Here is a 56,064-nt window from a genome sequence, read left to right as displayed (position 1 = left end):
GGAGGTCTTCTCGGCGTCGGAGGTGGTGGGGGACTCGCCGGTCGTCCCGGACAGGACGAGGCCCTCGCAGCCCTCGGAGACGAGCCGGTCGGCGAGCCGCTGGGCGGCGTCCAGGTCCACGGCGCCGCCGCCCTCGGTGAAGGGGGTGACCATCGCGCACAGGACGCGGCCGAACGGGGAGGCGGGGCGCCCGGAGGCGGTGTCGTCGCTCATGCAGGAAGTGTCGGCCGCCCGACCGTGAAGCTCCACTTAAATCTGCTACGACGTGGAGCGGAGCAGCGCTGAAAGGTGGCCGGGGCGGCGTACGGACCGGACACCTGAGCGGAGCCGGTTTTCCTTCAGTCGGACCATCCCGAATCCGATGAACCGCACAGAGAGTGCCGGACGGTTCACTAGGAGTGAGTGGTGCGAGACGTGGTGCTGGCCCTGGCCATGCCCGCCGTGATGTGCGCGAGCGGGATCTACGCGGCGGCCGACGCGTGGTGGCGCCATCGACGCCCCTCGCCCCCGCCCTACTCCCACGCCGGGCTCCGCCTCGCGGGACAGCGCGCCGTCGCTGTGGCGGAGGCCGTCGTGGCCGACGAGTACGCGCTGCTCACGGCGGCCGGACAGCCGGCCGACCTCGCGGTCCGGCCGGCCGACTGACCACTCGCGCCCACCCCGTTGTCACGGGCGCAGACGCAGCACCTGCGGGTCGTGGTCGCTGATCTGGTCGTGGAACTCGCTGTTGATGTGCACGCTGTCGTACGCGAACGGACCCTTGCGGATCGAGGGGCTCACCAGAATCTGGTCCAGGACCTGGCTGTTGCCCTGGTAGTCGTAGGAGTAACGCTCCTTCTTGGGCAGCGACTTGACGGCCGACCAGAGCGCGCCGTCCGCCTCCAGGCGCTGCGCGGTGCCGGAGAACTCGAAGTCGTTGATGTCGCCGAGCGCGATCACGTCCGCGTCCCGCCGCACCTTCAGGATGTCCTTCACGAACGCGTTGACCTCGTCGGCCTGCGCGTGCCGCTGCGTCTCCGAGCTGCGCGTCGGCGGCTGGTACTGCGAGGTCAGGGCCTGGTCGCCGCCCTTGGACGCGAAGTGGTTGGCGATCACGAAGACCGTCTTCCCGTGGAAGACGAACTCGCCCGCGAGCGGCTTGCGGCTGCTCTTCCACGCCGTGGACGCGGGGTCGATCCGGCCCGGGGACGTGGTCAGTGCCGGCTCGCCCTGCTCCGTGCGCGTCACGCCGACCGGGGTCGTCGCGTCGCCGCCGGCGCGGTCGGTGAACGACACCCGGTCCGGGTTGAACAGGAACACCTGGCGGATGTTGCCGCCCGGTTCGCCGCCGTCCTGGCCGTCGACCGGGTCGATGCCGCGCCACTCGTAGCGCGGGCCGCCCGCCGCGACGATCGCGTCGATCAGCTTGTTCACCGTCACGTCGGAGGCGACCGTGCCGCTGTTCTTCGCGCCGTCGTTGTCCTGGATCTCCTCCAGGGACACGATGTCGGGCGCCTGCAGGTGGTCGACGATCGCCGCCGCGTGCGCCGCGAAGGTGGCGTCCGACGGGTCGAGGTTCTCCACGTTGTACGTGGCCACGGCCAGCTCGCCGGACTTCTGCTTCCGGGTCGTCTCGCGCTCCAGGCCGCCCTGCTCCAGCGTGCCGAGCTCCCGCGCGACCAGCGTGTATCCGCCGTACTGGTTGAAGTCCAGGGGGCCTTCGGTGGTCCCGCCGAGGGTGTCGCCGACGTCGGCCTTCGGGAAGTCGGCGACCGCGCCGAGCGACTGGATCTGGAGCCGGCCCGCGTTCTGCGAGTCGTAGGAGCCGTAGCGGGAGCCGCCGCGCTCCGTCCGGTTCTCGCGCGGCCGCACCGTGACCCAGAGCTCGGTGTGCGGGTCGGTCGCGGTGACGACGCGGGAGGAGCCGATCCGTACGTTCTGGCCCTCCAGGGACTCGTAGTAGTCCAGGGCGTAGGCGCGCGGCTGAAGCGGCAGGCCGTTGACCGAACCCTGCGCGGCCGGGTCGCCCTCGGGGGCGTACGCGGCGGGGACCGAAGCGGAGTCGATCGTGGTGACCGGCACCGCGTTGCCGGACGAGACGACGGTGACCGTCGGCTTGGTTATCTCGGTCAGCGACTGGTTGCCCGAATTGGCGCCGCCCGGGACGTACTCGGAGACCGTGCCGGACACCTTGACGGCGTCGCCCGTCTTCACGGTCGGTGCGGAGCCGGTGAAGACGAACACACCCTCACTGGTGGCCGGGTCGGCGTCCGGCGCCGTGTCCTCGAACCAGAAGCCCTTGACCGAGCCGTAGGCGCGCACGCCCGTCACGATGCCGGCGACGTCCGTGACCTGCTGCCCCGCGAGCGGGGAGAGCCGGGTGGAGCCCTGGATGTCGTGGATGGCGACGGTGTCCGCGTGGGCGGGCGAGACCGCGAGGACGGTGCCGGCCGCACCGCAGGCGGTGACGACGGCGAGCGCGGCGAGCCGCGAACGGGAGAACACGGAGAACGCGGGGCGTGCTGACTGGCTCGGCAAGGGGATCCCTCCGGGGACGTGCGAGTGGCGAGCGCCGGGACGAGGGCGGACTTCCATCCGACTTCTACGCGCGTCAATCTCTTGCGTGGCCGGGGGAGTTGTCAAGGTTTCGTGAGTGGCCGCACGCGGTCGGGGAGCCGACTGACAGATGAACCCGGCGGCAAGGGTGCAAATCCGTCTAGGCTGAGCGGTCGCAACGTAGCTCATGAGGAGAACCAGCCGATGTCAGACAGCTCCACCCTGCCGCCGGTACGGCTGCCCGCCGATGCGGAGCTGGCGCGGGACGCCCTCGCCACCCCCCTCCTGTCGCGCGCGGTGCGGCTCGCCCGCTGGGCCGGGCCCGACACCCGCGTGGGCGCGGGCGGCGAACTCGCCGACGAGCAGCTCCCCGCCGCGGCCGCCGAACTCGGCCTGTCCGACGACGCGGACGGCGCCGCCGACGCGAGCGAGGCGTGGCGGGTCGCCGTCGACACCGGCCTGGTGGAGATCGTCGACGAGGAGGAGGGCACCGTCGCCGTCGGCGAGGAGCTCGGCACCCTCACCTCCGGCGGGCCCACGGACGTCCTCGCGCTGTGGCGCGCGGCGCTGGAGACGGTGCTCGCCGACGCGAGCGTGCCCGACCTCGACGACCTGGTCGACGCCATGGAGGAGGGCGGCGAGATCGACTTCTCGCAGCTCGACTGGGACCCGGAGGCGGAGGCCGAGTTCCTCGACGGCGTCCTCGGCAACCTGTACCTGCTGACCGTCACCGAGGGCGGCGCGGGCGAAGGGCCGGTGCCGCTGCCCGCCCTCGCCGCCTCGATGATCGTTCCCGACGACATGGGCGAGCCCACCGACGACGTCCTGGAACAGGTGTCGGACGCGATGATGCGCCTCGACGACCAGTTCCGGATGCTCGCCCCGATCGGCCTCGTCGAGTTCCAGCCCGTGGACGAGGCCCTCATGGCCGACATCGACTCCGCCGAACCGGCCGCCCCCGTCGACGAGTCCGACATCTCGCGCTACGGCATGGTGCGGCTCACCCCGCTCGGCCTTCACGGCATCCGCGCCCGGATGCTGGAGGCGGGCCTCGACGCCCCGGCCGTCGGTGACCTCGCCGACAAGGGCGCCGACGCGCTGCTCGACGGCACCTCCACGTTCCCGCAGGCCGCCGCCCAGGCCGAGATCGAGCAGTGGCTCGCCCGGCGTGAAGCGCTCGCCGCCGCACGCGAGTTGCTCGGCGCCGCACGCGGCGGCGACCAGGGCGCCCCGCTGCGCCGGCTGCGCTGCCAGCAGGCCCTGTCCCTCGTCGGCACCGAGGCCGAGCCCGCGCTCCGTGACGTCCTCCAGGACCCGGAGCTGGGCGGCCTCGCCCGGGTCTGGCTCGCCGAGCACGGCGCGACGGACGTGCCCGCGCCGTCCGAGGACCTCGTCTTCTGGCTGACCGTCGACACGATCGCCGCGCAGCTCTCCCTGGAGGGCAACTCGGAGGAGCTGCAGGCCCTCGTCGAGGGGCTCGCCGCGCAGCACAGCGGCTTCTTCGCGGCGGCCTGGCGGGTGGACCACCCGGCCACCGCCGACGTCCTGGAGGCGATGGGCCGCCTCCACCCGGACAAGAAGGTCGCCAAGGAGGCCCGCAAGGCGGCCTTCAAGGCCCGCTCGGCCGCGGGCGGCTGATCCCGGAGCCTTTGCGGGGGCCGGGGCCGGGGCCGGGGCCGGGGCCGGGGCCTTTGCCGGGGCCGGGATCGGAGCTCGGCCGGGGTCGGTATCGGGACCGGGGCCGGGCGGAAGACGGCCCCGGAAGTCGGGGAAGCGGGTGCCTGGGCGTCGGGCGGAGTTCAACCGGAGTTCGCGCGGGCGCGGGAGCGTGTGGCCGAACAGGGCGTGTCCGGAAAGGCGCGCCCAGCGGTCCTCACCCCCCGACCACTCCGTCACCTCCGCAGGAGACAGCCACCATGTCGCTCACTCGCAGGGACTTCGCCCGACGCTCCGCGGCCACCGGCGCCGGCGTCGCCCTCGCCGGTTCCGTCGGCGCCCTCGCCACCGCGCCGGGCGCCCTCGCGGCCACCGACACCGCCGACGTCACCGACACCGCCGGCGTCACCGCGGACCGGAACGGACCGGCCGACGGCCCCGGGTACGGTCCGCTGCAGGCCGACCCGGCCGGCATCCTCGCGCTGCCGGCCGGATTCTCGTACGAGGTCATCACCTACAGCGGGAAGACCAAGCTGGAGTCGGGCGAGTTCACGCCGTCCAACCACGACGGCACCGCCACCTTCGAGGGCCCCCGCGGCACCACCCTCCTCGTCAACAACCACGAGCTGGCCGGCGCCCGCGACAAGTGGCCGCACCCGGTGCCGCTCACCGAGGGGCTCGTCTACGACCCCGCGGCGGCCGGCGGCTGCACCGTCGTCGAGGTCCGCCGCGGCGGCGAGGTCGCCGAATGGGTCGGCATCGCCGGCACCGCCACCAACTGCGCGGGCGGCTCCACGCCCTGGGGCACCTGGCTGACCTGCGAGGAGACCGAGGACAAGGCCGGCAAGAACGGCTTCACCAAGGACCACGGCTACGTCTTCGAGGTCGACCCCTACGACCGCCGCGCCAACCAGGCCCCCAAGCCGATCAAGGCCCTCGGCCGCTACGCCCACGAGGCCGTCGTCATCGACCCCAAGCGCGGCCACGCCTTCCTCACCGAGGACGCCTCCGGCCCCAACGGCCTGCTCTACCGCTGGGTCCCGCCGCACGGCTTCCAGCACGGCCGCGGCAAGTTCGCCACGCTCGCCGACGACGCGGGTGTCCTCCAGGCCTTCAAGTGCTTCGACTCCGGCGGCCGCTTCGTCGACGACCTCTCCCGCGCCACCAAGGCGGGCACGGTGTACGGCGTCGACTGGATCGACGTCCCCGACCGTGACGCCAAGACCGTCTCCACGCGCAAGCAGTTCAAGGACGGCGAGATCACCCGCGCCCGCAAGCTCGAAGGCATGTGGTGGGGCGACGGCGGCGCCTACATCGTCTCCTCCTTCGCCCGTGCCGAGAGCCCCGTCCAGCACGACGGCCAGGTCTGGTTCTACGACCCGAAGCGCCGCACCCTCACCCTGAAGGTGCTCCTCGGCGTCAACCAGGACCCGTCGAAGGACGGCGCCCTCGACGGCCCGGACAACATCACGGTCTCCCCGTACGGCGGCCTCGTCATCGCCGAGGACGGCGAGGGCGTCCAGCACCTGTTCGGCGCGACCGAGCGCGGCCGCACGTACCCGATCGCGCGCAACGACCTGAACATCGGCACCGCGGAGGCGCCGGAGTTCAGCGAGTTCACCGGCGTGACCTTCTCGCCCGACGGCCGCACGCTCTACGCCAACATCCAGACCCCGGGCATCATGCTCGCCATCACGGGGCCCTGGAAGCGCCAGCGCTGAACAACGGTCCGCATTTAATTGCCTGGCGACCGGTCACACACCGCCCTAGAGTTTTTCTCACGCCGCACCTCCCGGTGCGAAGGCCACGGTTACTTCCTTTCACAGAGTCAGCACCGTGGCCGGCCAGATCTCGGGAGGCGCAGCCCATGGTGTGTGCCCGGTGCGCAGGCAACGGCTACTTCTCCTAATCCGCGGGTTACGGGTTCGAGTCCCGTCACGCGGTCGTCCCACGACCGTAGTAGCTCAATCGGTAGAGCATCGGCACAGTTCCGTCGCCGACTTCTGACCTCGGGCACACTCCATTCGCTGCGCCTCCCCGTCTTCGTTCACGCATTCTCATGCACTGAATTCGGGGGAATTCTCATGGCACGTTTCAACCGCAAGTCCGTACAGGCAGCGCTCCGTTCTCCTGTGCGCACCACCGGCCGCGTCCTGCGCACCCACGAGGGCGGCCGGGGCGCCGAGCGGGACGAGCGTTCCGAGCTTTTTCTGCTCGCGGTCGCCAACTTCGTGTCGCAGCAGACCTCTTACGAGGACGGCGCGACCCGCGACGACCGCTTCGCGCACCTCGTGCGCCGGCTCGCCGTCAGTGACCCGGAGTGGACGGCGGGCCTGCTCGGCTGGCTGCGCGGCGAGGGCAACATGCGCACCGCGTCCCTGGTCGGCGCCGCCGAGTACGTGCACGCGCGGCTCGCCGCCGGAGCCACGGACGGCCCGTCGAACCGGCAGGTCGTCGCGTCCGTGCTGCGCCGCCCCGACGAGCCCGGCGAACTGCTCGGCTACTGGACGCAGACTCACGGCCGCGCGCTGCCCAAGCCGGTCAAGCGTGGCGTCGCCGACGCCGTCCGCCGCCTGTACCACGGCAAGGCGCTCCTGAAGTACGACACCGCCTCCAAGGGCTACCGCTTCGGCGACGTCCTGAACCTGGTGCACGCGGCGCCGGACCCCGAGCGGCCCTGGCAGGGCGAGCTCTTCCAGTACGCGCTGGACCGCCGGCACCACCCGGAGACGGCCGAGGCGCCGGCCTCCAGCGCGGTCCTGGTCGCGCACCGCGAGCTCATGGCGGTGCCGGTCGACGAGCGGCGCGCCGTGCTGCTCGCGCAGGGCGGCGCCGAGCGGCTCGCCGCGGCCGGCATGACCTGGGAGGCGCTGGCCGGCTGGCTGCAGGGTCCGATGGACCGGGCGGCCTGGGAAGCGGTGATCCCGTCCATGGGCACGATGGCGCTCGTCCGCAACCTGCGGAACTTCGACGAGGCCGGTGTCTCGGACGAGGTCGCGGCGCAGGTCGCGGCCCGGATCGCGGACCCGGCCGAGGTGGCGCGCTCGCGCCAGTTCCCGTTCCGCTACCTCGCCGCGTACCAGCACGCGCCGTCGCTGCGCTGGGCGTACCCGCTGGAGCGGGCGCTAGGCCACTCGCTGGCCAACGTGCCGTCGCTGCGTGGCCGGACGCTGATCCTGGTGGACCGCTCCGGCTCCATGTGGAGCCCGCTGTCCGACCGCTCGCAGCTCAACCGGGCGGACGCGGCCGCGGTCTTCGGCACGGCGCTCGCGCTGCGGGCCGCCGACGCGGACCTGGTCCAGTTCGGCACGGGCAGCGCGCCGGTGAAGCACCGCGCGGGCGAGTCCGTGCTGAAGATCCTGGAGCGGTTCGGGAACCTCGGCGGGACGGACACGACGGAGGCGGTGCGCCGCCACTACCGCGGGCACGACCGGGTGCTGATCGTCACCGACGAGCAGGCCACGTTCAGCCACTACGGCGACCCGGGCGAGTCCCTGCCGGCGCACGTCCCGGTGTACACGTGGAACCTGGCCGGGTACCGGGCCGGTCACGCTCCGTCGGGGCCGAACCGGCACACGTTCGGGGGCCTGTCGGACACGGCCTTCCGTATGGTGTCGCTGCTGGAGGCGGGCCGGGACGCGGACTGGCCCTGGGCCCGGTCCGCGGCCTAGGCCGCCTGCCTGGTCAGACTCGCTGGGCCGACGCGCTGGGCCGACTGGCTGGGGTGACGAAGAAAAATCCTTCGGTAAGGGAACGGCAAAGCGGAGCCGCTCGTTACCCCAGTCATGACAGCTATGACCCCCGGCTCGAACATCCCGCTCACGGCGCAGCGCGTGACGGTGGACGTCACGGCCCCCGTGCGTCTGGACGTATCGGGCCTGCTGCTCACCGCAGACGGCAAGGTGCGCTCGGACGACGACTTCATCTTCTACAACCAGCCCGCGGGCCCCGGCGTGACGTACACGTCGGGTGGCGGTACGGCGCCCGACGCGATCACGGTCGACACGGCCGCCGTGCCGCCGGGCATCGAGAAGATCGTCGTCACCGCGAGCCCGGACGCCGCGGGCCAGACCTTCCAGGGCATCGAGCCCACGGCCACGATCCGCAGCGCGGACGACGGCGCGGTCATCGCCACGTTCACGCCGCCGCAGCTGGGCGCGGAGACGGCCCTGGTCGTCATGGAGGTCTATCTGCGGGGCGGGGCCTGGAAGGCCCGCGCGGTGGGCCAGGGGTATGCGAACGGGCTGGCGGGCATCGCCACCGACTTCGGCGTCTCGGTGGAGGAGCCGGCCGCCCCGGCCGCGACGCAGCCCCCGGCGGCCGCCCCCGCCGCCCCTGTCGCTCCGCCGGCCCCGCCCGCCGCCGCGATGCCCGCGCCGACCACCCCGCCGGTGGACCCGCGCATCGCCCCGCCCCCGCCGCCCGCGGCCGCCCCCGCGGCGCCCGCCGCCCCGGCCCCCGGCGCCGGAAAGATCAACCTGGACAAGGGCCGCGTCAGCCTGCAGAAGAACCAGACGGTGTCCCTGGTCAAGGGCGGCCGCCCGCTGCTGAGCCAGGTCAAGATGGGTCTCGGCTGGGAGCCCGCGTTCCGCGGCAAGGACATCGACCTCGACGCGTCCGTCATCGCGTACGGCCCGCAGCGCAACCACATCGACAGCTGCTACTTCGGCAAGCTCTCGATCGTGAACGGCGCGATCAAGCACTCCGGGGACAACCTGACGGGTGAGGGCGGCGGTGACGACGAGGTGATCGTCGTCGACCTCGGCCGTCTCCCGCAGGACGTCACGGGCCTGGTCTTCACGGTGAACTCGTTCTCGGGCCAGAAGTTCACCGAGGTCGCCAAGGCCTACTGCCGACTGCTCGACGCGGCGACCGGCGAGGAGCTGGTCCGCTTCGACCTGACGAACGCGGAGCCGCAGACCGGCGTGATGATGGCGAAGCTCATCAAGCAGTTCACCGGCGAGTGGGAGATGACCGCCATGGGCGACTTCGTGAAGTCCCGCACGGTCCGCGGCATGGTCAAGCCGGCGGCGCAGGCGCTGTAGTCACCCGTCACCGTCGTGTCGTCACCGGGAAGGCCGGGCTCCGTCGGAGTCCGGCCTTCCGCGTGTCCGGGGAGGGGCGGCCCTCCTCAGTGCGGCCAGATCGGGGGGTCGTCGACGAAGCGGCCGCCGATGTGGTGGTGGGCCGGGAGGGTGTCGTCCAGGGGGCCGTGGGCGGCGAGGAGTTTTTCCGCGTAGGGCTCGGAGTCGTCCTGGGGGGCGTAGCCGAGGGCGCGGGCGGTGGTCAGGTCCCACCAGGCGCGGGTGTTGGCGGAGGAGCCGTGGACGACGGTGTGGCCGACGTGCTCGGCGGTCAGGGCCGCGTGGAAGAGGCGGGCGCCGTCGGCGGGGCTCATCCAGAGGGAGAGCATGCGGACGTCGGTCGGCTCGGGGAAGCAGGAGCCGATGCGGACGGACACCGTCTCGATGCCGTGCTCGTCCCAGTAGTACTGCGCGAGATCCTCGCCGAAGGACTTGGACAGGCCGTAGAAGGTGTCGGGGCGGCGCGGGGTGTCGACGGGGATCAGCGGGGCGCCGTCCTCGACGTGGGGGCGCGGGGTGTAGCCGATGGTGTGGTTGGAGGAGGCGAAGACGACGCGGGGGACGTTCTCTTCGCGGACGGCCTCGTAGAGGCGCTGGGTGCCCCGGATGTTCGACTCGAGGATCTTGTCGAACGTGGACTCCAGGGAGATGCCGGCGAGATGCAGGACGCCGTCCACGCCGCGCACCGCCTCGCGCAGGGCGGCGGTGTCGTTCAGGTCCGCGACGATCGCGTCCGGCGCGTCCGGGACGGGGCGCACGTCGAACAGGCGCAGGTCGTACCCGTGGTGCGGCAGCAGCCCGCGCATCAGGGTGCCGAGTCCGCCGGCGGCGCCGGTGAGCAGGATCGTGCGGGGCGCGGGGGAGGCGGGGGAGGTGAGGGGAGGGGCCATGCGCGGGAGCTCCCGTGTATGAGTGTGAGCTGAGTTCATATTTGTGGACACGCTAGGGAGGGGGGCGGAGTGCGTCAAGGGTGCGGGGCAGGGTGAGTCCGTACCTTGACCCGCTCTGTACGGCGGCTTACGGTGAGCGCGTTCAGGGATATGGACAGGGATCAGAGACTCGCACGTGCGGGTGCGGGGGAGGCGCGTGCCGGCCCGCGTCCGCGTGCACCAGTTCAGGGAGAGCCCGTGACGTCAGCCCCGCTCGCCGCCCGACTCGGCATCCCCCGGGGGCCGTTGTTCTTCCCCGTCACCGCGTACGGACCCGACGGCGGCGTCGACCTCGACACCTACCGCACCCATGTGCGGCGCGGGGTCGAGGCCGGGGCCGCCGCCGTGTTCGCCTGCTGCGGAACCGGGGAGTTCCACGCGCTCGCGCCCGAGGAGTTCGAGGCCTGTGTCGCGGTCGCGGTCGAGGCGGCCGCGGGCGAGGTGCCCGTCGTCGCGGGCGCCGGATACGGCACCGCGCTCGCCGTCGACTTCGCGCGCCGTGCCGAACGGGCGGGCGCCGACGGCCTGTTGGCGCTGCCGCCCTATCTCGTGGCGGCGGGCCAGGAGGGCCTGCTGCGGCACTACACGCTGCTCGCCGAGGCGACCTCCCTCGACGTCATCGTCTACCAGCGCGACAACGCCGTGTTCACCCCGCGGACCGTCGTCGACCTCGCCCGGCACCCCAAGATCCTCGGCCTCAAGGACGGACTCGGCGACCTCGACCTGATGCAGCGCACCGTGAGCGCCGTGCGCACCGGCGCCCCGGACGCCGCGTTCCTGTACTTCAACGGGCTGCCCACCGCCGAACTCACCGCGCTCGCCTACCGCGGTATCGGCATCACCCTCTACTCCTCCGCCGTCTTCTGCTTCGTCCCCGAGATCGCCCAGGCCTTCCACCGGGCCCTGAACACGGGCGACGACGCGACGGTGCACCGCCTCCTCGACGGCTTCTACCGGCCGCTCGTCGAACTGCGCGGCGAGGGGCGCGGCTACGCGGTCTCCCTGGTCAAGGCCGGGGTACGGCTGCGCGGGCTCGACGTCGGCGAAGTGCGGCCGCCGCTGCACGAGCCGCGCAAGGAGCACGTCGAACGGCTCTCCGCACTCGTCGAGCACGGCCTCGGCCTCCTGGAAGGAGCCGGCGCGTGAAGACGTCCGTCTTCCTCTACCCCTGGGACGTCAACGGGGACCCGGCCGCCGCCCGCCGCATCGCCGACCTCGGCGTCGGCCAGGTGACGCTCGCCGCCGCCTACCACTCCACCCGCGCCCTCACCCCGCGCCACCCGCACCACCGGATCGTCACCGCCGCCCACGCCGCCGCGCTCTACCCCGTCGACCGGCGGCACTGGCACGGCCGGGTCCCGGCCCCGTACCCGGCGGGCGACTGGGCCCCCGGCGACGCCTACGGGGAGGCGGCCGCCGCGCTCGCCGACGCCGGGCTCGACGTGCACACCTGGGTCGTCCTCGCCCACAACTCCCGCCTGGGCGCCGAACATCCGGACACCTCCGTCGTCAACGCCTACGGCGACCGCTACCCCTGGGCCCCCTGCATCGCCCAGCCCGCCACCCGCGCCTACCTCGTCGACCTCGCCGCCGAGGCCGCCACCCGGCCCGGCGCCCGCGGCACCGAACTCGAGTCCCTCGGCTGGTACGGGCTCGCGCACCTGCACGCCCACGACAAGATCGCCGGCGTCACGCTCGGGGACGCCGGGCAGTACCTGATGTCGCTCTGCTTCTGCCTGTCGTGCCGCGACGGGTACGGGCGTCAGGGCCTCGACCCCGACGAACTCGCCCGCGCCGTACGGGTCGCGCTGGAGCCCGTATGGCGCGGCGAGGCCTGCGACGACGGCTGGGCGAGCGTCGAGAAGCTGCTCGGCGCGGACCGGGCCGGCGCGACCCGCGTCCACCGTGACACCACCGCGCAGTCGCTCCAGGAGGAGGCCGTCGCGGCGGTCCGCGCCGCCGCCCCGGCCGACACCGCCTTCCAGGTCCTGCTGCACGCCGACCCGGTCCCGTACCACTGCGGGGCCAACGCCGGTGTCGACCCCGCCCACATCCTCTCCGTCGCCGACGGCGTCGTCGTGCCCTGCACCGGGGGAGCGGGCCTGCTGCCGCCGTTCGCCGAGCAGGGGCGCGGTGTGATCGCCGCGAACCTCACGATCGTCACCGGCATGGGCGGCAGCCCGGCGACCCTCGCGGCCGACGCCCGCGCGGCCCGCGCCGCCGGTGCGACCGAACTGCGGCTCTACCACGCCGGGTTGGCGTCCGATGCGGACCTGGCGGCGGTGACACGGGGCCTCACCCAGGTGCCGTGATCGCGCACACAGGTTCAGTGACCGTTCACTCAGGTGCCGTGACGGCCGAGCCGGACCGACGGCCGCCGCCGTGACAGGCAGCGGCCAGCAGCAGCCCCACCCCGCCCATCACCGGCAACAGCACCCCCACCGGCGCCACGACCACGAGCCCCGCGCCCACCGCCAGGGTCAGGGCGCCCGGGGTGAACAGAAGGGTGTGGGCCGCTGCCGAGGCCCGGCCGAGCACCTCGTCCGGCAGGGCGCGCTGCACCGCCGTCAGCGCCGCCACCAGCGGGCAGGGCAGCCCGGCCCCGATCGCCGCGCTGCCCGCCAGGACCGCCGCGTCGTACGGCACCGCCCGCACCGCCGCGCCCAGCGCGAACAACGCGATCCCGTACGCGGCGAAGCGGCGCGCGCCGAGCCGCCGCAGCAGTCCGCCCGAGAGGGCCCCCGCGGCCACCGAGCCCACGCCCTGCACCGCGTACAGCACCCCCGTGAACGCGGGGGCCCGGCCGAGACCGTCGACCACCGCGAACACCGACGCGCCCGTGATCCCCGACAGGGCCATCACGCCGGACCCGGACAGCAGCAGCGGGCGCAGCTCCCCGTGCCGCCACAGTTCGCGCAGCCCGTCCGCCGCGCGGGCCCCCGCCCGTCGCACCGGCCGCGGATCCCGCCCCGGCACGCTCGCGAACAGGCCCGCCGCGACGACGAAGGTCACCGCGTCGAGCAGCGCCACGCGCGAGCCGCCGTACGCCGCGAACAAGGCGGCGCCCGCGAGCGGGGCCACGATCTTCACGCCCTCGTTCACCGACATCCGCAGCCCGTTGAGCTCCCCGAGCACGTCCCCGGGGACGGCGCCCGCGACCCACGCCGACTCCGCCGCGTCGGCGACGACGCCACAGGCCCCGTAGAGGAAGAGGACCGCGAAGAGGAGCCACAGGCGGCCGGGCCCGTCGACCGCGAACAGGGCGAGGACGAGGCAGGCCGATGCCAGATTCACAGTGACGAGCAGGCGTCGGCGCCGTACCCGGTCGGCGATCGCGCCGAGCAGCGGGCCGGCGAGCGTCGGCGCCCACAGGGCGAACGCGCAGAGCGCCGCGAGACCGTCCGAGCCGGTCAGCTCCTTGGTCCACACCCCGGCCACCAGCCACAGGGCGCTCGTCCCGAACCCGGAGACGAGCACGGCGAGCAGACAGCGGGCGGCGGCGCGGTCGCCCAGGACGCGGACGAGGGGACGTTCAGGGGGCGCCGGGAGCGGCGTCTCGTACGAGGTCATGGGCGCCGAGTCTGGATCTGAGGCCCCCACCCCGGCATCGGGAAGATGCCCAGGATCACCCGGCCCGGATCAGCCCAGCCGCCACAGCACGTACGTCACGCCCAGCAGAACGACCCCGGCGGCGGTGAGCAGGGTGCCCAGCAGGCGCAGATGGCCCGGGGACGGCACGGCTACGGGCGGGGCGCCGGTGCGCCGGCCGATGGTGCCACGCAGGCCGAACGCCCAGTTGAGCCCGCAGCCGATCGCCACGAGCGCGCCCACGAGGAACAGCCCGAGCAGCTCGGGCGACGCGGCGCGCGTCACGGCGGCGACCAGGGGTGCGGAAGTCACGGTCCGGGATCCTCTGTCTAGGTTCGTTCCGGCTTGTCGACCCTAGAGGTCGGGGTTCAACACGGGGTCAAGTCCGGTTCAGGCGTGGGCAATGGCTTCACCCGTGGCTGATATCGATCGGGTAACAGGACTCGCGAGAGCGCATGTGATGCGCGTAGACATGCAGCCACCTGCACACATCCCACCCGTTTCCAGCACCGGAGTTGCCCGTGCCGACCTTCCGCCCCTCCACCCGCGTCATCGGCGTCGCCGCCGCCTGCGCCCTCGCCGCCGGTGTCGCCTACGGCACCGGCACCGCGAGCGCCGACCGCCCCTCGGCGAGCACGAGTGCCGAACCGCACAACATCGGCCTGCTGTTCAAGGAGATCGACTCCTACTACGGCGCCACCCAGGACGCCGACGGCGTCTGGCAGTCCTCGCCCGACAGCCAGTACGCGCAGGACCTCGCCCACATCCAGGCCGCCGCGAAGAAGCGGATCGCCCGCGCCGCCCACCAGCACCACGGCAAGGACGAGCGCCCCGCCGTCGTCTTCGACATCGACGACACCCTGCTGCTCAGCCTCGACTACGAGAAGAAGACGAACTACGTCTACAACGACGCCAGTTGGAAGGCCTACGTGGCCAAGGCGGACCGTCCCGCCGTGTTCGGCACCCCCGAACTCGTCGCGTACGCCGAGTCCCAGGGCGTCGAGGTGTTCTACAACTCCGGCCTGAGCGAGGAGCAGCGCTCCGCCGCCGTGGAGAACCTGAAGAAGGTCGGCATCGACGTCAACCTCGACGCCGACCACGTCTTCCTGAAGAACAAGGCGAACCCGCCCGCCTACCTGAGCGACTGCGCCACCCCGGCCGCCTGGAAGTGCACCACGGTCCAGTACAAGTCCGGCACCCGCGCGCACATCGAGTCCCTCGGCTACGACATCGTCGGCAACTTCGGCGACCAGGAGTCCGACCTCGAGGGCGGCCACGCCGACCGCACGTACAAGTTCCCGAACCCCACCTACTACGTGGGCTGAGTCCGCTCCCGGACCCGCCCGGCGGCCCTGGCTACGCTGACCCGGTGACCGAGGAACAGGCGGCGTACGGGGACTACGGGGATTACGAGGACTACTGGGACGAGACGCGGGAGCGGCTGCGCGAGCGGGGGCTGCCCGACGGACACGCCGAGCGGGTCCTCGCCGAGCTGGCCGGGGCCGCCCCCGCGGACCCGGCCGGGCGGTTCGGCCCGGCCGGCGCCCTCGCCGAGCGGCTGACCCCCGAGCCCGCCGCCGACGAACACGCCGAGATCTGGCGCTGGTCCGCCGACACCTACGCGGACGCGGCGCTCCTCGACCGCTTCGGCGCGGAGGGCTGGGAGCTCGAGCGCGTCGACTCCCTCGGCCGCTTCGTGTGCCGCCGCGACCCGGAGCGGCCCCGGAGCTGGGAGTACCACCGCGCGGTCACCGGCGCGGAGGCGCGGCCCGCCGCGGAGGGCTGGGAGCCGTGCGGGACCTGGACCGTCTACTCCTGGTTCAAGCGCGAGAAGCAGGTGCCGGAGCCGACGCGGGGCGGGGACGGCGCACATTCCGCACCGTCCCCGCCCCGCCGACGACGGCTACCGTTCCGGCGCCGGCGCGCCTGACCCGCGACCGGCGCCTCAGTCCTTCAGACCGGCCTCCATCATGGCCTGCGCCACCGGCGCCGCCAGCCCGTTGCCACTGACCTCCGAGCGCGCCGCGTCGGACTGCTCGACGACGACCGCCACCGCGATCTGCTTCCCGGACGAGTCGTCCTTCGCGTAGGACGTGAACCAGGCGTACGGCGTCTGGCTGTTGTTCTCACCGTGCTGCGCCGTACCCGTTTTGCCGCCCACCGTCGCGCCCGCGACCTGTGCGTTCGTGCCCGTGCCCCGCTCGACCACCGTCTCCATCGCCGACTGGAGCTGCTCGGCGGTCCGGGTGCTCACGATCCGCTCGGTGTCGCCGTCCGGGTAGCTCTTCAGCGCGTCGCCGTCGGCGTCCGTCACCTCGGACACCATGTGCGGGGAGGCCTGCTCGCCGCCGTTGGCCAGAGTCGCGGAGACCATCGCCATCTGCAGCGGCGTCGCCGTCACGTCGAACTGCCCGATGCCGGACAGCGCGGTCTGCGCCTTGTCCATCCCGGACGGGTACACACTCTCGGCGGCCCGCACCGGCACGTCCTGCTCGGTGTCGCCGAAGCCGAACTTCTCGGCCATCGCCCGCACCTTGTCCTGCCCGAGGTCGACGGCCATCTTCCCGAACACCGTGTTGCAGGAGTACTGCAGCGCCGTGCGGATGCTGGCGTTCTCACAGGGCGCCGTCCTGCTCTCGTTGCGCAGATACGTGCGCGTGCCGGGCAGCAGATACGGGTCCGGCGAGTCGGTCTTCTCGTCGACCGAACCGTAGAGGCCGTCCTCCAGCGCGGCCGCGGCCACCACCAGCTTGAACGTGGAGCCGGGCGGCAGTGCCTGCTTCAGCGCCCGGTTCAGCGTCGGTACGTCCTTGTCGTCGGACAGCGCCTTCCACGCCGCCGCGTCCGAGGACCCCGAGCCGCTGATCTTCGACGGGTCGAACGACGGCGTCGACACCATGCCGAGGATCTTCCCGCTCTCCGGGTCGATCGCGACGGCGGCGCCCTTCTTGTCGCCGAGCGCCTCGTACGCCGCCTTCTGCACCGCCGGGTCGATCGTCGTGACCACGTCGCCCGGGGCCGTGTGCTCCCCGGTCAGCAGGTCGACCGGGTTCTTCAGCTCGGGGTCCGAGCCGTCGAGCACGTCCTGGTAGATCGACTCCAGCTGCGTCGCGCCGTACACCTGCGAGGTGTAGCCCGTCACCGCCGAGTACAGCGCCCCGTTCTCGTACGTCCGCTGGTACGCGAGGTCGCCCGCGTCCGTCTTATCGGAGCCCGTCACCGCCTTTCCGCCCACGATGATGTCGCCCAGCGGATACGCGTACTGCGCGATCGCCTTCCGCCGGTTGTCCTTGTCGTCTGCGAGCGCGCGGCCGTCGTAGAACTGCACCCACGTCGCCTTGACCAGCAGAGCGAGCACGAGGAGCAGACAGAAGACCGAGGCACGCCTGATCGTCTTGTTCATCCCACAGAAGGGACGAGCGCGGCGGAGCGGATCGTTCCTTCTGCGGCCGATTCTCAGAAAGCTCTCATGACGTGATCAAGGCCACCTGTGTCATGAACCCTGCACAAACCCGCCCTCGTACGCCGCGATCACCGCCTGCGTCCGGTCCCGCGCCCCCGTCTTCGCGAGCACCGCGGCGACATGCGTCTTCACCGTCGCCGGGCCCACCCCCATCCGCTCCGCGATCTCCGCGTTCGTCAGGCCCGTCGTCATCAGCCGCAGCACGTCGCTCTCCCGTCCGGTCAGCCGCGCGACCCACGGCGCGACCCGCGTCCGCGCGGCGGCGTGCTCGGCGGCCAGTGCCCGCACCGCCGCCGGGAACAGCAGGGTGTCGCTGCGCGCCACCAGACGCACCGCGCCGACCAGCGCGTCCGCGTCCGCCCGCTTCAGCAGGAACCCGGCGGCGCCGGCCCGCAGGGCCTCGTACACGTAGGCGTCGTTCTCGAAGGTGGTGACGACCACGATGCGCGGCGGCTCGTCCATGGCGCTCAGGATCCGCTCGGTGGCGCGGATGCCGTCGACCTCCGGCATCCGTACGTCCATGAGCACGACGTCCGGGCGCAGCTCGCGCACCACGGACACCGCCTCGGCGCCGGTCGCGGCCTCGCCGACCACCTCGATGTCGGGCTCGGCGGACAGGATGGCGCGCAGCGCGGTGCGGACCATGCGTTCGTCGTCGGCGAGGACGACGCGCAGCGGTGCGGGGGTCACGGGATCTTCGGTTCCTTCCGGGAAGGCAGCGGCAGGTGTACGTCCAGGAGCCAGGTCCCGGGGGTGTCGGGGGCGGGGCCCGCGCTCGCGGTGCCGCCGAGCAGCCGGGCCCGGTCCGCGATGCCGCGCAGCCCGTGCCCGCCGCCGGGCCGCGGCGCCACGGGCCGGTCCGGCACCGGGTTCTCGGCGGTGATCCGCAGCGCGTCCCCGTCGCGGACCAGCCGCAGCGTCACGGCGGTGCCCGCGTGCCGCAGGGCGTTGCTCAGCGCCTCCTGCACGATCCGGTACGCCTCGCGGGAGACCAGCGGCGGCAACCCGGCCGGGTCGACGTCCACCCGCGCCGTCACCTCCGTACCGCCCGCCCGGGTCCGGCGCAGCAGCCCGTCGAGATCGTCGGCCAGCGTCGGTGCGGGCGCCGTCGCCGACGCGTCCCCGGCCTCGCGCAGCACCCCGAGCACCGCGTCCAGCTCCCCGACCGTGCGCCGCGTGGTGTCCTCGATCGCCGCGAGAGCCTCCCGTACGAAGTCGGGGTCGCTGTCCAGGACCCGGCGCGCGGCGCTCGCCTGGAGGGTGACCGCGCTCAGCGCGTGCCCCACCGAGTCGTGCAGCTCGCGGGCCAGCCGGTTGCGCACCGCGAGGTCGGCGGCGCGCTCCTCCGCCTGCGCGAGCCGGTCGGCGGGGCTCGGTCCGAGCAGCGCGGGCGCCCACCGCGCGAGCAGCCCCGAGGCCACCGCCGCGCACACCGCGAGCGCCACGAGCAGGACCAGCCCGACGACCGGCATCAGCGCCAACACCCACGGATGATCCGCGACGTGGGGCACGAGCTTGTCCGAGTCCCGCAGCGCGGGCACGAAGGGCAGCGCGATCAGCGCCAAGGCGAACGGAGGCAGCGCCAGCGTCATCCCGCTCAGGATCCCGCCGGCCCCCAGATGCAGGGTGAACCAGGCGGCGGTGCGGGCGCGCGCCTCCCGCGTGCGCGGCGGCCCGTCCGCGAGCTCCGCAGGGTCCACCCCGCACAGCGCCCGCACCACCGCGACCGACATCGGCCGGGTCAGCGGCGACAGGGCCGCGGTCAGCGCGGCGAGCGGCAACCCGCAGGCGAACGAGGCCAGTTGCAGACCCACGTCCGAGAACACATCGGTCGCTCCGGTCAGCGGACCCACCACGACCGAGGCCAGCAGCAGGTACGGCATGGAGAGGGCGCCGCCGATGATCAGATGAAGCCAGCGGCGGCGCGCCCGACGGCCGAACAGCAGCCGTGCCGCGGTCCGGGTGCGCACGCTCCTCACGCGGGCACGGGGGTGCGGCGGGCGGCCGCGTGATGGGCGCCGATGGTCACGACGAGCAGGCCGACGATCATCTGGCCAGCGTAGGTGAGGTTCATCAGCGGCGTGGGCTGCCGGGCGAGGTCGTCGACCCCGCTCAGCGAGGCCAGCGCCAGCCAGCCGCCCCAGCAGGCCGCGGCCCCCGAACCCACCCACAGCAGGCCCAGCGGCACCTTCAGCGTGAGCACCCGCCCGCGACGGAAGGCGAGCAGCACGGCGCCCGTGACCGCGGCGACGAGATACAGCGCGTTGAGCGTCTCCATCACGTAGTAGGTGCTGTCGCGTTCGGCGGCCCGCGCCGCGTTGAGCCCGGCGTCCATGCCGCACGCCCACAGCAGATGCGTCAGCACCGGCAGCACCGCGAGCAGGGCCGCGCCCACCGCGACCAGGCGCTGCGCCGCGTCCTGCGGGCCGACCGGCAGCTCCCGCACGCGGCCCTGCCAGACCCCGCCCCAGCGCTCCCGCGCGTAGCCGACGAAGAGAGCGCCCAGACACAGGCCCTGGGCGATGAACCCGGGATACACGACGGCGAACACCCAGTCGTCCAGGAAGGGTTCGCCCGGCCCGGCGGTGGCGCCCGAGCCCTCGAACGCCTTCACGATCAGCTGGACCGGGTAGCCGGTCATGATCGGGGTGAGGAGTCCGGTCGCCACCCACATCGGCACGGCGAGCGCCCAGGCCGGGACCCGGCGCCCCCAGGGGCGGGTCAGGAGGAGGGCGAGCAGGACGACGGCGCCGTCGAGCAGCACCGTGATGCCGTTGGCGACCGCCATCGTCGTGCGGTGCTCCAGGAGCGTGCTGCCGTCGGGGATGCCGATGCGGCTGCCGGCGATCCAGGCGATCTTCAGCGACAGGTAGGGGAGACAGGCGAGAACGGTGACGTTCCGCAAGGTGGTGCGCAGTCTTGGGGTCATGCGTCCAGGCTGGCCGGGCCCGGGCCGAGGCACGTCGTGCGGACCGGTGATCCGCCTCCGCCGCGCGGGGGAGGGGCGGAGGCGGGAAGCAGGACTACAGGCGGCGGGTGGCCAGGGTCAGACGGTCCCGGGCGTCGAAGAGGGCGTCCTTGACCATCTGCTCGTGCGCGGGCGTGAGGCGGGCGACCGGCACCGAGCAGGAGATCGCGTCCCGGGCCGGGGTCCGGTACGGGATGGCCACGCCGAAGCAGCGCAGCCCCAGCGTGTTCTCCTCGCGGTCCACCGCGAAGCCCTGCTCACGCACCTGGTGCAGCTCCTCGATGAGCTTCTCGCGGTCCGTGATCGTGTGCTCGGTCAGCGCGGGCAGCGTCTCCGGAAGCATCTTGCGGACCTGCTCGTCGGTGTGCGTCGAGAGCAGCGCCTTGCCGAGCGAGGTCGAGTGCGCGGGCAGCCGCCGCCCCACCCGCGTGAAGGGCCGCAGATAGTGCTGCGACTGGCGCGTGGCGAGGTACACGACGTTCGTGCCGTCGAGCCGGGCCAGGTGGATCGTCTCGGTCGTGTCGTCGGACAACCGGTCCAGCGTCGGCCGCGCCGCCGCGACCACCTCGTCGCCGTCGATGTACGAGGTGCCGACCAGCAGCGCCCGCACCCCGATGCCGTACCGCGTGCCGGTCGCGTCGGTCTCGACCCAGCCGAGCTCGACGAGCGTGCGCAGCAGCATGTACAGGCTGGACTTGGGGTAACCGACGGCCTCCTGGACCGCGGCCAGCGAGTGCATGCCGGGGCGCCCGGCGAAGTACTCGAGCAGCTCCACCGTGCGGACCGCCGATTTGACCTGGGCACCGCCCGCGGCGGCCCCCGCCTCGCCTGCCGACATCTCCCTTGACCCCTTCGTTCCACGGGAATTACTGTCCAGTCTCGATACGCGTTCACGCTGAGAGACAGCGTTCAGTATATCGAACAGCGCTCCTGGCCCGCCCGGTGAGCTTCGAGAAAAGCTGGAAGGATCCGCGGTGGCAGCAGCACCAGTCTGGAGTGTCGACCCCCGAACCGGGAAGCAGCGGGAGCAGGTTGCCGTCGAGGCGACACCGCAGGAGGTGGACCAGGCGGTCCACGCCGCCCACGCGGCCCGCACCGCGCTCGCCGACCGCGGCGTCCGCGCCGCGTTCCTGCGCTCCGCCGCCGAACTGCTCGCGGCCGCCGAGGAACACCTCGTCGAGGCCGCCGACGCGGAGACCGCGCTCGGCCCCGTCCGGCTCACCGGAGAACTCGCCCGCACCTGCTACCAGTTGCGGGCGTTCGCCGACATCGTCGACGAGGGCGCCTTCCTCGACGTGGTCATCGACCACCCGGACACCAAGGCCACCCCGCCCGTCCCGGACCTGCGCCGCTACAAGATCCCGCTGGGCGTCGTCGCCGTCTACTCGGCCTCGAACTTCCCCTTCGCCTTCTCCGTCCCCGGCGGCGACACCGCGAGCGCGCTCGCCGCGGGCTGCCCGGTCGTCGTCAAGGCCCACCCCGACCACCCCGCCACCTCCGAGCTCGTCGCGGCCACGATCCGCCGCGCCGCCGCCCGGCACGGCATCCCCGAGGGCGTCCTCGGCCTGGTCCACGGCTTCGAGGCCGGGATCGAACTGGTCCGGCACCCGCTCGTCGCCGCCGCCGGTTTCACCGGTTCCGTACGCGGCGGGCGCGCCCTCTTCGACGCGGCGGCGGCCCGGCCCGTGCCGATCCCGTTCCACGGAGAGCTCGGCTCGCTCAACCCCGTCGTGATCACCGAGGCGGCGGCCGCCGAGCGCGCCGACACCATCGGTACGGGCCTGGCCGGATCCATGACGCTGGGCGTCGGCCAGTTCTGCGTGAAGCCGGGCCTCGTCTTCGCGCCCCGCGGCGAGGCCGGCGACGCCCTGGTCAAGACGCTCACCGCCGCCGTCAGCGACACCGAGGCCGGGGTCCTGCTCGACCACCGGATGCGGGACAACTTCGTCGCCGGGGTCGCCGCGCGCGCCGGGCTGCCCGACGTCGACGCGCCGGTCACACCGGGCGCGGGCAGCGACCACACCGTCGCGCCCGGGTTCCTCACGGTGCCCGCCGCGCGGCTCGCCGAGGACGGGCCGCACGACCTGCTCCTCGAGGAGTGCTTCGGGCCGGTCACCGTCGTCGCCCGCTACGGCTCGCCGGACGAGGTGACGGCGGTCCTGTCCCGGCTGCCCGGCAACCTCTCCGCCACGCTCCAGCTCTCCGAGGGCGAGGCCGCCGGCGAGGGCCGGGGCGCCGAGCTCCTCGCCGAGCTCACGCCGCTCGCGGGCCGCGTCCTCGTCAACGGCTGGCCGACCGGAGTCGCCGTCGCGCCCGCCCAGCACCACGGCGGGCCCTACCCGGCGACCACCTCCACCTCCACCTCGGTCGGCGGCACCGCGATCGAGCGCTGGCTGCGGCCGGTCGCGTACCAGACGACGCCCGAGGCGCTGCTGCCGCCCGAGCTGCGGGACGGCAATCCGCTGGGGCTGCCGCGCCGCTACAACGGCCGCCTGGAAAACTGACCGGCATGGAACTGCGACTCCCCGAACTGCCCTTCCCGCTGCGCAGCTACGGTCCCGACGGCAACTGGTCGTACGAGGGCGGGACGCTCACGGGGTGGGCGGGGCCCCGGCAGGACCGGTTCGTGCCGCCCACGGGTGACTCCCTGGAGCCCGCCTCCGACGCGCCGCGCCTGCTGGGGGCGGCGCCGGAGGGGGACTTCCAGCTGATCGCGCGGGTCACGGTCGGGTTCGAGGCGGCCTTCGACGCGGGGGTGCTCTACCTCCACGTCGGGGAGCGGGAGTGGGCCAAGCTGTGCTTCGAGCGGTCGCCGGACGAGCCCACGATCTGCACGGTCGTCACCCGGGGCCACTCGGACGACGCGAACGCGTTCGTGGTCGCGGGCCGCTCCGTCTGGCTCCGGATCAGCCGGACCGGGGCCGCGTTCGCCTTCCACGCCTCGACCGACGGGTCCACCTGGACCTTCGTCCGGATCTTCACGCTGGGTGACGAGAAGACGGCGGGCGCGGCGCTGATCGGCTTCCTCGCGCAGTCCCCGGTCGGCGAGGGCTGCGTCGTCACCTACGACCACATCGAGTACCGCCCCACCTGGCCCGAATCCCTCCGTGACGGTTCCTGACCGCTCCGGCCCCCGGAGGGCCGGAGCGGCGGGCGGGAATGTTCGTGGCACCGGGTGTCGTTGTACGGGGGCGCAGGGCACCCCCTGCCGCGTACGACACTGGAGCGAGAGAACCTCATGCGCGTCGAGATCTGGACCGACATCAACTGCCCGTTCTGCTACATCGGCAAGGCCCGGTTCGAGCAGGCGCTCGACGCCTTCCCGCACAAGGACGAGGTCGAGGTCGTGCACCGGTCCTTCGAGCTCGACCCGACGGTGAAGAAGGACTTCACCGCCCTCGTCGTCCCGCACATCGCCGAGAAGTACGGCATCAGCGAGGCCCAGGCCGCCGCCAACGAGAAGGGCCTCGGCCAGCAGGCCGGCGCGCTCGGCCTGCCCTACCTCACCGAGGGCCGCGACTACGGCAACAGCTTCGACCTGCACCGCCTCCTCCACCTGGCCCACGAGCGCGGCCTCCAGGACGCGATGATCGACGCCCTGTACCGCGGCAACTTCGCCGAGGACGCGTCCGTCTTCGCCGACGAGGAGCACGTCGTGAAGCTCGCCGTCGACGCCGGCCTCGACGAGACCGAGGTCCGCGGCGTCCTCGCCGACCCCGAGGCGTACGCCGACGCGGTCCGCGCCGACGAGCAGGAGGCCGCCGCGCTGGGCGCGACCGGAGTCCCGTTCTTCGTGCTCGACCGCAAGTTCGGCGTCTCCGGCGCCCAGCCCGCCGAGGTCTTCACGCAGGCCCTCACCCAGGCCTGGACCGCCCGCTCCCCGCTCACCGTCATCGAGACCGCCGACGGCGCGGACGGTGACGTCTGCGGCCCCGACGGCTGCGCCGTGCCCCAGGCCTGACCTGCACTGATAAGCACCTCTTAGAGGTACTGCTCAAACATCCGCAATGGACGGGTAGTTGGCGGCGGGGCACAGTGGACGCATGGAGACTTCCGCTGTGCCCCCGCTCGACGCCGGCCTGGTCCGCGCCGAGTACACCCCGGCCACCACCTACCTGAACACGGCGAGCTCAGGCCTCCTCCCGGCCCGGGCCACCGCCGCGATGCGCGACGCGATCACCGTGATGGCCGAGGGCGGCTCCATCGACGACCTGTTCACCGACGTGGAGGACGCGCGCGCCGCGTTCGCCCGGCTGGCCGGCGTCCCCGCCGAGCGCGTCGCGACCGGCAACTCCGTCGCCGTCTACACCGGCCTGATCGCCGCCTCGCTCCCCGACGGCGCCGAAGTCCTCACCGCCGAGGGCGAGTTCAGCTCCACGATCAACCCGTTCCATGTGCGCCCGGACCTCAAGGTCCGCACCGTGCCGCTGGAGGCGCTCGCCGAGTCCGTCCGCCCCGGCACCGCGCTCGTCGCGGTCAGCGCCGCCCAGTCCGCCGACGGCCGCGTCGCCGACGTCAAGGCCCTGCGGGAGGCGACCCGCGCCCACGGCGCCCGGCTCTACGTGGACGCCTCGCAGGCCGCCGGCTGGTACCCGCTCACCGAGCACGCCCCGCACGCGGACTACGTCACGTCCGTCGCGTTCAAGTGGCTCACCTGCCCGCGCGGCGCGACGTTCTTCATCGGCCCCGCCGACCCGGAGGGCTTCGCCGCGCTGCGCCCGGTGTTCGGCGGCTGGGTCGCGGGGGAGCGGCCCTGGGACAGCTGCTACGGCCCGGTCACCGAACTCGCCGGTTCCGCGCGCCGTTTCGACGAGACCCCGGGACTGATCTCGTACACCGGAGCCCGCCGCTCCCTCGAACTGATCGAGGAACTGGGCCCCGACACGGTGTACGCCCACGACCTGGCCCTCGCCGAGCGCTTCAAGGCCGGGCTCGCCGAGCGGGGCCTCGCCCCGATCCCCGCCCCGGGCTCGCCCATCGTGTCCGTCCCCGGACTGGGCGCCCGCCAGCCCGAACTGCGCACGCAGGGCATCGAGGTGTCCAACCGCGCCGGCAACCTGCGCGCGTCCTTCCACCTCTACAACACGCAGGACGACGTGGACCGCCTCCTCCACGCCCTGGCCTGAGCGACAGGAGAACGGAGCGGGGCGGGACCCGAAGGCCCCGCCCCGCTCCGTCACCGCAGGACCACAGAAGGCCTACTTCACCGGCGTGAAGTCCCGCGCACCAATGAACTCGGGGCGGCGGACCGGGGCCGCGAAGGGCTCCACCGCCGTGTTCTCCACGCTGTTGAACACGATGAAGACGTTCGAGCGCGGGTACGGCGTGATGTTGTCGCCGGAGCCGTGCATCGCGTTGCAGTCGAACCAGGTCGCCGAGCCGGACTTCCCGGTGAACAGCCGGATGCCGTACTCGTCGGCCAGCGAGGTCAGCGCCTCGTCGGACGGGGTGCCCGCGTCCTGCATCTGCAGGGACCGCTTGTAGTTGTCCGTGGGCGTCTCGCCGGCGCAGCCCAGGAACGTCTTGTGCGAGCCGGGCATGATCATGAGCCCGCCGTTGGTGTCGTAGTTCTCCGTCAGGGCGATGGAGACGGACACCGTCCGCATGTTCGGCAGACCGTCCTCGGCGTGCCAGGTCTCGAAGTCCGAGTGCCAGTAGAAGCCGCTCGCGCCGAAGCCGGGCTTCACGTTGATCCGCGACTGGTGGACGTAGACGTCCGAGCCGAGGATCTGCCGGGCCCGGCCCACGACACGCTCGTCGCGGACCAGCCGGGCGAACACCTCACTGATCTTGTGAACCTCGAAGACCGACCGCACCTTCTGCGAGGCCTTCTCCACGATCGAGCGCTCGTCGGCCTTGATCGCCGGGTCGTGCACGAGCCGCTCCAGCTCGGCCTGGTAGACCCCGATCTCGTCCGCGCCGATCAGCTCCTCGATCGCGAGGAAGCCGTCGCGCTCGAAGCCCGCCAGGTCCGACTGGCGGATCGGACCGCGCGCGCCGGGCTCCGACCAGACGACGGGGTCGACCCGGGGAGTCGCCACCTCCGTCTTCCCGCGGGTCGGGTACAGGTCGGCGACGCCAGGGGCGGAGTTCAGCACGGTCATCGGGATCAGACCTCCTCGGGCTCGGTCAGCAGCGGGTAGACACCGTTCTCGTCATGGTCCTCCCGTCCGGTCACGGGAGGGTTGAACACGCACACGCAGCGGAAGTCGGTCTTGGGCCGAAGCGTGTGGCGCTCGTGGCCGTTCAGGAGGTACATCGTGCCCGGCTCGATCCAGTGCTTCTCGCCGGTCTCCCGGTTCTCGAGCTCGGCCTCGCCCTCCACGCACAGCACCGCTTCGATGTGGTTGGCGTACCACATGTCGGTCTCGGTGCCCGCGTAGAGCGTCGTCTCGTGCAGGGAGAAGCCGACCTTCTCCTTGGCGAGGACGATGCGCTTGCTCTCCCAGGTGCCGGACGCCGACTTCACGTGCCGGTCGGTGTTCTCGATCTCCTTGAACGAACGGACAATCACGGTGAGTTGCTGCCTTTCCTCGTGGTGCGTGGAACTTCTCAGGCGGTCTCGCGCACAGCCCGGGTGAGCGTGCGCAGACCCTCGTCCAGCTCCTCGGGCGTGATCGTCAGCGCCGGAAGCAGCTTGACGACCTCGCCCTCGGGGCCGGAGGTCTCGATGAGCAGGCCGAGCTCGAAGGCGCGCCGGGCGACCTTGTTGGCCCGCTCCTTGTCGCGGAACTCGAAGCCCCAGACCAGGCCGCGGCCGCGGTACTCGACGATGTCGTCGGAGTACTCGGCGCGCAGTGCGGCGAGGGTCTCCTCGATCTGCTCGCCGCGGGCCAGGGTCTGCTTCTCCATGGCCGGGCCGTCGGTCCAGTACGTCTCCAGGGCGGCGGCGGCCGTCACGAACGCGGGGTTGTTGCCGCGGAACGTGCCGTTGTGCTCGCCCGGCTCCCAGATGTCGAGCTCCGGCTTGAACAGGCACAGGGACATGGGGAGCCCGTACCCGCTGATGGACTTGGACACGGTCACGATGTCCGGCGTGATGCCCGCCTCCTCGAAGGAGAAGAAGGCGCCGGTGCGGCCGCAGCCCATCTGGATGTCGTCGACGATGAGCAGCATGTCCCAGCGCTCGCACACGTCGGCGAGCTTGCGCAGCCACTCGGCGCGGGCGACGTTGATGCCGCCCTCGCCCTGCACCGTCTCGACGATCACCGCGGCGGGGGTGTTCAGACCCGACCCGGAGTCCTCGAGCAGCCGCTCGAACCAGATGAAGTCCGGGGTCTGCCCGTCCAGGTAGTTGTCGAACGGCATCGGGGTGCCGTGCACCAGCGGGATGCCGGCGCCGGCCCGCTTGAACGCGTTGCCGGTGACGGCCAGCGAGCCGAGCGACATGCCGTGGAAGGCGTTCGTGAACGACACGATCGACTCGCGGCCCTTGACCTTGCGGGCCAGCTTCAGCGCGGACTCGACGGCGTTGGTGCCCGTCGGGCCCGGGAACATGACCTTGTACGGCAGGTCGCGCGGGCGCAGGACGACGTTCTGGAACGTCTCCAGGAAGTTGCGCTTCGCCGAGGTCGACATGTCGAGCCCGTGGGTGACGCCGTCCCGCTCGATGTAGTCGATCAGGGCGCGTTTCAGCACGGGGTTGTTGTGCCCGTAGTTGAGCGAGCCGGCGCCCGCGAAGAAGTCCAGGTACTCGTGGCCGTCCTCGTCGTACATGCGGCTGCCCTGGGCCCGGTCGAAGACGGTGGGCCAGCCGCGGCAGTAGCTGCGCACCTCCGACTCAAGGGTCTCGAAGACGCTCAGGTCCGGCTGGGTGATGGTCACAGCGAAAGCTCCTCTGAGGGAGGGAAGTTGCGGGGGGTCGTCGGGTGGCGGGGCCGTGCTCAGGCCAGCGGCCCGATGCGGTACAGCTCCTCGGGCAGGTGCCCGTCGTCGGGGAACAGGCCCGCGTCGAACAGGACCTGGCGCTCCACTCCGGCGCCGTGCCGGCGCGCGTAGGACAGGAACAGCGCCTGGGACGCCGTGTTGTCCGGGGTGATGGTGGTCTCGACGGTCGTGACCTGCCGTCCCGAGTCTCTGACCTTGGCGGTCAGGCCGTCGAGCAGCGCTCCGGCCAGACCGTGCCCGCGGTGTCCGTGGTCCACGGCGACCTGCCAGACCACGAGGGTCTCCGGGCGCTCGGGACGGAAGTAACCGGTCACGAATCCGGCGACCTCACCGGTCTCGTCGCGCGCCACCACGGAGGTGCCGGCGAAGTCCCGGCACCAGAGCAGATAGCTGTACGAGGAGTTGAGGTCGAGGACCTTGGAGTCACGAGCGATACGCCAGATCGCGGCGCCGTCGGCCACTCCGGGATGGTCGAGCTGGAATTGCGCTTGTACGGCGGTCATGCGAATTGAATTTACCGAGCAATTTTTGGGATTGCATCCGGGGCAGGGGTTACGCACGCCCCTGATCTGTGTTATCGAGCGCGGGTGGGTACGCGCGTGAGACTTCGGCGGAATGTCGGCATTTGTGCGGTGCGAAAGGTGCATAACGCAGTCGATGTGGAGTGCGTCACAGGTACGTAACGCCTCCGGAACCCGCCCGAATTCCGCAGGATCCCGTTGTTGAAATCTTAGTGTTTACGTCGCGAGAAAGCGGGCAGAAGCAGTACGGGAAGCTGCCCTGATAAATAATACGGAAATGATGTCCCTGAATGTGTGGGGAAAATAAGAAAGGCGCCGTCCGAAAAGGACGGCGCCCCTGTGTGCGTGCTCGCGGGTCCTGACTACTCCCAGGCCGCCGCGACGGCCTTGCGGGCCGCCTCCAGGTCGACCGCGATCCCGGCCTCCGCGAGCGCACCGCCCAGCGCGGCCAGCGAGGACTGCACGACACCGCGCGTGGCCTGCGGCCCGTAGTGGTTGACCCGGATCATCTCCGCGGCCAGCGCGCCACCGCCCGCCACCAGCGGCAGCACCGGGTCCGCCGCCAGCGACTTCGCCACCAGGTCCCGCGCGTCCGTGCCGGCCGGCGCGCGCAGCGTCGTGGCCACCGGCGCCGCGTCCCGCGCCGCGTGCACGTACGGCTCGAGTCCGCCGCCCAGCGCCAGCGTTCCGGCCCGGGTCGCCGCCGCCGCGCTCGCGTGACGGGCCGTCAGCGCGTCCAGACCCTCGCTCTCGATCCGCTCCACGCAGGCCTCCAGGGCCAGCATCTCCAACTGCGCCGGAGCGTGCAGCAGCGCCTTGCGGCCGCCGTCGATCCAGCGCTGCTTCCAGTCGAGCAGCGACAGGTACGAGTGGCGCGGCGCGTGCGGGTTGGCGGCCATCCGCTCCCAGGCACGGGCGCTCACCGACACGGCCGAGACGCCCGCCGGGCCGCCCATCGCCTTCTGCGCGCCGATCACGCACAGGTCCACGCCCCAGGCGTCCGGCAGCACCGGCTCCGCGGCGATCGAGGCGACCGCGTCCAGGTAGAACAGCGCGCCGTGCTCCCGCACGACCTCGCCGATCTCCGCGACGGGGTTCGTGTTGCCGGTCGCCGCCTCCGCGTGCACCAGCGACACGAAGTCGATGTCGGGGTGCTCGGCGAAGGCCTGCCGGACCTGCTCCGCGGTGACCGCCGTGTGGAACGGCACCGCCAGGTCGTGCACGGTCGCGCCGCAGTCGCGCAGCCAGTCGCCGAAGGTCTGCCCGTACGGACCGGTGATCACGTTCAGGGCGACGGTGCCCGGTCCCGCGGCGGCGCGGATCGCGCCCTCCAGCGGGAGCAGCGCCTCGCCCTGCATGATCACGACGTCCTGCGCGGTGTCCATGAGCCGGGCCACACGGTCCTCGACGGAGGCGAAGTGCTCGGCGCTCAGCGGGGCCAGATCGAGAAACGGGTGCGTCACGGTGGTGCTCTCTCTTCGCTCACGGGTTCGGCGGTGATGCCGCTGACGAGCGTAACCGGCCCCCTCATAGGCTTGGACCATGAGCGATCGCGCGGTGCTGCATGTGAAGGGCCGGGTCCTGGCCGGACCCGACGACGTACGCGACGAACTGTGGGTGGTCGACGGCCGGATCACGTACGAGCGGCCCGTCTCCGCGGGCCTCGACGTGACCAGCGTGGAGGGCTGGACGCTGCCCGGCCTCGTCGACGCCCACTGCCACGTCGGCCTGGACACGCACGGGCCGGTGCCCGCCGAGACCGCCGAGAAGCAGGCCCTCACCGACCGCGACGCCGGCACCCTGCTGCTGCGCGACGCCGGCTCGCCCTCCGACACCCGCTGGATCGACGACCGCGAGGACCTGCCCCGGATCGTCCGCGCCGGCCGCCACATCGCCCGCACCCGCCGCTACATCCGCAACTACGCCCACGAGATCGAGCCCGAGGACCTCGTCGCCTACGTCGCCCAGGAGGCCCGGCGCGGCGACGGCTGGGTCAAGCTCGTCGGCGACTGGATCGACCGGGACGCGGGCGACCTCACCCCCTGCTGGCCGCGCGAGGCCGTCGAGGCGGGCATCGCGGAGGCGCACCGGCTCGGCGCCCGCGTCACCGCCCACTGCTTCGCCGAGAACTCGCTGCGCGACCTCGTCGAGGCCGGCATCGACTGCATCGAGCACGCCACCGGCCTGACCGACGACCTGATCCCGCTCTTCGCCGAGCGCGGCGTCGCGATCGTCCCCACGCTCGTCAACATCGCCACGTTCCCGGACCTCGCCGCGGGCGGCGAGCAGAAGTTCCCGCGCTGGTCCGCCCACATGCGACGGCTCTACGACAACCGCTACGACACCGTGCGCAACGCCTACGACGCCGGCATCCCGGTGTTCGTCGGCACCGACGCCGGCGGCTCCCTCGCGCACGGCCTCGTCGCCGGCGAGGTCGCCGAACTCGTCAAGGCCGGTCTCCCCGCCGTCGACGCCCTCGGCGCGACCGCCTGGAACGCCCGGAGCTGGCTCGGCCGCCCGGGCCTCGACGAGGGTGCCCCCGCCGACCTCGTCGTCTACGGCACGGACCCGCGGGCCGACGTGGCGGCGCTCGCCGCACCGCGCCGGATCGTGCTGCGGGGCAACGTCGTCGGTTGACGGGGCGTGACGCGCGCCGGTGCGTACTCGTTACGCACCCCGCGTCCGCCCCGGCGTCGCCGCTCCTCCGGGTGACCCCGGCGAACAGACGGACCCCCTGAAATCGAGCACCTGCACGGAAACCCCCCTTTGGAGTGAACTCACTTCAGGTGGTGGCCCGTTCACTCTCAGTGCGTAAAGATTCCCTCACCGATGACCGGTCGACGCCGTCGGCGGTGCCGCGCCCTGTCCCTGTGCGCCCACCCCGACGGCACGCCGTCGACCTCGCGCGTCACGTCGTTTCTCTTATCGCCGTCCTGGGGGTCCCACCAGCATGTCCAGCACCACTACGTTCCGCCGCCTCGCCGCGACCGCCGTCGCCACCGCGCTCGCCGCCGGTCCCGTCCTCCTCGCGGGCGCGGGCCCGGCCGCCGCCACCGGCGACCGCGGCGGCAAGGCCTCCGCCGTCGTGCTCCGCACCGGCCTGGACGTCTCCCTGCTCAACAAGACCGTGAACGTCCCGCTCAAGGTCTCGCTCAACGAGGTGCAGGCGCCCGCCAGCGCCGACAAGACCGCCCTCACCGTGAACCTGGACGGGGTGAACAAGGGGCAGCCCTTCAGCGTCCTGCGCGCCGACGTCGCCAAGGCCAGGGCCACCGTCGCCGACGGCACCGCCGAGGGCTTCACCCAGCTCGCCCACGCCAAGGTCCACGTCCCCGGCCTGCCGCTGCTCTCCCTCATCGAGGTCGACGAGGTCACCTCCAAGGCCCGCTGCGTGGCCGGCCAGGCGCCCGTCGCCGAGTCGAACCTCCTCGGGGCCGTCACCGTCCTCGGCAAGAAGGTCACGCTGACCACCGGGGGGACGACCGAGATCAAGGTGCCCGGTGTCGGCGAGGTCTCCCTCACCCTCTCCGAGAAGTCCACGACCTCCACGACCGCGGCGGCCTCCGCGCTGCATCTCAAGGTCTCCGTCAACCCGTTGAACCTCAACGTGGCCGAGGTCGAGGGCGAGGTGACCCTCGCCGGGGCGACCTGCGAGACCCCCCAGGCCGTGGCCGCGCCGAAGCCCGCCGATGTGAAGCCGCAGGCCGAGAAGGGGGAGCGGCCTGTCGCTGCCGCGGAGAAGCCGAAGGGTGACCTTGCGGAGACGGGGGGCAACTCGATGACGCCGTACGTGGCGGGCGGCGCGATCGCTCTGCTGATCGCCGGTGCGGGTGCGGTGGGTATGGCGCGCCGGGGTCGCAGCCGCGCCTAGTTGTTGGTCGACTGCGGGCCCGGTGGGGGCGGGCCGCGCCCACGCGGCGGAGCCGCACGTCGACACAGCCCCGCGCCCCTGATGCGGCTGCGCCTCATCGGGGAAATGCGACCCGAAGGGTCTGCATTTCAGGGGCGCGGGGCTGTGACATCAGCGGCTCCGCCGCGGGGCGCGACCAGCCCCCACCGGGGGCGCACCCGGCGACGAGACCCCCGGAGCTACGGCGCGAGGATCCGGCTCAGGGCGGAGACAAGGGTGTCGGTCGTGGACCGGTCCCGCACCGCGACCCGGATCCAGTCCTCCCCGAGCCCGGGAAACGTGTCGCCCCGCCGCACAGCGATCCCCACCTCACGCAGCGCCCCCCGAACAGCCGCCGCCCCCGGCACCCGGACCAGTACGAACGGCCCCTCCGCCGGCCCCACCACGGACACTCCGAACCCGGCCAACTCCCGCAACCGCCCCACGAGATACTCCCGGTCACCGGCGACGGCCACCGCGGCGCCCCGCGCCTCGGCGACCCCCCGCTCCGACACACAGCCCAGCGCGGCGACCAGCGCCGGCGAGGACACCGGCCACAACGGCTGCGCCCGCTCCAGCTCCGCCACGATCTCCGGCGCCGCCACGACGTACCCGATCCGCAGCCCCGCCAGCCCCCACGTCTTCGTCAGGCTCCGCAGCACCACCAGTCCGGGCACATCCGTGCGGCCCGCCAGCGCCTCCCGCTCGCCCGGCACCGCGTCCATGAACGCCTCGTCCACCACGAGCACCCGCCCGGGCCGGGCCAGCGCGGCGAGCACCCCGGCCGGATGCAGCACGGACGTCGGATTGGTGGGATTGCCGACGACGACCAGATCCGCGTCCTCGGGCACGAGCGCCGGGTCGAGCCGGAACCCGTCCTCCTCCCGCAGCAGCACCCGCCGCACCACATGCCCCGCGTCCTCCAGCGCCGCCTCCGGCTCCGTGAACTGCGGGTGCACGACCACCGGCCGCCGCACCCGCAGCGCCCGCGCGAGCAGCACGAACGCCTCCGCCGCACCGGCCGTGAGCAGCACCCGCTCCACGGGCACCCCGTGCAGCCGCGCCACGGCGGCCCGCGCCGCCCGCCCGTCCGGATATGCCGCGAGCCCCTCCAGCGCCGCGCCGATCCGCTCCCGCAGCCACACCGGCGGGGTCCCGGTCCGCACGTTCACCGCGAGATCCGTGAGCTTCTCGCCGTCGTCCCGCACCTCGGCGTCCCCGTGATGCCGCAGATCGGGCCCGTCCTCGACGGTGGCGTCGGCGATGTCCGGGGCGCGGCTCACCGTCACCTCCGGGTGGGCCGCCGCCCAGGCCGCCACCCGCTCCCCGAACTCCTCCTCGGGCAGAGGCTCGTACGGCAGCACCGCGATGCGCCGGGCGCCCAGCGCCCTCGCGCGGTCGAGCGCCGACAGGATCGTGGGGGCGGCGCCCGTGGGGAACGCCGGGACCACCTCCTCGTATCCGCCGTGATCCCACAACAGGCGGGCGCACGCGGCGAGTTCGGCGCGCGCCAGCGGGTCCGCCGTGCCGTCGCCCACGAGCAGCACCGTCACCTCGGCCCGGGCCGCGCCGTCCAGGACGTCGTCGAGCCGCCGCGCGAGGGCGGCGAGCAGGGCGGGGGAGGGGGTCTGCACGGCGGGCTCCTTGAGAGGGAGAGGCGAAGGGGGAGTCGGTCAGTCGGCCTGGACGGCCACGGCGCAGGTGACGCGGCCGGGGCCGCCGTCCGGGCCCCGTGACGCGCGTTTGGGCACGAGCAGCACGCCGCCCCCGGCCAGCGCGGCGGCCTCCGCGACCGAGGACGTGCCCGTCGCGGAGCGGACCCGCGCCGAAGGGTGCGGCACCGGCACCGCCGCGAGGCGTCCGGGGTCGTAGGTCTCCAGCGGCACGCCCAGCGCCTCCGCGGCCCGCAGCAGGCCCGGTTCGCGCCCCTTGGCCGTGACGGTCGCCAGCGCGCGGACCCGCTCCCGGGCCACGCCCGCCTCCGCGAGCACCGCCCTGACCAGCGCGAGGACCTCGTCCGCCGGGGCCCCGGAGCGGGCGCCGACCCCCACCACGACACGACCGGAACACCCCCGGATGTGCGGCGCGGGGGTCGGATGGGTTAGCAAAGGCGCATGGCGGTGTTCGTGGCGCTCGGCGCCTTTCTCATGACCCTGGTCGGCGGCTGGACCGCGCAACGGGTCACCGACCGGCGCCACCTGGTGCTCGGTCTCGCGGGTGGACTCATGCTCGGCGTGGTCGGACTCGACCTGCTGCCCGAGGCCCTGGACGCGCTGGGCGACGACGTGTTCGGCGTGCCGGCGGCCCTGCTCCTGTTCGTCGGCGGCTTCCTCGCCGCGCACGTCCTGGAGCACCTCCTCGCCCACCGGCAGGCCGCCCACGGCGCAGAGGAGGACGGCAACGCCCGGGCCCCCGAGGTCGGGCTCACCGCCGCGTCCGCGATGGTCGGGCACAGCCTGATGGACGGTATGGCCATCGGCGCCGCGTTCCAGGTCGGCGGCGGCATGGGCCTCGCCGTCGCGGTCGCCGTCATCGCCCACGACTTCGCCGACGGCTTCAACACGTACACGATCACCAGCCTGTACGGGAACGCCCGCCGCAAGGCCGTGATGATGCTGTTCGCCGACGCGTTCGCGCCGGTCGTGGGCGCCGCCTCCACGCTCCTGTTCACCATTCCGGAGCAACTGCTCGGCGGCTATCTCGGCTTCTTCGGCGGCGTCCTGCTGTATCTCGCCGCCGCCGAGATCCTCCCCGAGGCCCACCACGAGCACCCCGCGCGCTCCACCCTGCTGTGCACGGCGCTGGGCGCGGGGTTCATCTGGCTCGTGGTCGGCCTCGCGGGCTGACTTCACGGCGTCGCGCACCGCTCGACCAGGCGCCGCGCGACGTCCGGGCGGCCCGCCCAGTGCGTGTGCAGATAGCTGGCGTGCACGCCGCCCTGCACGAAGCCCTCGACGCGGGGCTGCGGCAGACGCATGCCCCACGCGGGCGCGGGCCCCGCGCCCGGTTCGAGGACCGTGCGGTGGAACTCGTGGCCGCGCATCCGCGCCCCGGCCGGGGCCAGCACGCTGTCCGACACGGAGACCGCGTCCCGGTAGCCCAGAGTCAGGCGCGGGGACATCCGGGCGTGCGCGTCCAGGACGCCGCACATCGGCTTGTCGTCGAGCGAGCGGGACAGGTAGAGCAGACCCGCGCACTCGGCGACCACGGGGGCGCCGGACGCGGCCAGGTCCGCGACCGACTTGCGGAGCCGCTCGTTCGCGGAGAGCTCCGGGGCGTAGACCTCCGGGAAGCCGCCGCCGATCACCAGCGCGGACGTGTTCTCGGGGAGGGACTCGTCGTGGAGGGGGTCGAAGGGGGTGACCTCCGCTCCGGCCGCCGTGAGGAGCTCGGTGTGCTCGGCGTAGGAGAAGGTGAAGGCCGCGCCGGCCGCCACCGCCACGATCGGCCTTCCCGCCGTCGTGGCTGCCCGTGCCTCCGAGCCGGTCGCGCTCCACGCCTGCGTCGTCAGCGGCGGGGCCGTCCGCGCCAGGGCCAGCAGGCCCTCCAGGTCGCAGCCCTCCCGCACCATCGCCGCCGACGCCCGTACGGAGTCCACCGCCTCCGTACTGCGTTCCGCCACCGGGACCAGGCCCAGGTGGCGGGACGGGGTGGCGACCTGGGGGGTGCGGCGCAGGGCGCCGTAGACCGGGACGCCGACCTCCTCCAGGGCCTCCCGCAGCAGCGCCTCGTGGCGGTCCGAGCCCACCTTGTTGAGGATCACGCCCGCGAGCCTGACCTGAGGGTCGAAGGACGCGAAGCCGTGCACCAGCGCCGCCACCGAACGCGACTGCGACGACGCGTCGACCACCAGCACGACCGGCGCCTTGAGCAGCTTGGCGACGTGCGCCGTCGAGGCCAGCTCGCCCTCGCCGGACACCCCGTCGAACAGGCCCATCACGCCTTCCACGACGGCCAGTTCACAGCCCTGCGCCCCGTGCGCGAACAGTGGCGCGACCAGCTCGGGCCCGCACATGTACGCGTCGAGGTTGCGGCCCGGGCGGCCGGTCGCGAGCGCGTGGTAGCCCGGGTCGATGTAGTCGGGGCCCACCTTGTGCGGGGACACGGCGAGGCCCCGCTCCGCGAACGCCGCCATCAGACCGGTCGCGACCGTCGTCTTGCCGGTCCCGGACGCGGGCGCGGCGACGACGAGCCGCGGAACCGAGACGGAGGTCGTCACCACTCGATGCCCCGCTGGCCCTTCTGACCCGTGTCCATCGGGTGCTTCACCTTCGACATGTCGGTCACCAGGTCCGCGAACTCCACCAGCTTCTCCGGCGCGTTGCGGCCCGTGATCACGACGTGCTGGGTGCCCGGACGGTCGCGCAGCACCTGCACCACCTCGTCCACGTCGATCCAGCCCCAGTGCAGCGGGTACGCGAACTCGTCGAGCACGTACAGCTTGTACGTCTCGGCGGCCAGGTCCCGCTTGACCTGCTCCCAGCCCTCGCGGGCCTTCTCCTCGTTGTCCGCCTGGCTGTCCCGCTGGACCCAGGACCAGCCCTCGCCCATCTTGTGCCAGTCGACGGTGCCGCCCTCGCCGGAGGCGCCCAGCACCTTCAGCGCGTTCTCCTCGCCGACCTTCCACTTCGCCGACTTGACGAACTGGAACACCCCGATCGGCCAGCCCTGGTTCCAGGCCCGCAGCGCGAGCCCGAACGCGGCCGTCGACTTGCCCTTGCCGACGCCCGTGTGCACGAACACCAGCGGCCGGTTGCGTCGCTGACGTGTCGTCAGTCCGTCGTCCGGCACCACACTCGGCTGTCCCTGCGGCATTACGCGGCCCTCCTGATGCTGTTGATCCCCTGGGTTCCCTGTACGTCCTTGACCAGCCCGGCGATCGAGTCCGCCCGCAGCTCGTCCAGCGTCACGGCCGTCCCGCCGAGCCGCGTCGCCAGCTGCCCGGCGAGCCCGAGCCGCACCATGCCGCTCTCGCAGTCCACGACCACGGACGCCGTGCCCTCGGCGGCGTGCAGCCCGGCCGCGCGCTCCGCGAGCCGCACCGGCTCCGGACCGCCCGTCGCCCGGCCGTCCGTCACGACCACCATCAGCGGGCGCCGCGCCGGATCGCGCAGCCGCTCCACGCGCAGCACGTCGTGTGCCCTGAGCAGCCCGGCCGCCAGCGGGGTGCGCCCGCCGGTCGGCAGCGACTCGAGCCGGGCCGCCGCCGCGTCCACGCTCGACGTCGGCGGCAGCGCCACCTCCGCGGCCGTGCCCCGGAACGTCACCAGGCCCACCTTGTCGCGGCGCTGGTACGCGTCGAGCAGCAGCGACAGCACCGCGCCCTTCACCGCACCCATGCGCTGCCGCGCCGCCATCGACCCGGACGCGTCCACGACGAACAGCACGAGGTTGCCCTCGCGGCCCTCGCGCGTCGCCTGCCGCAGATCGTCCCGGCGCACCACGAGCCCCGGACCGCTGCGCCCGCGCGCCCGCTGGTGCGGCGCCGCCGCGTGCACGGTCGCCGCCAGATGCAGCTTCGTCAGCGCCCCGCGCGGCCGCGTCGAACCCGTCGTGCGGCCGTGCTCGGTGCGGGCCCGCGAGCGCCGCCCCGCGGCCCCGTCGCCCAGGCCCGGCACGCTCAGCATCTTCGTACGGAAGGGCTCGCCCGCGCTCACCGCGCGCTGCTCGCGCCCGGCCCCGGCCGGCACCTGCGCGTCACCGGGCTCCTCGGACTCCTGGGACTTCTCGGAGTCCTGTGAGGGCTCCGGGGGCGCCTCCTGCGGCTGCCCCGCGTCCGGTCCGCCGCCCTGCGGCGGCACTCCGCCCCCGCCGCCGTCCGGGCCACCGCCGTCGGGGCCGTCACCGTCAGGCTCCGGGTCCGGCTCGTCCTCCGGCTCCTCGTCCGGGCCGAACTCCTCCAGCGTCTCGTCGAGCTTGTCCTCGTCGAGGCCCGGCGCGTCGAAGGGATTACGGCGCCTGCGGTGCGGCAGCGCGAGCAGCGCGGCCTGCCGCACGTCCTCCACGAGCACCTCCGTGCGCCCCGCCCACGCGGCCAGCGCCGTCGCGGTACGGGCCATCACGATGTCGGCCCGCATGCCGTCCACCTCGAACGCGGCGCAGGTCGCGGCGATCTGCGTCAACGCCCCGTCGCCGAGCCGCACCTGAGGCAGCAGGGCGCGGGCCGCGACGATCCGCTCCCGCACGTCGGCCTCCTCGCCGGCCCAGCGGGCGACGAAGCCCTCGGGGTCGTCGTCGTAGGCCAGGCGCCGCTTGACGACCTCGACGCGCTGCGCCGGCTCCCGGGACGCGGCGACCTCCACGGTCAGCCCGAACCGGTCGAGCAACTGCGGCCGCAGCTCGCCCTCTTCGGGGTTCATCGTGCCGACGAGCAGGAAGCGGGCCGCATGCCGGACGGAGACGCCCTCGCGCTCGACGTACGAGGCGCCCATCGCGGCGGCGTCGAGCAGCAGGTCCACGAGGTGGTCGTGGAGGAGGTTGACCTCGTCGACGTACAGGATGCCGCGGTGCGCGTCCGCGAGCAGGCCCGGCTCGAAGGCCTTCACGCCCTCCGCGAGCGCCCGCTCGATGTCGAGCGCGCCGACGAGCCGGTCCTCGGAGGCCCCGACCGGCAACTCGACCATGCGCGCGGGGCGTTCGGTCCCGGCGGCGTCCGCGTGGGGCCCGTCGGGGCACTGCGGGTCCGGCGCCGCCGGGTCGCAGGAGAACCGGCAGCCCGGGACGACGGGGACGTCCGGCATCAGCGCCGAGAGCGCCCGCACGGCGGTCGACTTGGCGGTTCCCTTCTCCCCGCGCACGAGCACCCCGCCGACAGCGGGCGACACGGCGTTGAGCAGCAGGGCGAGCCGCAGATCGTCCTGCCCGACGACAGCGCTGAACGGATACGGGTTGCTCATCGGATGAACTCCTCCGGGTAGATGCGCCCCGGCAGGGGCGCGGGGAACGGCGCGAGCAACCACGCACGGTCCGCACGTACGGCCAAACCCATGGGGGTCCGGGGGCGAAGCCCCCGGGGTCGGGACGGGAAGGGGCGGCGGGGGCGACTTCCCATCACGGCGCCCCGGGCGGCACGAACGGCAACCCCGAGGGAGCGCCCCCCTCGATCAACCGCCACAACGCGTCCGTGTCGGCGTGCCGCTCGATCAGATCGCCGAGCCGGTCGAGCTGCTCCTCCCGCAGCGCCGCGAACGAGGTGTCAGGTGCCGGCACGAACCGCCGCCCCGAGGCCGCCGCGACCTCCCGGAGGAACGCCCGCCGGAACCCGTCCGACTCCAGCGACCCGTGCCAGTGCGTCCCCCACACGGCCCCCACCCGGCACCCGTCCAGGAACGCCTCGCCGCCGAGCACGTCGGCGACCCCGTGATGGATCTCGTACCCCTCGACGGGCTCGCCCAGGGCCTGCCCGACGGGCCGGGCCAGCGTCTTCTCCCGCTCGAAGCGAACCCGCACCGGGAGGAGTCCGAGCCCGTCCACGACCCCGGCCCGCGACTCGACCTCGTCCTCGATCCGCTCCCCGAGCACCTGGAAACCGCCGCAGATGCCGAGCACCGGCCGTCCCTCGGCGACCCGCCGCGCCAGCGCGTCCGCGAGCCCGCGCTCGCGCAGCCACTCCAGCGCCCTCACGGTGCCCCGCGTGCCCGGGACGACCACCAGATCGGCGTCGACGAGCTCCTCGGCCCGGTCCACGAACCGCACGACGACGCCGGGTTCGGCGGCGAGCGCGTCGACGTCCGTGAAGTTCGACATGAGCGGCACCGCGCACACCGCGACCCGCAGCACGTCCGCGCCGACCGGCGGCGCCACGACGGACTCGCGCACCGTGCCGCGCAGCGACACCCGCAGGCCGTCCTCCTCGTCGATGCCGAGCCCGTGCTGATAGGGAAGAACGCCGTACGTGGGGCGGCCCGTCAGCGATTCCAGCATGTCCAGGCCGGGTTCCAGCAGGGTGACGTCACCGCGGAACTTGTTCACCAGATACCCGGCGAGCAGCTCCTGGTCCTCGGGCGCGAGCAGCGCCGTCGTGCCGAAGAACGACGCGAAGACGCCCCCGCGGTCGATGTCGCCGACGACGAGCACCGGCAGCCGCGCGGCCCGCGCGATGCCCATGTTCACGATGTCGGTCCGCCGGAGATTGATCTCGGCGGGCGAGCCCGCCCCTTCACAGATCACGGCGTCATGACTGCCCCGAAGCTCCTCCAGGCATCCCACCACCGTGTCCAGCAGGGCCGCCTGCCGCCCGCCGTGGTAGCCGCGTGCGCTCAACTCGCCCACCGGCTTGCCCATCAGGACGACCTGGCTGCTCCGGTCGCTGCCGGGCTTCAGCAGCACCGGGTTCATCAGCGCGCTCGGCTCGACGCGGGCGGCCTGCGCCTGCATGGCCTGCGCCCGCCCGATCTCGGCGCCCTCACGCGTCACGAACGAGTTCAGGGACATGTTCTGCCCCTTGAACGGCGCGACCTTCACGCCCTGCCGCACCAGCCACCGGCAGATCCCCGCGGTGACCACGCTCTTCCCGGCGTCCGAGGTGGTGCCCGCGACCAGCAGGCCGCCGCCCTTCCTCGCGCCCGTCATCGACGGCCCCACAGCAACCGCGCGCCCACACAGACTCCCAACGCCGAAAGACTCACGCGCCGCGACAACCGCGCGGCCCGCTCCACATCACGTACGTGTACGGGCCGGCCCCGCTCGTTGAGGACCGGCCGGTGCTCCACCCGCCCCGCGTACGACAGCGTGCCGCCGAGACGCACCCCGAGCGCGCCCGCGAACGAGGCCTCCACGACCCCCGCGTTCGGGCTCGGGTGACGCTCCGCGTCGGCCCGCCAGGCCCGCACCGCGTCCCGGGGGCGGCCGCCGGTCAGCACCGCGAGGACGCCCGTCAGCCGGGCGCCGGGCCAGCCGGCGACGTCGTCGAGCCGGGCCGAGGCCCAGCCGAAGCGCCGGTAGCGCGGCGACTTGTGACCGACCATCGCGTCCAGTGTGTTCACGGCACGGAAGGCGAGCAGCCCCGGCACCCCGGCGACGGCACCCCACACCAGGGCGCCCACGACCGCGTCGGAAGTGTTCTCGGCGACCGACTCGACGACGCCGCGCGCGATGCCGTCGGCGTCCAGGCCCTCGGGGTCGCGCCCGCACAGCCGGGGCAGCAGCTCCCGGGCCAGCTCCACGTCGCCGGCCTCCAGCGCGGAGCCCACGGCCCGCGCCTCACGGCCCAGCGAGGTGCCGCCGACCACGGCCCAGGTCGCGGCGGCGGTCAGTGCGACCGAGGCGGCGGGGGAGCGGCGTACGGCACGGGCGGCGAGCGCGCCCAGCGCGGCGGCGCCACCGGCGCACACGGCCGTGTGCAGGGCGCCCCGGCCGCGATCGTCCCGCCACAGCACGCGCTCGACGGCTCCCGCGGCGCGGCCGAAGCCCGCGACGGGGTGCCCGCGGCGCGGATCGCCGACCAGGAGGTCGCTGAAGATACCCAGGGCGGCGCCGTACGCGAAGACGCGCTCGGCCCGCCGTGCGCCGCGCGGGGCGAACATGGCGGTAGTTGTCCTCACTCAGGGTGTCCACGCCCTGGTTCGAAGAGACCGGCAGCGTGAGTTCCTGGCTCGCCCTCCGGGGGAGGGCTGACAGTGGCGGGACCGCGCCGGATTCGCACCGGCTTCCTCTGCTGCTGCCGTATATGGCGAGGGAAGTGCACCACGCTCCGCGAAGGCACGTCAACTTGCTGTTGACCTGCGGCGGGTGAGTGTGGCCAGGTCCACAACACGTCGGCGGGGTGGGGACGCGCGTGCGTCCCCACCCCGCCGAGGGAGTGCTGCGACCGTGGTCAGGCCACGATCAGAAAGATCCCGTACGCGACCGCCGCCGAGCACAGCGCGAAGCACAGGTAGGCGCCGGAGACGGCGAGCGTCGCCGAACCGCCCGCGCGCGTCGCGGACTCCTTCTTGGAGAGGCCGACGATCCCGAGAGTGAACAGGCCCACCAGGGCCACGGTCACCACGAGGCTGACGCCGAACACGGAGCCGAGGGCCGCCCAGTCGATCTTCATAGCTGGTCCTGCTTCCTTACAGCGTGGCGCCGGTCGTGGCGCGCGCGGGGTCGGCCACCGAGGCGGCCGCGGCGGGCATCGGGGACTCCTCGACGGCGAGCGCACCGGTGGGCGGCGGCGTGACCGCGGCGATCGCGGTCGTGACGACACCGGCGGGCTCCGCGGCGGGGGCCTCGGTGCCGATCTCGTCGGCCGTCACGTTGTGCTGGTCGACCGAGTTGCGGCGGGACAGCACCCAGATGACCGAGGCGCCGCCGATGAGCAGCGCGGCCGTCAGGCCGATGCCCCACGGGCCCTGCTGGGTGAGGAACTCGGCGCCCGCGCCGACCAGACCGGCCGCCGGCAGGGTCAGACCCCACGCGACGAACATCCGGGTGGCGGTCGACCAGCGGACGACACCGCCCTTGCGGCCGAGGCCCGAGCCCATGACGGCGCCGGAGCAGACCTGGGTCGTGGAGAGCGAGAAGCCGATGTGCGAGGAGGCGAGGATCGCCGTCGCGGCACTGGTCTGCGCGGCGAAGCCCTGCTGCGGGGCCAGGTCGGTCAGACCCTTGCCCATGGTGCGGATGATCCGCCAGCCGCCCAGGTACGTGCCGAGGGCGATGGCCATGCCGGCCGAGACGATGACCCACAGCGGCGGGTCGGCGTCCGGCGCGAGCACACCGCCGGTGATCAGGGCGAGCGTGATGATGCCCATCGTCTTCTGCGCGTCGTTGGTGCCGTGCGCGAGGGAGACGAGGCCGGCCGAGGCGATCTGCCCGGCGCGGTAGCCCTTGGCGGTGGCCTTCTCGTCGGTCTTCTTGCTGATGCGGTAGGTCAGGCGCGTCGCGAGCATCGCGGCGAGGCCGGCGACGAGCGGCGCGGCGACCGCGGGCAGCAGCACCTTGGTGACGACGGTGCCGCCGTTGACCGACGACCAGCCCATCGACATGACGGCGGCGCCGATGAGGCCGCCGAACAGGGCGTGCGAGGAGCTGGAGGGCAGGCCGACCAGCCAGGTCAGCAGATTCCAGAGGATGGCGCCCACCAGCGCCGCGAAGATGACCTCTGTCTTGAGGCCGTCCTCGTTGATGATGCCGCCGGAGATGGTTTTCGCGACCTCGACGGAGAGGAACGCTCCGACCAGGTTCAGCACGGCGGACATGGCCACCGCCGTCTTCGGCTTGAGGGCGCCTGTCGAGATGGTCGTCGCCATCGCGTTGGCGGTGTCGTGGAAACCGTTGGTGAAGTCAAAGACCAGTGCGGTAACGATCACGATCGCTAGGAGCAGCGTGATGTGTTCCATTTACCCAGGCTTCGGTTGGACGTCAGTGGCTAGTTGAACGTAGGGAAGTCGGGTGAACGGAAGATGAACTGAGCGGGGCTGGGTGGTGTCCCGATCCGGCAGGTCTTCGCTCCGCTTCGTGCGGGGCGGCGGCGGGCGGCGCGGACCGATCCCGCGAAAGCCCCGGAATTCCGGGTTCCGCGGGACTTTCGGCCCGGTCGGACTACCCCCGGGCGAACCGCTCGAGCTGGGCCCGGGACCCGTTGAAGAGATTCTGATCACCCGGCAGGCCGCCCTTGTTGGCGTACTGCCAGAACGTCCAGTACGACCAGCGGCGCGGCAGCGGCCCCGCGGTCCTCGCGTAGTGGGCCAGCCACAGCGCGTGGTTCGCGGCGAAGGCCCCGCTGTTGCCGGTGCACTTCTTCCACCACGTGTAGTTGGTGTAGATCACCGGACGCCGCCCGGTCCGGCGCAGCACCTCGTCGCTGAACGAGTCGATCCAGGACACGAGCTTCGACCGGCTCATGCCGTAGCACTTCTTCTTCGCGCTGTACGGGTTGTACTCGATGTCGAGCGCGGGCGGCAGCGTCCGCCCGTCCCGGGTCCAGTCGCCGCCGTTGCGTACGAAGTAGGCGGCCTGCGTGCGGCCGGACGACTTGTCCGGCAGTGCGAAGTGGTACGCGCCGCGGATGATGCCCTGGTCGTGGGCGCCGTTGTACTGCTGGGCGAAGTAGGGGTTGCGGTAGTTCGTCGACTCGGTCGCCTTCACGTAGACGAACCGCGCGCCCTTGCTGCTCGCCTTCGCCCAGTTCACGTTCTTCTGGTGCGAGGAGACGTCGTGCCCCTTGGGCTTGCCCGCCGCCTGGGCCGGCAGTTCCGCGAGCGCGGTGCCGGCGAGCGTCAGGGCGGCGGCCGCGGAGACCGCCGCGACGACTCGGGCGCGACGACGGGACGGAGTGTGGTCACGGGCCATGTTTCCCCCCGGAAGCCAGTAGTCGTAGGGATGAGAAATATGCACATATGGGATGTGCCGGGGCGGGGATCTCGGTCCCGGCCCGGCGCGTTTCCCGCCGTTCGGGTGCCTGGCAGGATGCGCGCATGGGTGAACTCGAACAGGCGTGGGACGAGCTGGTGGCCACCGCGCGCAGGACCGTGACCGACGGCCTCGTCGTCGGCACCTCGGGAAATGTCTCCGTGCGGGTCGGCGACGGCGACGAAGCCCTCGTGCTCGTCACCCCCAGCGGTGTCCCCTACGACCGGCTCACGCCCGACGACCTGCTCGCCGTCGACCTCGCCGGGCGCACCCGGCGCGGCGCCCTCGTCCCCACGAGTGAGCTGCCGCTCCACCTCGCGGTCTACGGGAGCACGCCGGCGCGTGCCGTCGTGCACACCCACGCGGTGCATGCCACGGCCGTCTCGACGCTCGTCCCCGAGCTGCCGGCGATCCACTACATGACGATGGCCCTCGGCGGCCCGGTACGGGTCGCTCCGTACGCGACGTACGGGACGGAGGAGCTGGCCGGGAACATGCTGGGCGCGCTGGAGGGGCGCACGGGGTGTCTGCTCCAGAACCACGGCACGGTCACGTACGGGGACTCGCTCGACGCGGCCTATGACCGTACGGCCCAGCTGGAGTGGATGTGCCGGGTCTGGCTCGTCGCCCGCTCCGTGCCGGGCCTGAGCCCCTCTCTTCTGAGCGCGGCCCAGCTGGACGAGGTCGCGGAGCGGCTTGCCGGGTACGGACAGCGCCGCGACGGCTGATCCCTCGTCGCCGGGTGCGGGTGCGTCGTGGCTGGTCGCGCAGTTCCCCGCGCCCCTGATGAGGCTGCGCCTCATCGGGGAAATGCGGCGCGTAGCGCCTGCATTTCAGGGGCGCGGGGCTGTGTCGATATGCGGCTCCGCCGCGTGGGCGCGACCAGCCCCCACCGGGGCGCACCCGGCGACGAGACGGTCGGACCCCGTCACCCGGACCCGCCGCCCCACTGGCCGGTGGGCCCGACCGCTAAGACACTGGACACGTGCGCACCGCCAGAGCGACGGCCGCGGCCGTCACCACCGTGACCGGAGTCCTCGCCGCCTCGATCGCCTCGATCGCCGCGGGCCGGCTCGCCAGCGACGCCGCCCTGAAGGCGCGCGCCGGACGCCCGCTGCCCACCGAACCCCGGCTCACCGTCCACGCCGTCGCCGCGGGCCACGTCACCCTCACCCGCGACCTCGCCTCCCTGCGCTCGGGCACGTACGGGCTCGCCGGAGACGGCTACCACGCGGTCGTCGGACCCGTCGTCGAATCCGTGCCGCACCCCGCCGACACCGTCGTGCGCCGGCTCGACCGGGTCACCCACGGCGCCCTCGAACCCGGCGCCCACGCCTGGCTGACCCCCCAGGTCCACATCGGCGACCCCGCCTCCGCCCTCGGCCTCGAACACGCCGACGTCGACGTGCCCGGCGAACTCGGCGCCCTGCCCGCCTGGTTCCTGCCCGGCGCCCGCGACACCTGGGTCATCACCGTGCACGGCCTCGGCACCACCCGCGAACACCCCATGAACGTCATGGAGTTCCTGCACCGCCAGCGGTTCCCCGTGCTCGACCTCGCCTACCGCGGCGACCTCGGCGCCCCCCGCTCCCCGGACGGCCTGCACCACCTCGGCGAGACCGAGTGGCGCGACCTCGACGCCGCGATCCGCTACGCCGTCCGCTTCGGCGCCCGCCGCGTCATCGTGCACGGCTGGTCCACCGGCGCCGCCATGGCCCTGCACGCCGCGGGCCACTGCGCCCTGCGCGAGCGCATCGCCGGCCTGGTCCTCGACTCCCCGGTGCTCAGCTGGGAGGCCACCCTGCGCGCCCTGGCCCGCGCCCACCGCACCCCGCGCACCCTGCTCCCGCTCGCCGTCCGCGCCGCCCAGGGCCGCACCGGACTGCACACCGACCGCCTCGCCGAAGCCGCCGACCCGCAGAACCTGAAGGTGCCCACCCTGGTCGTGCACGGCCCCGACGACGAGGTCGCCCCCTGGACCCTCTCCCGGCGCCTGGCCGCCGCCCGGCCCGACCTCGTCACCCTGCACACCGTCGCCGACGCCCCGCACAACGCGATGTGGAACGCCGACCCGGCCACGTACGAAGAGACCCTGCGGCGCTTCCTCACGCCCCTCATGTAGCCGCGCGAACCGGGGGCCGGGTGCCGAACACAGGCCCGCGTTTGGGAAATCGCCGGGTCACGGGGAGACTGCTCCAGTGACGTCCCGTACCCCGCGCGACTCCCGGCTCCGACTTGTCCGCCCCCGCCGCCAGCCGCTGGCGCCCCCGGCCCCGCGTGCCGCGACCCGCCGCACCGCCCCACGCCCCCCGGAGGGCACGCCGCCCCCGGCCGAACTCGCCCGCACCGCCCGCGAGGGTCTCGCCGGCGCGGTCCAGGTGGCCCGCTGGGCCGACGCCACCCTGAGCCCCGGCAACGACATGGGCGCCCGCGACGGCAAGGGCACCCTCTCCGACACCACCGCACGGCGTGCCGCCGACGACCTCGGCCTCACCGTGGGCCGGGTCCGGGCCGACTGGGACACCGCCCGCCTCGCCGGGCTCGTCGAGGTGCACGGCGACAGCGCGCGCCCCGGCTGGCGGCTGCGCGCCTGGGACCGCGACGACACCGCCGTGCTGCGCGGCTGGGTCGCCCTGTTCGACGCCTGGTCGCTGGTCCACCCCGCGCCGGGAGACCTGGAGGCGGCCGCGGTCGCCGAGGCCGTCGAGGCCATGCCCCAGCTGCTGTCCTTCCTCCAGCTGATGGCCGGGCCCGTCGCCACCGAGCAGCTCCTGGACCTGCTCGGCCAGCGCGTCACCGAGCTGCGCACCGAACGCTGCGAGATCCCCTACGGCCCCCACCTGGAGGCCGACACGGCCGACGGCCCCGGCGCGGCCGAGGACACCCCGCTGCTGCCGCTCCTCGACTGGGCGCTCAGCGGCCTCGCCTCCGTGGGAGCGCTCACCTACGCCGACGGCCACGCCACCCTCACCCCGCTGGGCAGCTGGGCGGTCTGGGTCCGGCTCGAGCAGATCTGCGTGGCCGCCCAGTCACCCGCCGGGAACATCGAGGTCGCCGCCGAGGACATGCTGCGCGGCTGTGCCCGGCTGCGCCCCAAGGCGGCCCGCGACGAGTACCGGGCCTGGCTCGCCGCACGCGACATCGGCAACGCTGTCACCGAGCTCCTGGACGCCGCCCGCGGCGAGGACGCCCTGCTGCGCGGGCTCGCCTTCGAGGCGCTGCGCGTCGTCGGCGCCCCGGCCGAGCCCGAGGTCCGCAAGGCCGCCGAGGACCCGGGCCTGCGCGCCTACGCCCGGCTGTGGCTCGCCGAGCACGAGGGCGCCGACCCCGAGGACGTGCACACCGTGCTCACCCGCGAGGAGGCCACCTGGCTGTGGGTCGACACCGCCGCGGCCGTCGCCGACCACGGCGAGGCCCCGCTCCTCGTCCGGCACCTGGAGTCCGCGGTGCAGCCCACCGTGCCCGCGCTCATCGACGAGGTCCGCGCCGTCGGCCACCCGCGCACCGTGCAGGTCCTGGTCGCCCTCGCCGCCGCGCACCCCGACCCGGCGCTCGCCAAGGCCGTCCGCCGGGCCGCCTTCCAGGTCCACACCGGCGGGGCCTGACACCCGGCCGGGCTCAGCGGAAGGTGTTGCACTGCGCCATGTCGCCGCTCTCGTAGCCCTGGTAGAACCACTGCTGGCGCTGCTGCGACGAGCCGTGGGTCCACGACTCGGGCGTCACCCGGCCCTGGAACTTCTCCTGGATGCGGTCGTCGCCCACCGCGGCGGCCGCGTCGAGCCCGTCACGGATGTCCGCGTCGGTCAGGCTCGTGATCAGCGGCCGGCCCGTGGACTCGTCCGGCGTCTTCGTGGCGTGCCGGGCCCACACCCCCGCGTAGCAGTCGGCCTGCAGCTCGACCTTCACCGCGTTGCTGTTCTGGCCGGTGCGCCCGTCCTGCGCCCGCTGCAGCGTGCCCATCAGGTTCTGCACGTGGTGCCCGTACTCGTGCGCCACCACGTAGGCCTGCGCGAACGGGCCGCCGCTCGACCCGAACTTCGACCGCAGCTCCTCGAAGAAGCCCAGGTCGAGATAGACCTTCCGGTCGCCGGGGCAGTAGAAGGGCCCGACCGCCGAGGACGCCCGGCCGCAGGCCGTCGACACCTGGTTGGTGAAGAGCACCGTGGAGGCGGGGGAGTAGCGGCCCTGACGGCGCTGGAACTCGCCGGTCCAGTAGTCCTGCAGGCTGTTGACCACCGCGACCGTCCGGCAGTCCTGCTGTGTGTTCGCGTCCTGGCCCGTACGGCAGTGCTGCTCCACCTGCGCCGCGCTCGACACCGAGGTCGCCGGGGTGCCGGAGCCGTCCGACGACAGGCCGAACTCGTTCGTGCCGAAGAACAGCCCGAGCAGCAGGGCGATCAGTCCGGCGAAACCGCCGCCGACCGTCGCCTTCCCGCCGGGGATCCGGCTGCCCCGCACGTCCTGGACCTCCGAGGTGTCCAGCCGCGCGTCGTCGTCGAACTGCATGCGCCACCGCCTAGTCGCCGAGGGGCGGGACCGGGAGCCCGTGCCGCCGCTCCTCATGATCGGGCGCGCAGCCGCACCGGGCCCGGTCCGTGGGCCGAACGGGGGACGCGGCAGGTCGGGCGGGGCGGGAGGCGGCCCGGCAAAAGAGTTTGCATCCCACCGTTAAACTGTCTCGTATGACGTTTCTTCTCTGGGTGCATTAGCGGCGCCGACCGGCCCTCGCCCTGTCAATCCGCTGTTGATCCATTCCTGGAGACCCACTCGTGATCACCGCTTCCGGCATCGAACTGCGCGCCGGCGCCCGCATCCTCATCGAGAACGCCAGCTTCCGTGTCGCCAAGGGCGACCGCATCGGCCTCGTCGGCCGCAACGGAGCGGGCAAGACGACCCTCACCAAGTGCCTCGCCGGCGAGGGCATGCCGGCCGGCGGCACCATCACCCGCTCCGGTGAGGTCGGCTACCTGCCGCAGGACCCGCGCACCGGCGACCTCGACGTCCTGGCCCGCGACCGCATCCTGTCCGCCCGCGGCCTCGACGTCCTGATGCGCAAGATGCGGGAGAACGAGCAGCGCATCGCGACCGGCAGCGGCGCCACCCAGGCCAAGGCCCTGCGCCAGTACGAGCGCCAGGAGACCGAGTTCCTCACCAAGGGCGGGTACGCCGCCGAGGCCGAGGCCGCCACGATCGCCGCCGCGCTCAACCTCCCGGACCGTGTGCTCGGCCAGCCCCTGCACACCCTCTCCGGTGGTCAGCGGCGCCGTATCGAGCTGGCCCGCATCCTCTTCTCCGACGCGGACACCCTGCTCCTCGACGAGCCCACGAACCACCTCGACGCCGACTCCATCGTCTGGCTGCGCGACTACCTGAAGACGTACCGCGGCGGATTCATCGTGATCTCCCACGACGTGGACCTCGTCGAGACGGTCGTCAACAAGGTGTTCTACCTGGACGCGAACCGCTCGCAGATCGACGTCTACAACATGGGCTGGAAGCTGTACCAGCAGCAGCGCGAGGCCGACGAGAAGCGCCGCAAGCGCGAGCGCCAGAACGCGGAGAAGAAGGCCGCGACGCTGAACGCGCAGGCCGACAAGATGCGCGCCAAGGCGACCAAGACCGTCGCCGCGCAGAACATGGCCAAGCGCGCCGACCGGCTGCTCGCCGGGCTCGACGCGGTCCGCGTCTCCGACAAGGTCGCCAAGCTGCGCTTCCCCGAGCCCTCGCCGTGCGGCAAGACGCCGCTCATGGCCGAGGGGCTGTCGAAGTCGTACGGCTCCCTGGAGATCTTCACGGACGTCGACCTGGCCATCGACAAGGGTTCGCGCGTCGTCATCCTGGGCCTCAACGGCGCGGGCAAGACGACCCTGCTCAAGCTCCTCGGCGGCGCCGAGAAGCCCGACACCGGCCAGGTCGTCGAGGGCCACGGCCTCAAGCTCGGCTACTACGCGCAGGAGCACGAGACCCTCGACCCGGAGCGCACGGTCCTGGAGAACATGCGCTCCGCCGCCCCGGACCTGGACCTGGTCGAGGTGCGCAAGACGCTCGGCTCCTTCCTGTTCTCCGGCGACGACGTCGACAAGCCGGCCGGGGTCCTCTCCGGCGGCGAGAAGACCCGACTGGCCCTGGCCACCCTCGTCGTCTCCTCGGCCAACGTGCTGCTCCTCGACGAGCCGACGAACAACCTGGACCCGGCCAGCCGCGAGGAGATCCTCGGCGCGCTGCGCACCTACAAGGGCGCCGTAGTCCTCGTCACGCACGACGAGGGCGCCGTCGACGCCCTCCAGCCGGAGCGGATCATCCTGCTGCCGGACGGCATCGAGGACCTGTGGGGCCAGGGCTACGCGGACCTCGTCGCCCTCGCCTGACCCGCGCGTCAGCACGGCTTGATCGAAAGAATGATCCACTCCGTATGGATCATTCGGCCGAGCCGTGATCCTTCATCTGAGTGAGACGGCCTCGTACCGCGGTGTGTCCATCGCGCTCCGAGCCGCCCCCAGGGCCGTAGAACCCTTGCGGCGCCTGGGGAGTCACTGACCTGCCGGTTCCTTCGCGCCGGCCGTTCCGGGCGCCGCGCGAGCCCGCCGGAACCCAAAGTTCCACTCGTGTGGATCCCCCCACGGCTGCCCATCGGTCGCCTACGGACCTTGTCGAATGGGTGGCCAGGAAGCCCAAGAGGGGTGATCATGGGAATTCCAGAGCGCACTTCCCATGAGGAGGCACGGGTGGCCGAGACTCTGAAGAAGGGCAGCCGGGTGACCGGCGCCGCGCGCGACAAGCTCGCGGCAGACCTGAAGAAAAAGTACGACTCCGGTGCGAGCATCCGAGCGCTGGCCGAAGAGACCGGCCGTTCGTATGGCTTCGTGCACCGGATGCTGAGCGAGTCCGGGGTTTCGCTGCGAGGTCGCGGCGGGGCCACGCGAGGAAAGAAGGCCGCGGCGAGCTGACGCGTCTCGCGCAGCTCTCCGTTCCGACTCGTTCGGTTCACCGGCTCCGTCGGTGACCACCCGGTCGGTCGGCTGGCCGACCGGGTGGTTACTGTGCAGTCACTTACGCTTCGTGCGTGCTCATGACTGCGCAGACCCGGAGGTCCCGATGACCAAGATCGCACCCCTGCTCGACAAGGACGGCGTCCAGCTCATCGTCGACGACACGATCGCCACGGTGACACTGACCAACCCGGACAAGCGCAACGCCCAGAGTCCCGCGCTGTGGCGGGCGTTGAGCGAGGCCGGGCGTTCCCTGCCGGGTTCGGTGCGAGTGGTCGTGCTGCGCGGTGAGGGCAAGTCCTTCTCCGCCGGCCTGGACCGTCAGGCGTTCACGCCCGAGGGGTTCGACGGCGAGCCGTCCTTCATCGACCTGGCCCGCGGCGGCGAGGAGTTGCTCGACTCCACCATCGCCGAGTACCAGGACGCTTTCACCTGGCTGCGGCGCGGCGACATCCTGTCCGTGGCCGCGGTCCAGGGGCACGCGATCGGCGCGGGCTTCCAGCTCGCGCTCTCCTGCGACCTGCGCGTCGTCGCCGACGACGTGCAGTTCTCCATGCGTGAGACCAGCCTCGGGCTCGTCCCCGACCTCACCGGCACGCATCCGCTCGTCGGTCTGGTCGGGTACGCCCGCGCGCTGGAGATCTGCGTGACCGGGCGCTACGTCCACGCCGACGAGGCCGTGCGCAGCGGCCTCGCCAACGTCGCCGTGCCCGGCGACCAGCTCGAGGACGCCACCCGCGACCTCGTCGCCGCGCTCGTCGCCGCGCCCCGCGACGCCGTCGTCGAGACCAAGGTCCTGCTCCAGGGCGCCGCCGGGCGCACCCTCGACGAGCAGCGCGCCGCCGAGCGCGCCGCGCAGGGCCGCCGACTGCGCGACCTGGCCGGCCTCGGCGACTGACCCCCGCCCTGCGGCGCGGCCGCGGTCAGTCCGCGCTCTCCGTCACCAGCACCGCGACCGTCGGGGTGTCCGGGAGCGCCGCCGCCACGGCCTCCCGGACCGCGCGCGCCACGTCGAGCGCGCGGGCTCCCCGCGCCACCGCGAGCTCCACCCGTACGTGACGGCGGGGCAGGGCGGCCCCGCCGTGCTGCTCCGCCGCCCGCTCCTCGAGGTGGACCGGGCGGCCGAGACCGCCCAGGGCGCCGGTCAGCCGGGCCACACCGGGGACCGCGCGCGCCGCGTCGGCGACCCGGCCCGCGTCCCCGCTCGGATCGGCGCCGGGCGGCGACTTCTCTTCCGGTGCCTGAGGCTCTTCCTGCTGCTCGGAGCCCGGTGCCGCTCCCGGTTCGAGCAGCTCCGTCACCCGTACGTCGATCTCGGCCACGACCAGCCCGAGGCCGGTGTCCGCCGCCTCGGCCAGCGCCGCCCGCAGCCGCCCGGCGGCCCCGGGCAGCGGCTCGTCCGGCACCGCCGCGCACTCCGCGACGATCCGCAGCGGCCTCGGTGGCAGCGCACTCGGCGGGGCGGGCACCCCTGCCTCGTACGCCGTGTCGGTGTCGGTGTCGGTGTCGGTTTCGGCGAGGGCCAGGCGCAGGACGCCGAGGCGCAGCCCGGGCAGGCCGTCCACCGACCGGCGCAGTACCGCCCCGGCGGCCGGCTCCGCGATCCACGCCCCGTCACCGGGTCCACCGAGCGGCAGCAGCCGTCCCAGTCCCAGGTGGTGCCGTACGGCCTGTGTCCAGCGGTCAGCGGTCATGTCCCCAGGCTGCCTCATCCCGGGCGCGGGTCGGGGGAACCGCACTTAGTGTGGGCGGAGGAAAGCAGCACCCCGCAGCGAGACCGCACCTCACAGAGGGGACAGCCCCGATGAGTGACACCGCGCAGAGGCCGGGCGACGCGCCCACGGCATCGACCGGGAAGAGCAGCATGACCAAGAGGGGTGGTGGAGACCCCGGCGGCCGGGGGAAGACCACCATCGCCGACGGAGTCGTCGAGAAGATCGCCGGACTGGCCGCACGGGACGTCGTCGGCGTGCACGCGATGGGCAGCGGCCTGTCCCGCACGTTCGGCGCCGTACGCGACCGGGTGCCCGGCGGCGGGACGAAATCCGTGTCCCGCGGCGTCAAGGCCGAGGTCGGCGAGCTTCAGACGGCCCTCGACCTGGAGATCGTCGTCGAGTACGGCGTCTCGATCGCCGACACCGCGCGCGACGTGCGGGAGAACGTGATCAACGCCGTCGAGCGCATGACCGGCCTCGAGGTCGTCGAGGTGAACATCGCCGTCAGCGACGTGAAGCTGCCGGACGAGGAGGACGAGGAACCGGAGTCACGACTCCAGTGACAGCCGCACCGAACAGGTGGAGGAGCACAGGATGAATCTGGCCGTGGTCGGCATGATCGCCGGCATGGCTCTCGGCTTCGCCGGATACTTCGGCGGGTTCGGGGCGTTTGTGCTGGTGGCCGCACTGGGCGCCATCGGCTTCGTCGCGGGCCGGTTCCTCGAGGGGGACCTGGATCCCGGCGAGTTCTTCCGCGCCCGCGGCGACCGGCGGCGGTGACCGATGGCGGCACAGGTCGCCCCCGCCGAGCGCGGCGCGACCCGGATCGCCGACCGGGTCGTCGCGAAGATCGCCGCGTACGCGGCACGTGAGGCGCTCGACGTCGTCCCCGCGGACGGGGCACCGCCGCACGCCACGGTGACCGTGCACCACGACACGGCCCGCGTCCACGTCAGTCTCGAACTCGAGTATCCGGTGGACATCGGTGCCCAGTGCGCCGCCGTGCGTCGCCAAGTCGAGGAACGGGTAAGGACGTTGGCGGGGATGGAGGTCCCTGAGGTGGCCGTCGAGGTGGAGCGGCTGCACTCGGCGCACACCCGTGGAACGGACCGGGGGAGGATCCGATGAGCGAACCCACCGAGGCGCCGCCCGTCGCCGAGCGCTCGGGCGCCGAGCACCTCGACCAGTCCGCGTCCGCCGCCTCCTACACCACGCAGCCCACCCTCGACGGCGAGGACGGCACGCGCCGCTTCTGGTCGGCCCGCCGTGTCCCCGCGGCGCTGTGCGCGGTGGTGCTGCTCGGCGGGGGCGGCATCCTGCTCTACGACATCGCCGCCGTACGGGCGGGCCGCCCCGCGATGGAGTGGCGCCGCTCGCTGGCCCGGGAGCTCGCCGAACGGCCCCTCGACGACACCGCCGTGCTGATCGGCGCGGGTGTCGCCGCGGCGCTCGGCCTCTGGCTCCTGCTGCTCGCGGCGACCCCGGGGCTGCGCGCCGTCCTGCCGATGCGCCGGGTCCACGCCGACGTACGGGCGGGCCTGCACCGCGACGCCGCCGCGATGGTGCTCCGCGACCGGGCCATGGAGGTCTCGGGCGTGCAGTCGGTACGGGTCCGGATGAAGCGTTCCAAGGTGGAGGTGCGGGCGCTGTCCCACTTCCGCGCACTCGACGACGTACGGGCCGATCTCGACGCCGCGCTGGGCGAGGGCATCAGGGAACTGGGGCTCGGCTCCGCGCCCGGTCTCTCCGTGCACGTGGTGCGGCCCGGCAGGAAGGGGTGAGCGGCGTGCTCAGGACCGTCAACCGGATCGTGCTCGGCCTGCTCGGCCTGGTCCTGCTGCTCGGCGGCGGCTCCGTGCTCGCGGTCGGGCTCGGGGCGAACCCGCCCTCCTGGTGGATCTACAGCGGCTCCGACGACGTGCTGCTCAGCGCGGCGGACCGGGACCGGTGGCGGGACGAGGGCTGGTGGTGGCCCACGGTCATCGCCGTCCTCGCCGTCGTGGTGCTGCTCGCGCTGTGGTGGCTGGTGGCGCAGCTGCGGCGGCGGCGCCTGGCCGAGGTGCTCGTCGACACGGGCGACGGGGAGGGGGCGCTGCTGCGCGGCCGCGCGATGGAGCAGGTGCTGTGCGGCGCCGCCGAGGCGTTGGACGGGGTCGATCACGCGGGCGTTCTGCTGACGGGGCGGCGGAACGCTCCGCGGGCGCGGGTGCGGATGACACTTGAGCCGCATGCGGGGCCCGGGGAGGCGTTGCGGGTGCTCTCCGAGGAGGCGGTCGGTCAGGCCCGCGATTCGGCCGGCCTGGACTCCTTGCCCGCCGAGGTTCGTCTCCGGGCGGTGAAGCACCGGGCGGAGAGGGTCAGCTAGCTCTCGTCGCGGGCTGCGGGCCGGTGGGGCTTCTCGCGCAGTTCCCCGCGCCCCTGATGAGGCTGCGCCTCATCGGGGAAATGCGACGCGAAGCGTCTGCATTTCAGGGGCGCGGGGAACTGCGCGACCAGCCCCCACCGGG

General features: G+C 73.1%; 54 protein-coding genes and 1 riboswitch (1 of these 55 only partly in view). Of the genes, 27 read left to right on the top strand and 27 right to left on the bottom strand.

Annotation, left to right across the window (positions count from 1 at the left end):
- Nucleotides 1-213, bottom strand: partial view of a 4-hydroxy-tetrahydrodipicolinate synthase gene (dapA, locus tag ACIBTU_RS37905; protein ID WP_399131309.1) — the start only. It extends 711 nt beyond the left edge of the window; 213 of the gene's 924 nt are visible here — the first part of the coding sequence; it begins with the start codon at nt 211-213; the stop codon falls past the left edge of the window.
- Nucleotides 214-405: 192 nt separating this feature from the next.
- Between dapA and ACIBTU_RS37900 the strand changes: the two genes are divergently transcribed.
- Nucleotides 406-645 carry a hypothetical protein gene (locus ACIBTU_RS37900; protein ID WP_399131308.1) on the top strand — a complete coding sequence of 80 codons (240 nt, stop codon included), beginning with the start codon at nt 406-408 and terminating at the stop codon, nt 643-645.
- 21 nt (nt 646-666) lie between these two features.
- On the opposite strand, the gene ACIBTU_RS37895 is transcribed toward ACIBTU_RS37900, so the two are convergent.
- Nucleotides 667-2,574 carry an endonuclease/exonuclease/phosphatase family protein gene (locus ACIBTU_RS37895; RefSeq protein WP_399131307.1) on the bottom strand — a complete coding sequence of 636 codons (1,908 nt, stop codon included), beginning with the start codon at nt 2,572-2,574 and terminating at the stop codon, nt 667-669.
- Nucleotides 2,575-2,739: 165 nt separating this feature from the next.
- Between ACIBTU_RS37895 and ACIBTU_RS37890 the strand changes: the two genes are divergently transcribed.
- The 4 genes from ACIBTU_RS37890 to ACIBTU_RS37875 all read left to right on the top strand — a co-directional run bounded on the left by ACIBTU_RS37890 (nt 2,740) and on the right by ACIBTU_RS37875 (nt 9,236).
- A complete protein-coding gene (locus ACIBTU_RS37890; RefSeq protein ID WP_399131306.1) occupies nt 2,740-4,173 on the top strand; it encodes a hypothetical protein in 1,434 nt (477 codons plus the stop codon).
- A gap of 278 nt (nt 4,174-4,451) precedes the next feature.
- Complete coding sequence (locus ACIBTU_RS37885; protein ID WP_399131305.1) at nt 4,452-5,912, top strand: alkaline phosphatase PhoX; 1,461 nt, start codon at nt 4,452-4,454, stop codon at nt 5,910-5,912.
- Between the two features lie 363 nt (nt 5,913-6,275).
- On the top strand, nt 6,276-7,862 hold the full coding sequence (locus ACIBTU_RS37880; RefSeq protein WP_399131304.1) for a TROVE domain-containing protein: 1,587 nt from the start codon (nt 6,276-6,278) through the stop codon (nt 7,860-7,862).
- Between the two features lie 123 nt (nt 7,863-7,985).
- Nucleotides 7,986-9,236: a TerD family protein gene (locus ACIBTU_RS37875; RefSeq protein WP_399131331.1), complete on the top strand. Its 1,251-nt coding sequence runs from the start codon at nt 7,986-7,988 to the stop codon at nt 9,234-9,236.
- 86 nt (nt 9,237-9,322) lie between these two features.
- On the opposite strand, the gene ACIBTU_RS37870 is transcribed toward ACIBTU_RS37875, so the two are convergent.
- Nucleotides 9,323-10,165 (bottom strand): NAD-dependent epimerase/dehydratase family protein, encoded by an 843-nt coding sequence (locus ACIBTU_RS37870; RefSeq protein WP_399131303.1) that lies wholly within the window; start codon nt 10,163-10,165, stop codon nt 9,323-9,325.
- Between the two features lie 237 nt (nt 10,166-10,402).
- Between ACIBTU_RS37870 and ACIBTU_RS37865 the strand changes: the two genes are divergently transcribed.
- Both ACIBTU_RS37865 and ACIBTU_RS37860 read left to right on the top strand, forming a co-directional pair.
- Complete coding sequence (locus tag ACIBTU_RS37865; RefSeq protein WP_399131302.1) at nt 10,403-11,350, top strand: 5-dehydro-4-deoxyglucarate dehydratase; 948 nt, start codon at nt 10,403-10,405, stop codon at nt 11,348-11,350.
- Nucleotides 11,347-12,516, top strand: coding sequence for a hypothetical protein (locus ACIBTU_RS37860; RefSeq protein ID WP_399131301.1), 1,170 nt, complete (start codon nt 11,347-11,349; stop codon nt 12,514-12,516). The genes ACIBTU_RS37865 and ACIBTU_RS37860 overlap by 4 nt, the downstream gene beginning before the upstream one ends.
- Before the next feature lie 25 nt (nt 12,517-12,541).
- Here ACIBTU_RS37860 and ACIBTU_RS37855 read toward each other — a convergent pair whose 3' ends face one another.
- Nucleotides 12,542-13,774 (bottom strand): MFS transporter, encoded by a 1,233-nt coding sequence (locus ACIBTU_RS37855; RefSeq protein WP_399131300.1) that lies wholly within the window; start codon nt 13,772-13,774, stop codon nt 12,542-12,544.
- A 69-nt stretch (nt 13,775-13,843) separates the two neighbouring features.
- Nucleotides 13,844-14,104 carry a hypothetical protein gene (locus tag ACIBTU_RS37850; RefSeq protein ID WP_399131299.1) on the bottom strand — a complete coding sequence of 87 codons (261 nt, stop codon included), beginning with the start codon at nt 14,102-14,104 and terminating at the stop codon, nt 13,844-13,846.
- A 209-nt stretch (nt 14,105-14,313) separates the two neighbouring features.
- On the opposite strand from ACIBTU_RS37850, the gene ACIBTU_RS37845 reads away from it, so the two are divergent.
- The gene (locus tag ACIBTU_RS37845) at nt 14,314-15,117 is read left to right on the top strand and encodes an HAD family acid phosphatase (RefSeq protein ID WP_399131298.1); all 804 of its coding nucleotides are present in this window, start codon (nt 14,314-14,316) and stop codon (nt 15,115-15,117) included.
- A 44-nt stretch (nt 15,118-15,161) separates the two neighbouring features.
- Nucleotides 15,162-15,722 (top strand): hypothetical protein, encoded by a 561-nt coding sequence (locus ACIBTU_RS37840; RefSeq protein ID WP_399131297.1) that lies wholly within the window; start codon nt 15,162-15,164, stop codon nt 15,720-15,722.
- Between the two features lie 15 nt (nt 15,723-15,737).
- Here the strand turns inward: ACIBTU_RS37840 and ACIBTU_RS37835 are convergent, their stop codons facing one another.
- The 5 genes from ACIBTU_RS37835 to ACIBTU_RS37815 all read right to left on the bottom strand — a co-directional run bounded on the left by ACIBTU_RS37835 (nt 15,738) and on the right by ACIBTU_RS37815 (nt 21,061).
- Complete coding sequence (locus tag ACIBTU_RS37835; RefSeq protein ID WP_399131296.1) at nt 15,738-17,195, bottom strand: peptidoglycan D,D-transpeptidase FtsI family protein; 1,458 nt, start codon at nt 17,193-17,195, stop codon at nt 15,738-15,740.
- Nucleotides 17,196-17,285: 90 nt separating this feature from the next.
- Complete coding sequence (locus tag ACIBTU_RS37830) at nt 17,286-17,945, bottom strand: response regulator (protein ID WP_399131294.1); 660 nt, start codon at nt 17,943-17,945, stop codon at nt 17,286-17,288.
- Nucleotides 17,942-19,225: a sensor histidine kinase gene (locus ACIBTU_RS37825; protein ID WP_399131292.1), complete on the bottom strand. Its 1,284-nt coding sequence runs from the start codon at nt 19,223-19,225 to the stop codon at nt 17,942-17,944. Before ACIBTU_RS37825 ends, ACIBTU_RS37830 begins: the two co-directional genes overlap by 4 nt.
- Before the next feature lie 5 nt (nt 19,226-19,230).
- Nucleotides 19,231-20,184 carry a hypothetical protein gene (locus tag ACIBTU_RS37820; RefSeq protein ID WP_399131291.1) on the bottom strand — a complete coding sequence of 318 codons (954 nt, stop codon included), beginning with the start codon at nt 20,182-20,184 and terminating at the stop codon, nt 19,231-19,233.
- 94 nt (nt 20,185-20,278) lie between these two features.
- Entirely contained in the window at nt 20,279-21,061 is a 783-nt protein-coding gene (locus ACIBTU_RS37815) for an IclR family transcriptional regulator (protein WP_399131290.1), read from the bottom strand.
- A 136-nt stretch (nt 21,062-21,197) separates the two neighbouring features.
- Between ACIBTU_RS37815 and ACIBTU_RS37810 the strand changes: the two genes are divergently transcribed.
- The 4 genes from ACIBTU_RS37810 (at nt 21,198) to ACIBTU_RS37795 (ending at nt 25,349) form a co-directional block, all read left to right on the top strand.
- Nucleotides 21,198-22,727 (top strand): aldehyde dehydrogenase (NADP(+)), encoded by a 1,530-nt coding sequence (locus ACIBTU_RS37810; protein ID WP_399131289.1) that lies wholly within the window; start codon nt 21,198-21,200, stop codon nt 22,725-22,727.
- 5 nt (nt 22,728-22,732) lie between these two features.
- Complete coding sequence (locus ACIBTU_RS37805; protein WP_399131288.1) at nt 22,733-23,344, top strand: DUF1349 domain-containing protein; 612 nt, start codon at nt 22,733-22,735, stop codon at nt 23,342-23,344.
- A gap of 117 nt (nt 23,345-23,461) precedes the next feature.
- Nucleotides 23,462-24,184 (top strand): DsbA family oxidoreductase, encoded by a 723-nt coding sequence (locus ACIBTU_RS37800; RefSeq protein ID WP_399131287.1) that lies wholly within the window; start codon nt 23,462-23,464, stop codon nt 24,182-24,184.
- 82 nt (nt 24,185-24,266) lie between these two features.
- Nucleotides 24,267-25,349 (top strand): aminotransferase class V-fold PLP-dependent enzyme, encoded by a 1,083-nt coding sequence (locus ACIBTU_RS37795; protein ID WP_399131286.1) that lies wholly within the window; start codon nt 24,267-24,269, stop codon nt 25,347-25,349.
- 72 nt (nt 25,350-25,421) lie between these two features.
- Here ACIBTU_RS37795 and thpD read toward each other — a convergent pair whose 3' ends face one another.
- The 5 genes from thpD to ACIBTU_RS37770 form a co-directional block, all read right to left on the bottom strand.
- A complete protein-coding gene (thpD, locus tag ACIBTU_RS37790; protein WP_399131285.1) occupies nt 25,422-26,327 on the bottom strand; it encodes an ectoine hydroxylase in 906 nt (301 codons plus the stop codon).
- Between the two features lie 5 nt (nt 26,328-26,332).
- Nucleotides 26,333-26,737: an ectoine synthase gene (locus ACIBTU_RS37785; protein ID WP_399131284.1), complete on the bottom strand. Its 405-nt coding sequence runs from the start codon at nt 26,735-26,737 to the stop codon at nt 26,333-26,335.
- Nucleotides 26,738-26,775: 38 nt separating this feature from the next.
- A complete protein-coding gene (gene ectB, locus ACIBTU_RS37780; RefSeq protein WP_399131283.1) occupies nt 26,776-28,047 on the bottom strand; it encodes a diaminobutyrate--2-oxoglutarate transaminase in 1,272 nt (423 codons plus the stop codon).
- Nucleotides 28,048-28,106: 59 nt separating this feature from the next.
- A complete protein-coding gene (gene ectA / locus ACIBTU_RS37775; RefSeq protein WP_399131281.1) occupies nt 28,107-28,613 on the bottom strand; it encodes a diaminobutyrate acetyltransferase in 507 nt (168 codons plus the stop codon).
- Nucleotides 28,614-28,993: 380 nt separating this feature from the next.
- The gene (locus tag ACIBTU_RS37770) at nt 28,994-30,094 is read right to left on the bottom strand and encodes a pyridoxal-phosphate-dependent aminotransferase family protein (RefSeq protein ID WP_399131280.1); all 1,101 of its coding nucleotides are present in this window, start codon (nt 30,092-30,094) and stop codon (nt 28,994-28,996) included.
- Between the two features lie 79 nt (nt 30,095-30,173).
- On the opposite strand from ACIBTU_RS37770, the gene ACIBTU_RS37765 reads away from it, so the two are divergent.
- Nucleotides 30,174-31,268 carry an amidohydrolase family protein gene (locus ACIBTU_RS37765; protein WP_399131279.1) on the top strand — a complete coding sequence of 365 codons (1,095 nt, stop codon included), beginning with the start codon at nt 30,174-30,176 and terminating at the stop codon, nt 31,266-31,268.
- A gap of 313 nt (nt 31,269-31,581) precedes the next feature.
- Entirely contained in the window at nt 31,582-32,502 is a 921-nt protein-coding gene (locus ACIBTU_RS37760; protein WP_399131277.1) for an SCO1860 family LAETG-anchored protein, read from the top strand.
- A gap of 218 nt (nt 32,503-32,720) precedes the next feature.
- On the opposite strand, the gene cobC is transcribed toward ACIBTU_RS37760, so the two are convergent.
- Entirely contained in the window at nt 32,721-34,058 is a 1,338-nt protein-coding gene (cobC, locus tag ACIBTU_RS37755) for an Rv2231c family pyridoxal phosphate-dependent protein CobC (RefSeq protein WP_399131330.1), read from the bottom strand.
- Nucleotides 34,059-34,193: 135 nt separating this feature from the next.
- Entirely contained in the window at nt 34,194-34,574 is a 381-nt protein-coding gene (locus ACIBTU_RS37750; protein ID WP_399131276.1) for a cobalamin biosynthesis protein, read from the bottom strand.
- A gap of 60 nt (nt 34,575-34,634) precedes the next feature.
- On the opposite strand from ACIBTU_RS37750, the gene ACIBTU_RS37745 reads away from it, so the two are divergent.
- Nucleotides 34,635-35,366 carry a ZIP family metal transporter gene (locus ACIBTU_RS37745; RefSeq protein WP_399131275.1) on the top strand — a complete coding sequence of 244 codons (732 nt, stop codon included), beginning with the start codon at nt 34,635-34,637 and terminating at the stop codon, nt 35,364-35,366.
- Nucleotides 35,367-35,368: 2 nt separating this feature from the next.
- Here ACIBTU_RS37745 and ACIBTU_RS37740 read toward each other — a convergent pair whose 3' ends face one another.
- From ACIBTU_RS37740 to ACIBTU_RS37705, 8 genes are all read right to left on the bottom strand, one after another.
- Entirely contained in the window at nt 35,369-36,739 is a 1,371-nt protein-coding gene (locus tag ACIBTU_RS37740; protein WP_399131329.1) for a cobyrinate a,c-diamide synthase, read from the bottom strand.
- Entirely contained in the window at nt 36,736-37,335 is a 600-nt protein-coding gene (cobO, locus tag ACIBTU_RS37735; RefSeq protein WP_188339646.1) for a cob(I)yrinic acid a,c-diamide adenosyltransferase, read from the bottom strand. Before cobO ends, ACIBTU_RS37740 begins: the two co-directional genes overlap by 4 nt.
- On the bottom strand, nt 37,335-39,416 hold the full coding sequence (locus ACIBTU_RS37730; protein WP_399131274.1) for a putative cobaltochelatase: 2,082 nt from the start codon (nt 39,414-39,416) through the stop codon (nt 37,335-37,337). The genes cobO and ACIBTU_RS37730 overlap by 1 nt, the downstream gene beginning before the upstream one ends.
- 154 nt (nt 39,417-39,570) lie before the next feature.
- Complete coding sequence (locus tag ACIBTU_RS37725; protein WP_399131273.1) at nt 39,571-41,091, bottom strand: cobyric acid synthase; 1,521 nt, start codon at nt 41,089-41,091, stop codon at nt 39,571-39,573.
- On the bottom strand, nt 41,088-42,044 hold the full coding sequence (locus ACIBTU_RS37720) for a cobalamin biosynthesis protein (RefSeq protein WP_399131271.1): 957 nt from the start codon (nt 42,042-42,044) through the stop codon (nt 41,088-41,090). Before ACIBTU_RS37720 ends, ACIBTU_RS37725 begins: the two co-directional genes overlap by 4 nt.
- 38 nt (nt 42,045-42,082) lie before the next feature.
- A riboswitch (cobalamin riboswitch) is annotated at nt 42,083-42,226 on the bottom strand.
- 108 nt (nt 42,227-42,334) lie between these two features.
- Nucleotides 42,335-42,556 carry a hypothetical protein gene (locus ACIBTU_RS37715; protein WP_399131270.1) on the bottom strand — a complete coding sequence of 74 codons (222 nt, stop codon included), beginning with the start codon at nt 42,554-42,556 and terminating at the stop codon, nt 42,335-42,337.
- A 16-nt stretch (nt 42,557-42,572) separates the two neighbouring features.
- Entirely contained in the window at nt 42,573-43,841 is a 1,269-nt protein-coding gene (locus ACIBTU_RS37710) for an anion permease (protein ID WP_399131269.1), read from the bottom strand.
- 202 nt (nt 43,842-44,043) lie between these two features.
- Entirely contained in the window at nt 44,044-44,793 is a 750-nt protein-coding gene (locus ACIBTU_RS37705) for a lysozyme (protein WP_399131268.1), read from the bottom strand.
- A 125-nt stretch (nt 44,794-44,918) separates the two neighbouring features.
- Here ACIBTU_RS37705 and ACIBTU_RS37700 point away from each other — a divergent pair, with 125 nt between their 5' ends.
- The 3 genes from ACIBTU_RS37700 to ACIBTU_RS37690 all read left to right on the top strand — a co-directional run bounded on the left by ACIBTU_RS37700 (nt 44,919) and on the right by ACIBTU_RS37690 (nt 48,458).
- On the top strand, nt 44,919-45,581 hold the full coding sequence (locus ACIBTU_RS37700) for a class II aldolase/adducin family protein (RefSeq protein ID WP_399131266.1): 663 nt from the start codon (nt 44,919-44,921) through the stop codon (nt 45,579-45,581).
- Nucleotides 45,582-45,838: 257 nt separating this feature from the next.
- Nucleotides 45,839-46,975, top strand: coding sequence for an alpha/beta hydrolase (locus ACIBTU_RS37695; protein ID WP_399131265.1), 1,137 nt, complete (start codon nt 45,839-45,841; stop codon nt 46,973-46,975).
- 76 nt (nt 46,976-47,051) lie between these two features.
- Nucleotides 47,052-48,458 (top strand): hypothetical protein, encoded by a 1,407-nt coding sequence (locus ACIBTU_RS37690; RefSeq protein ID WP_399131264.1) that lies wholly within the window; start codon nt 47,052-47,054, stop codon nt 48,456-48,458.
- A 13-nt stretch (nt 48,459-48,471) separates the two neighbouring features.
- On the opposite strand, the gene ACIBTU_RS37685 is transcribed toward ACIBTU_RS37690, so the two are convergent.
- Nucleotides 48,472-49,359, bottom strand: coding sequence for a neutral zinc metallopeptidase (locus ACIBTU_RS37685; RefSeq protein ID WP_399131263.1), 888 nt, complete (start codon nt 49,357-49,359; stop codon nt 48,472-48,474).
- 263 nt (nt 49,360-49,622) lie between these two features.
- On the opposite strand from ACIBTU_RS37685, the gene ACIBTU_RS37680 reads away from it, so the two are divergent.
- From ACIBTU_RS37680 to ACIBTU_RS37670, 3 genes are all read left to right on the top strand, one after another.
- Entirely contained in the window at nt 49,623-51,221 is a 1,599-nt protein-coding gene (locus ACIBTU_RS37680; protein WP_399131262.1) for an ABC-F family ATP-binding cassette domain-containing protein, read from the top strand.
- Between the two features lie 357 nt (nt 51,222-51,578).
- Nucleotides 51,579-51,800 carry a helix-turn-helix domain-containing protein gene (locus ACIBTU_RS37675; protein WP_399131261.1) on the top strand — a complete coding sequence of 74 codons (222 nt, stop codon included), beginning with the start codon at nt 51,579-51,581 and terminating at the stop codon, nt 51,798-51,800.
- A 148-nt stretch (nt 51,801-51,948) separates the two neighbouring features.
- Nucleotides 51,949-52,740: an enoyl-CoA hydratase/isomerase family protein gene (locus ACIBTU_RS37670; RefSeq protein WP_399131260.1), complete on the top strand. Its 792-nt coding sequence runs from the start codon at nt 51,949-51,951 to the stop codon at nt 52,738-52,740.
- Between the two features lie 25 nt (nt 52,741-52,765).
- Here the strand turns inward: ACIBTU_RS37670 and ACIBTU_RS37665 are convergent, their stop codons facing one another.
- Entirely contained in the window at nt 52,766-53,536 is a 771-nt protein-coding gene (locus tag ACIBTU_RS37665) for a nucleopolyhedrovirus P10 family protein (protein WP_399131259.1), read from the bottom strand.
- Between the two features lie 110 nt (nt 53,537-53,646).
- On the opposite strand from ACIBTU_RS37665, the gene ACIBTU_RS37660 reads away from it, so the two are divergent.
- Genes ACIBTU_RS37660 through amaP form a run of 5 tightly spaced genes read left to right on the top strand, consistent with a single transcriptional unit; the run spans nt 53,647 to nt 55,922 of the window.
- The gene (locus tag ACIBTU_RS37660) at nt 53,647-54,120 is read left to right on the top strand and encodes an Asp23/Gls24 family envelope stress response protein (protein WP_399131258.1); all 474 of its coding nucleotides are present in this window, start codon (nt 53,647-53,649) and stop codon (nt 54,118-54,120) included.
- Between the two features lie 31 nt (nt 54,121-54,151).
- Complete coding sequence (locus ACIBTU_RS37655; protein ID WP_399131257.1) at nt 54,152-54,337, top strand: hypothetical protein; 186 nt, start codon at nt 54,152-54,154, stop codon at nt 54,335-54,337.
- Nucleotides 54,338-54,340: 3 nt separating this feature from the next.
- On the top strand, nt 54,341-54,685 hold the full coding sequence (locus ACIBTU_RS37650; RefSeq protein WP_399131256.1) for an Asp23/Gls24 family envelope stress response protein: 345 nt from the start codon (nt 54,341-54,343) through the stop codon (nt 54,683-54,685).
- On the top strand, nt 54,682-55,338 hold the full coding sequence (locus ACIBTU_RS37645; RefSeq protein WP_399131255.1) for a DUF6286 domain-containing protein: 657 nt from the start codon (nt 54,682-54,684) through the stop codon (nt 55,336-55,338). Before ACIBTU_RS37650 ends, ACIBTU_RS37645 begins: the two co-directional genes overlap by 4 nt.
- Nucleotides 55,335-55,922, top strand: a complete 588-nt coding sequence (amaP, locus tag ACIBTU_RS37640) for an alkaline shock response membrane anchor protein AmaP (protein WP_399131254.1) — start codon at nt 55,335-55,337, stop codon at nt 55,920-55,922. Before ACIBTU_RS37645 ends, amaP begins: the two co-directional genes overlap by 4 nt.
- Nucleotides 55,923-56,064: the final 142 nt, after the last annotated feature.

The sequence above is a fragment of the Streptomyces sp. NPDC050145 genome, assembly GCF_044460245.1.
Classification (GTDB): domain Bacteria; phylum Actinomycetota; class Actinomycetes; order Streptomycetales; family Streptomycetaceae; genus Streptomyces.
Note: the sequence above shows the minus strand (reverse complement) of the source record. Positions and strands in the feature narration are given on the sequence as shown.

Excerpts from the sequence above, each read along its gene's own strand:
- cobO (WP_188339646.1), bottom strand. The coding sequence starts at position 37,335 with ATGCCGCAGGGACAGCCGAGTGTGGTGCCGGACGACGGACTGACGACA.
- ACIBTU_RS37650 (WP_399131256.1), top strand. The coding sequence starts at position 54,341 with ATGGCGGCACAGGTCGCCCCCGCCGAGCGCGGCGCGACCCGGATCGCC.
- ACIBTU_RS37715 (WP_399131270.1), bottom strand. The coding sequence starts at position 42,556 with ATGAAGATCGACTGGGCGGCCCTCGGCTCCGTGTTCGGCGTCAGCCTC.
- ACIBTU_RS37670 (WP_399131260.1), top strand. The coding sequence starts at position 51,949 with ATGACCAAGATCGCACCCCTGCTCGACAAGGACGGCGTCCAGCTCATC.
- ACIBTU_RS37660 (WP_399131258.1), top strand. The coding sequence starts at position 53,647 with ATGAGTGACACCGCGCAGAGGCCGGGCGACGCGCCCACGGCATCGACC.
- ACIBTU_RS37685 (WP_399131263.1), bottom strand. The coding sequence starts at position 49,359 with ATGCAGTTCGACGACGACGCGCGGCTGGACACCTCGGAGGTCCAGGAC.
- ACIBTU_RS37745 (WP_399131275.1), top strand. The coding sequence starts at position 34,635 with ATGGCGGTGTTCGTGGCGCTCGGCGCCTTTCTCATGACCCTGGTCGGC.
- ACIBTU_RS37655 (WP_399131257.1), top strand. The coding sequence starts at position 54,152 with ATGAATCTGGCCGTGGTCGGCATGATCGCCGGCATGGCTCTCGGCTTC.
- ACIBTU_RS37645 (WP_399131255.1), top strand. The coding sequence starts at position 54,682 with ATGAGCGAACCCACCGAGGCGCCGCCCGTCGCCGAGCGCTCGGGCGCC.
- ACIBTU_RS37665 (WP_399131259.1), bottom strand. The coding sequence starts at position 53,536 with ATGACCGCTGACCGCTGGACACAGGCCGTACGGCACCACCTGGGACTG.
- ACIBTU_RS37795 (WP_399131286.1), top strand. The coding sequence starts at position 24,267 with ATGGAGACTTCCGCTGTGCCCCCGCTCGACGCCGGCCTGGTCCGCGCC.
- ACIBTU_RS37705 (WP_399131268.1), bottom strand. The coding sequence starts at position 44,793 with ATGGCCCGTGACCACACTCCGTCCCGTCGTCGCGCCCGAGTCGTCGCG.
- ACIBTU_RS37815 (WP_399131290.1), bottom strand. The coding sequence starts at position 21,061 with ATGTCGGCAGGCGAGGCGGGGGCCGCCGCGGGCGGTGCCCAGGTCAAA.
- thpD (WP_399131285.1), bottom strand. The coding sequence starts at position 26,327 with ATGACCGTGCTGAACTCCGCCCCTGGCGTCGCCGACCTGTACCCGACC.
- ACIBTU_RS37875 (WP_399131331.1), top strand. The coding sequence starts at position 7,986 with ATGACCCCCGGCTCGAACATCCCGCTCACGGCGCAGCGCGTGACGGTG.
- ACIBTU_RS37870 (WP_399131303.1), bottom strand. The coding sequence starts at position 10,165 with ATGGCCCCTCCCCTCACCTCCCCCGCCTCCCCCGCGCCCCGCACGATC.
- ectA (WP_399131281.1), bottom strand. The coding sequence starts at position 28,613 with ATGACCGCCGTACAAGCGCAATTCCAGCTCGACCATCCCGGAGTGGCC.
- ACIBTU_RS37835 (WP_399131296.1), bottom strand. The coding sequence starts at position 17,195 with ATGAACAAGACGATCAGGCGTGCCTCGGTCTTCTGTCTGCTCCTCGTG.
- ACIBTU_RS37700 (WP_399131266.1), top strand. The coding sequence starts at position 44,919 with ATGGGTGAACTCGAACAGGCGTGGGACGAGCTGGTGGCCACCGCGCGC.
- ACIBTU_RS37765 (WP_399131279.1), top strand. The coding sequence starts at position 30,174 with ATGAGCGATCGCGCGGTGCTGCATGTGAAGGGCCGGGTCCTGGCCGGA.
- ACIBTU_RS37885 (WP_399131305.1), top strand. The coding sequence starts at position 4,452 with ATGTCGCTCACTCGCAGGGACTTCGCCCGACGCTCCGCGGCCACCGGC.
- ACIBTU_RS37720 (WP_399131271.1), bottom strand. The coding sequence starts at position 42,044 with ATGTTCGCCCCGCGCGGCGCACGGCGGGCCGAGCGCGTCTTCGCGTAC.
- ACIBTU_RS37730 (WP_399131274.1), bottom strand. The coding sequence starts at position 39,416 with ATGAGCAACCCGTATCCGTTCAGCGCTGTCGTCGGGCAGGACGATCTG.
- ACIBTU_RS37895 (WP_399131307.1), bottom strand. The coding sequence starts at position 2,574 with ATGGAAGTCCGCCCTCGTCCCGGCGCTCGCCACTCGCACGTCCCCGGA.
- ACIBTU_RS37805 (WP_399131288.1), top strand. The coding sequence starts at position 22,733 with ATGGAACTGCGACTCCCCGAACTGCCCTTCCCGCTGCGCAGCTACGGT.
- ACIBTU_RS37820 (WP_399131291.1), bottom strand. The coding sequence starts at position 20,184 with ATGACCCCAAGACTGCGCACCACCTTGCGGAACGTCACCGTTCTCGCC.
- ACIBTU_RS37855 (WP_399131300.1), bottom strand. The coding sequence starts at position 13,774 with ATGACCTCGTACGAGACGCCGCTCCCGGCGCCCCCTGAACGTCCCCTC.
- ACIBTU_RS37725 (WP_399131273.1), bottom strand. The coding sequence starts at position 41,091 with ATGACGGGCGCGAGGAAGGGCGGCGGCCTGCTGGTCGCGGGCACCACC.
- ACIBTU_RS37890 (WP_399131306.1), top strand. The coding sequence starts at position 2,740 with ATGTCAGACAGCTCCACCCTGCCGCCGGTACGGCTGCCCGCCGATGCG.
- ACIBTU_RS37760 (WP_399131277.1), top strand. The coding sequence starts at position 31,582 with ATGTCCAGCACCACTACGTTCCGCCGCCTCGCCGCGACCGCCGTCGCC.
- ACIBTU_RS37710 (WP_399131269.1), bottom strand. The coding sequence starts at position 43,841 with ATGGAACACATCACGCTGCTCCTAGCGATCGTGATCGTTACCGCACTG.
- ACIBTU_RS37800 (WP_399131287.1), top strand. The coding sequence starts at position 23,462 with ATGCGCGTCGAGATCTGGACCGACATCAACTGCCCGTTCTGCTACATC.
- ACIBTU_RS37880 (WP_399131304.1), top strand. The coding sequence starts at position 6,276 with ATGGCACGTTTCAACCGCAAGTCCGTACAGGCAGCGCTCCGTTCTCCT.